Source organism: Enterobacter sp. BIDMC 27 (assembly GCF_000534415.1).
Lineage (GTDB): Bacteria > Pseudomonadota > Gammaproteobacteria > Enterobacterales > Enterobacteriaceae > Enterobacter > Enterobacter hormaechei_C.
This window is the reverse complement of the sequence record NZ_KI973178.1, coordinates 3,743,272-3,800,942: the sequence shown is the minus strand read 5'-3', so window position 1 is coordinate 3,800,942 and position 57,671 is coordinate 3,743,272. Positions and strand designations below refer to the sequence as shown.

Below are 57,671 nucleotides of genomic sequence, written 5' to 3'. Positions count from 1 at the left end.
CATCGTCTGTCACCATGCCGCTGCTTCAGGCAGTGCGCGCGGAGCTACCGGAAGTGCTGGTTTATCTGCATGAGAACAGTGGTTCCGTGCTCAATGACAAACTGCTCAACGGTCAGCTGGATATGGCGGTGCTGTACGATCGCTCCCCGGTTGCCGGGATCACCAGCCAGCCGCTGCTGAAGGAAGATCTTTACCTGGTCGGTACACGTGATTGCCCCGGCCAGAGCATTGATTTAACCGCTGTGGCAGAGATGAACCTGTTCCTGCCGCGCGACTACAGTGCCGTGCGCGTGCGCGTTGACGAAGCGTTCTCGCTGCGCCGTCTGACGGCCAAAATTATCGGCGAGATTGATTCCATCTCCACGCTGACTGCCGCCATTGCCAGCGGCATGGGTGTAACGGTTCTGCCTGAGTCTGCCGCACGTTCACTGTGCAGCGCGGCGAACGGCTGGATGGCCCGCATCACCACGCCATCCATGAGCTTACCGCTGTCGTTGAATATGTCCGCGCGCGGCTCCCTGTCACCGCAGGCGCAGGCGGTGAAAGAGATCCTGATGTCTCTGGTCAGTAAGCCGTCGCTGGAAAATCGCGAGCTGCAACTCGTCAGCTGATATTCCAAATAAGCATAAGATGCTGGTTTTTATTATTTGTTCTCCAGCCCGCCTGACTCTAACAATAGCCTTATGTCAGATGCGCCGGAGTGAATTGTGAATTTCCAGCAACTTAAAATTATTCGTGAGGCGGCCAGGCGGGATTACAACCTGACCGAAGTCGCCAATATGCTTTACACCTCTCAGTCGGGCGTCAGCCGACATATCCGCGAGCTGGAGGAGGAGTTAGGCATTGAGATTTTTATCCGTCGCGGCAAGCGCCTGCTGGGTATGACCGAGCCAGGCAAGGCATTGCTGACCATCGCTGAGCGCATTCTCAACGAGGCCAGCAACGTTCGTCGGCTGGCGGATCTCTTTACCAACGACGCTTCCGGTGTGCTGACTATCGCCACCACCCATACACAGGCGCGTTACAGCCTTCCGACGGTTATCAAAGCATTTCGTGAGATCTTCCCGGACGTACGTCTCGAACTGATCCAGGGCACGCCGCAGGAAATTGAAGTGCTGCTGCATAACGGTGGGGCCGATATCGGTATCGCCAGTGAACGGCTGAGCAATGACCCGCTGCTGGTGGCGTTCCCGTGGTTCCGCTGGCACCACAGCCTGCTATTACCCGCCGAACACCCGCTGAACCAGGTTTCACCGTTGACGCTGGAAGAGATCGTCAAATGGCCGCTTATCACCTACCGGCAGGGCATTACCGGGCGTTCGCGCATAGATGAAGCGTTCAAGCGTAAAGGGCTCACGCCGGACGTGGTGCTGAGCGCGCAGGATTCCGACGTGATCAAAACCTACGTCGAGTTAGGGCTGGGGATTGGCCTGGTGGCCGAGCAGTCTGGCGGAGAATATGAGGCTGGTAATCTGGTGCGTCTGGATACACGTCATCTGTTCGATGCGAACACCGTCTGGCTCGGGCTGAAGCGCGGGCAGCTTCAGCGTAACTATGTGTGGCGTTTTATCGAGCTGTGCAATGCGGGGCTCTCCGTAGATGAGATCAAACGCCAGGTGATGGAGCCGGAAGAGGTGGCGATTGATTATCAGATTTAGTTTTTGCCCGGCGGCGCATTGTCTGCCGGGAACGGTAAGAGTGGCTCTAAGTCTTCCTGGGTGATGCGTGTACCGAGTTAAATAAAATAATGCCATCCATAAATGAATGGCATTATTATTTTATTCCTTAATGGCTAATTCCTTTTAGACATATTTAAAAAGTGTATCCGGCAGTTAAATAGTAGGCCCACCCCGTAGAGTCTATACGGGTAATCTGCCCTTTGCTATTATATGCTTTACTGCCTTCTTCAAATTGCCCACCATGATAGAAATAACGAAGGGTGGCGCCATAGCTCCAGTGAGAGTAAACTAAGCTGAGGATATGGGTAGAAACTATTGAGTCATTAGTACGGGAGTAAAAGGATTGCTCGCCACCTGATTCGTCTTTTAAGTCTGAGCCAAAATCAAAATTGGTGAAACCGATGTAATTTAGCTTGCCGCCAAACAGTGTAGTTAAAGGAATAGCATATTTTAATTTAAAGCGATATCCATCCCATTCGTTTTCGTTGGCGGCGTTATAATTATTCCCCTGGTATTTAGCGTAGATGTTTGCAGATAAAGTCATCGGTAATCCCGTATCAATATCCGTCCCAATTCCCATATACCAGGTACTTTGACGCTGTCCTTCGTTAGTACCCGCATCATAAATATAGTTGTGAGCAAAATACCATTCTTTAAATGGACCAACGCTCAAATCAAGTCCCGTTAATTTGTCGATGCTAAAACGTGGCTCTATTTCTGTAAAGAATGGCGAGCCATTGTCCCAAATACCAATGTCGTTGTCATTTCCTAAACCAAAAAATTTAGGTAAATCCGCATAGCCGTAAAAATCAAACCAATCCACATGTGCCCACGCACGGTATTCTGGATAGAGATCCGATCTTTTTTGTGGCCCAAAGCGAGTAGAGTTGCTGCCGACTATATTAATGCTTTGATGCCACCAGTCTGATAGATATTCATTATTACCAGAGTCCGCAAACGCAATCATGGGGAGCATTATCAATGCGCCTGGTAAAAGATATTTCATTTTTTTCATGCGTGTATTTCCTTTAATGGGAGTATGTTGAAAAGCGAGTGGTATTTAAAATACATGTCAGTATTTAATCACTTCTTGTTTAATTCATTTTGCTGCGCTTACATCAGTCACCCTCATTTCATGATCGGGTTTAACTGGGCTATGCGCCTTCACATAATCAATAATTGAATCGGCAGAGGTAGTGCTGTTAATAGTTTTAATATTTTTCCCTTTTAAAAATGCTTAAAATCCATCGCCACCTGTCGCACAAAATGAGTGTGTAGCAACCCGATATATCCTGGTCGGATCTATGGGTTGATTATTGACAGTGAATTTAATGAGACGTTTGCCCAGCGGTTTTGTACTGTCATAGACAACATGAACGCTTTTTGATACTTGCAAAATACCATTGGTGAGATTAGTCGCATGGATCATTAAATCGGTGAGATCTTTTCCGGAAAGATCCATTTCAACCAGGTCATTATTAAACGGGAAGGTGGTAATAACATCGCCGTAGGTTAAATTTCCCTGTGGGAAATCAGCACGTATCCCTCCGCTGTTTTGTAATCCAACGACGGCATCCGGCACTTTTGCCATCATGGCATCAATTATCAAATTACCGACGGGTGATGATTCCCCATATGAACGCGTAAAGTGCGCCGTTGTCGAACCAATAACCTGGCCAGTGATTTTTTTCAGACTGGCATTCCACTCATCAATTTTAAGCTGTACTTTTGGATCAGGTTTATATTCATCAGAAAATACAGTGATTAATTCACCTTTGTAACGCTCAATTTTCTTCGTCTGAGGGTTAAAATCCAATACTAATTTACCAATGTCAGTACCATAGGCATCCGTTGAAACAATGAGAGTGTCATTAACTTTAATCGGTTCTGGCGTCCCTACATGGGCATGGCCTGTGATTAATACATCAATATCCTTAAATTTCTTCGCGGTATCGATATCAGCTTGTAGCATTCTGGCTACGTCTTTGTTTCCATAGCTTGACTGGCGCGCTGGCGTACCTTCATGAATAAGCAGCACGATGATATCCACTTTACCTTTTAAGGCATCAAGCCCTTTTTGAATATAAGGCTCTTCATCACGCGCCTCTGAACCAGCGTAAGCCTTAGCTGCAATCGTGTCATAAAATGCAAATTTCTGATGTACCCCGATTACGCCAATTTTGATGCCATCTTTTTCGACAACCGTCCAGGGGGTATTCCAGACGGGCTTTTCACTGTTGGTATAAAAAACATTACCTAACAAAATGGGGAAGTGTGCTCTTGATAACTGCTTAACCATGTTATCAACGCCATAGTCAAATTCGTGGTTTCCCACTGACACAGCATCAAAGGGCATGGTGTTCATGATATCAATAATGGCTTCGCCTTTGGTCAAGGTACTTATATAGGGCCCGGTAAAGTAATCACCTGCATCAAAGAAAAAAACATCTTTACTTATTTTCTTAGCATCATTGACGATGGTCGCTATATTCGCAAAACCTCCTACCAGACGTTCTTTGTCAACGGTGGGTGGTTTCCCAGGAGAGACATGAGCATGTAGATCGTTGGTATAGTAAATTGTTACATCTTTTGCATGAACTGAGGCGGTTAACGTTGCGAACCAACATAACGTAATCAGGCTCAGCTTTATATTTTTCTTCATAATCAATTCCCTTGAAAAAAATAATAGCTTGAAAAGGGTCCATGTAGAGGTATGAACCCTTAAACGTTTATTTTATTTCAATGCATTCATCACCAATGCGGCGCCAAAAGCCTGTATGGTAAGAACCTTTACTTTTTCACATCAGCAACGCGCATGCCGTTGAGCTGCTCATCCGTAATAGTGTTGCCCGCTTTGAAGTAATCGATCACGGCATTAGAAACGTAGTAACCGCCTGTTGTATTACGCGCTTTACCCTCGGTAAAGGTGGTAAAACCATCGCCGCCGTCAGCAAGGAAGCTCTGAGTGGCAATGTGGTAGACTGTCGCATCCTCAATCGGCTTGCCATTAAGGTTAAATACGACGACCCGCTGACCGATTGGTTTACTGCTGTCATACTTCACCTCCAGGCCTTTTGAAACCTGCAAGACGCCATTACTTAAACTTGCGGCATGTTCCATCAACGTGCGTAATTGTTTACCCGTAAGATCCATTGTGGCCAGCTCGTTAGGGAAGGGGAACGTACTGATGACGTCACCCATCGTAATTGCGCCCGACGGGATCTCATTGCGAATGCCGCCCGAGTTGGTCAAGGCTAGCTGAGTATTTTTACCCGCAGCCACCAGTAGAGCGTCCGCAGCCAGATTACCCAGCGGGGCTGATTCACCATACGCGCGCGTCAACTCAACCGGCGACTGCGCCACCGTTTGTTGAACTACTTTATCCAGTTTCTTATTCCAGCCGTCTATAACCTGTTTCGTTTGCGGATCGGGCTTCCACTCATCGGCGTAAATGGTTTTAAGCTCAAAATTTTTCATCGTAAACTGATGCGGCTTCGTGTAGTCCAGTACCAGTTTCCCCACATCAATGCCGCCGCTGTCGGTCGAGAGGATCAGAGTATTGCCAACTTTAATCGGTTCCGGCGTACCGACATGCGCATGTCCCGTAATCAGAATATCCAGACCTTTCACCTGGCTTGCAGTTTGAATATCTTTATCCAGTGCACGTCGTACGTCGGTCCCTCCCATACTGGACTGACGCGCCGGTGTACCTTCATGGACCAGCAATACGGTCAGGTCGACTTTGCCTTTCAGTTCATCGAGATAGCGCTGTAACCACTTAATTTCATCCCGCGCTTCAATGCCTACGCGCGTTGCCGCGGAGACGGTATCATTGAAGGCAAACACGCCGTGCAAACCAATGACGCCAATTTTCACGCCATCTTTTTCGACGATGGTATAAGGTTTATCCCAGAATAATTTGCTGCTGTTCTCATAGAATATGTTGCCCTGTACGACAGGGAATTTCGCCTGGCTTAGCTGTAATAATGTATTATCCCAGCCATGATCAAATTCATGATTACCTATCGTTACAACATCAAACGACATGGTATTCATAATATCAATAATTGCTTTTCCCTTAGTTAAGCTACTAATATAAGGGCCAGTGAAATAGTCACCTGCATCAAAAAACCATGTCGCTTTACTTTTTGATTTTTCCTCTTTTACCAGAGTAGTGATATTCGCCCAGCCACCAATATCCCGTTTGCCGTCAGCAATCCATGGCACTTTATAAGGTTCTACATGAGCATGGAGATCATTGGTATAAAGGATGGTGACATCCTTAGCGCAGGCCCAAAATGGTAGCGTCGTCAGAATACCCGCAGCGATTAACTTTATCTTCATAAGTCGTTCCTTTCAGTCATATAAAGATTCGCTACTTTACGTTCTGAAAGGATTTTTTATGCGAACCTGCTCACACACTTATGCAAGAGTTATGCGGCAAAATCACCGACCCATTCAAATCGTTGGTGATTAATATTGATTCTGTTTACGATTAATACCTGTAAATCGTTTGGTTGCCGTAATTTAGGGCTGCCAGTATCAGCATCCGAAGATTACAGTTGGCCAGACTACAGGCTAGGATATCCAGCATTGCACTGCCGGGCATGTGGGAGTTATCCCCCTCTGTTTAATGAACAACAATTTAATGAATGGCTTTTTTCTTGCTTAAGCGCCTATGCCTTAGAAAACGGTTATTTTTGCCCTGAATGTTATTGCCCGAAAACTATTTGTTATGGTTATAACCCACGGGGGACACAGCGCGTTCAGTGCCGCGCCTGCAAAAAAGTCTGGACACCCAAACAGCAAAAGCAAAAAAAAATAGTGTCTCCAGAACGTATTGAAACTGTGTCACTGGTTGTACCGTTCCAGGGGAGAATTGCAGAACAGAAATTGTATGTCCTGATCAGTTTTGATGCCATCCGCGGTAATATTATTCATCTCTCTACTAATTTTACTGAGCATCAAAGTGGGGAAACATTACGTTATCACTGGAAGGGAAATATCGAGCCTGATTTGCATCACGCTGATATTGTAAAACGCGTTGATATGCGAGAGACACAGTTTCTGCGTCGGAGCCAGTTCGATGAAATACAGTATGGAAGCGCGGCTCTGAAATGTAACGCCAGAGGTTCGATTGTGCGCCCGGTGATAGCGGCTCACGGGCATTTTCGAATACTGAATCTCCTCTTTCCTGAGGTAAAGATGCATGTTATTTCACACGAATGCTTTCTTCGGGGAGCAGTCATTACCGCCTGGGCAAATTTGTTTCGCCTGGGGCAAGGTGAAATGTGGTTTATAGAAGAAGAAATCAACGATAATGATAGTGATATACCCTGGAATTTTCAGAGAACGTCACAGCATGGCTGGTGGCAAAGTCAGTGGCAGCTTTGGGAGCAGGGAAGAAACCGTAAGATGGTTTGCCCATTAACAGGGGGGGATAGCAGTAACGCTAAAAGGCTCTCTTTAACGGCCAGCAGGTGCTTTATCAACTGGCTATATAAACAAACGCATTTTAGTCGCAGCGCGCAACTATCCGCAGGGCGGGTGACGCAAATACTACTTTCCCTGGCGCAAGACTATAACGATAAATTTACATTAGCGCCTTCAGGTATGAATAATGGCTCAATCTTTTCGGCGATGAAGTCATGACCTGTGCGCTTCGTATATAGCATCAAGGGGTCATGGCTCGACATGACCCCCTATTAACATATGCAGTGATCAATTGCATCTGTTCCAGATTGTTACATCATTTGATTAATTTGCATAAATAGATGCCGCAGTGATGACGTCAGTAAGCTCCGTTTCATTAAATAATCTTGCACGGTAGGCCTCCCCAGGGTATTGAGGAGCGCCATCAGATAAAGAAATCACATCATAGATAGAGGCAACCATATTACCGTCTACGTCACTGATAAAGAATGAGCGCGCATGGCAGGTAAAAATAGTGAAATAATCACCATGATCAAACACGCCTCCCATAAAGTCGGTCCATTGGAGGATAGGCGTCGTTGGGAGTTCAACAGGCGCATGAATCTCAACAGCGGTGCCTGCTGCTAAGTCGACCGCATAGAACAGAATGCGGGCTGGATCTGTTTGATAGGGGTCCGACGTCGCTGCGTCATTTATCGGACGAATAACGGGGTTGCCATTTTCATCTACGCAAGATCGGTTATCGAACACTGATAAGACAAATTTTCCTGCGGTAGGATCGATACTGGCAGAAAAAGCACTATTATTCGTAATGCACACCGTATGGGCACCATTTTCAAAATGAGTAATACCCGAATTATCAATATGAATAGTCGCTTGTTTTGCCGGGAACTGAGGGTTGAAATTACCTGTGTCGATTGCCCACAAGATACTTCCATCAACGATAGAGATACCAAAAGTTGTACTCGTTGTGCGAGAATGGACAATAATGGCTTCTTCGTTATTTGGGCTGCTTGCAATCCATGTAAGAGAGTTAAAATGGACATCATTAGGCGTATTGTTATTCAGAATTTGAGAACCACTATATTCGCTGGTATAGTTTTTCGCCCAAATCATTTTCCCTGTCTGATCGTTAAATTTCAGAACCAGCGCATCTTGCGCCATCGTGTTGGTTAGTCGGTTAGGGCTATCGGTGCCAAACATATAAATGTCGCCCGCGGAGTCCCAGACTACATCATGAGTATTTGCATAGTGATTGCCATCAGCATCACGCATGTCGAATTCAAGGACGACATTGCCCATGATATCAATTTTGAAAAAGCGACGGCCGTACCACGCCATATCTTCGTCGCTGCCGGTATAGAGGTAGCCATTGTGGATCCGCAGCGGCTGGAGATGATAAACCGATAAGAAGTTAAAACGCAGGTCACCATTTTGGTCATAACCTCGGCCAGTGGATTCCATTAACCAACTGTTTCCCCATACAGAGGTAAATAGTGCAGGATCGGTTTGCTCAATATCGAGGTGGAAGATGACAGATGTATCATATTCCTGATCTTCTGTACTGATGATAAATGGCTGATTGAAAACTTCAGTACCCGTGTCATCCTTAAATACGACCTGCACACTGTTTGCATATTGCGCATAAAGACCAATAACAGGGATTTTAATGGTTTGCGTAACACCATAAATGAGATCCGATGTATAGGTAAAATCTACGCTGGTTGGACTGGTCGTCCTTTTTGTAACAGTGTAAGAATAACTTACCGGGGTATCTGAGGTAAAATAAAGGTATGCAGCGAGCTGGTTGTCGGCTGGTGCAAGTTCAGTTTTAATATAAGTAATTGTCATGATGGTATTCCTTTTATTTCATTCAATAAGATATATGGTTTTTTTGTCAACGCAATTAAGCATCGCCTGTATAAATAACGAGTAAATAAACGCCTGACGGATAATTTTGAGCTTTGATAATTAAAAGCGATTTTGTATTCTCATTCTCCTATTATAAAATTTATGTAAAAAGAACATGGTTAATCATCCGGAAAATAACGATGCGCTGTATTCTCTGCGGAAATATACATGTCAAAAGTGTTAGGTTCTATTCAGGATACATCTTTCGTGATAGCTGAAAATGAACGCCATCCTTTATTTCCGTCCAGTTGCCACCCCACTCAATATCAACTGATAACTCCTTAGCGGCCTGAAAAACAGCCGTTGCAATTGTCTGATAATGTTTAAAATCCCATGAAACGGTACCGTTGATGACCGCGAATACATCGACGGCGTGCCCCGTTAAATGCCTGCTTTTAGACGTTAATGATTTTCCTAATGCTAATAGCTCAAGCTGTCGTTTTTGGTTTCTTACCCCTTCAGAAATACCGAAGTCAACAGGCGATAATTTCAATGCTTTTCTCATCACCTCCGAAAGATCTTTATGTACTCCTTTAAGGTTCTTTTCAGTCTTTCTACTAAATTCATGATTTATCATTACTATCTCCAGAGATTTTCTTCCAGTAATAATTAAGAGCAACAACACCCATTGCACCTGATATACCGCTGACTGCAAGCGAAGTATGAAATACTGAACCAAGGCTTTGTGACATCAACCCAGCAAGTACACCGGTAAATCCTGATACAATAATTTGTGCTAACGCAGAAAATAAACTTCTTCCCGACTGGCCTGACTTAACGTCAAGGAGATATCTGACAAGTCCTCCCCACGCGCCAAATAATATTATGTAAAGCCAGCTAAAAAATGCATTTGATGATGGGTCTTTCCATGGCAAAGCAATTACCTCCATAGGGTATATAAGTAAAAAACTTTAGCTCTTGATGAGATTATTTTTCCTGGTCTAACGATTTGCTTTTGCTATGCGATAAATAATAAACGTTGAGCAATCCCGTTTTGTGATGAATATCACACGGAATATAATTAATAGTTTTTGCCGATCGATATTTGATGAATGATAGTTATGTGTTATTAATATTAATGATTCTATTTATTAGTGGAATATATAACAGGGACAGGTGAGGAGGTGGGGGTAAACACTAAAACGGCAACGGGCGCCGTCCTGCATTTCTCATGCGCTGAAAAGCAAAAAGCCTGCTTTAAAAGCAGGCTTTTCAAATTTGGCTCCTCTGACTGGACTCGAACCAGTGACATACGGATTAACAGTCCGCCGTTCTACCGACTGAACTACAGAGGAATCGTGTGAACGAGGCGCATATTATCGACCTGCGTGCGCCTTGTCAAAGGGGAAAACACCGTTTTTGTTCGTTTGCCGAGAATTTCAGCAAACCGATGATTTAATAGCAAATTTGCTTTCAAATTGCACAGCAAATCGCGCCGCCCGCAGGCGGCGCGCAGGATCAGAACAGAACGGAGTAGTTCAGGCCAAACGTACGTCCACGGCCTTTATAAGTATAAAGACCCGGTGAGCCATAGGTTGGGCTATACAGCCCCGGTGCGCGCTGGCCCCAGGCGGTGGTGTAGCCTTTGTCCAGCAGGTTCTCCACGCTGAAGCTGACTTTGCCCACCGGCAGGGCGTAGCTGCCCAGGAAATCAACGGTATTATAGCCATCAATCTTCTTACCGTCGGCGTCAGACACGTCGAAGGTTTGTGTGCTCTGCACGCGCAGGGCCCAGTCGCCCGGCGCCCAGTTAACCCATGCGCTGGCTTTAGACGGGCTGGCGCTGTCGACCGTCAGCTTCTCCCATTTCCCGTTTTCACGCGTTTCGGACTTGATGGCGTTAAAGTTCGCCCCGGTGCTCCAGTCGCTGTCGGTGAAGAAATAGTCCACCTGGCCTTCAACCCCATAGATACGACGTTTGTCGTCCTCCAGGTTGATGGTCATGTCGCTTTTGTTGATGGTGATGGTTTTATCCGAGAGCGAGTAGTACGCCGCCACCTGGGTACGCAGGTTATCGCCGGTGAAGCGCCAGCCAAGCTCGTAGGCATTGACCTTAATACCGTCCAGCGTTGAGTCGTTCACGTTGACGCTGTTTTGCAGGCGATAGTGACCATCGACCAGCTGATAGGTGCCGGAGCCGTAGTACTTCGCCAGGTCCGGGATCTCGAAGCCCTGGGAGAAGTTAAACCACAGCTGCTGCTGTTCGGTAAGACGTCCAAGGATCCCGGCGTTAAACAGGAAGTTGTTGTAGTCGGTTTTCCCGCCCGGCACCGCGTCAGCGGAGGTCGCTTTGCCCGTGGCGATTGCCTGCTGCTGGGCGTAGCCGACAAAATCGTCCACCTTGTTTTCGGTGTACTGGTAACGCACGCCGCCGCTGAGGGTGATGGCGTCAATGTCATAGCTGGCTTGCAGGAACGGCGCGAGGTTGGTAATGCTGTAACCCGGATAACGGCCCACGTTGTAGGCATTGTCCAGCTCCATGCCGCCGCTCGCCGCCGCTTTGCTCAAGTCAAAGAACTGCTGGTTGGCATCGAACGTTTCGTGGTCGGCATCCACACCCCAGGTGAGGGTCAGGTCGTCTATCGGCTTGCTGTTCAGCGTCAGCTTGCCGCCGTAAAAATCGGTTTTCTGCTGGGATGCGCCAATGCTGGTCACCGCGCCTTTGCTCAGCGTCGGGAACGGGTAGTAGGTCAAGCTCTCGTCACGGTAGTAAATCTGCGCAACCAGATCCTGACCCCAGAAATCGGTGTTCGAGTATTGCAGGTTGATTAGGTGACGCTCTGTGCCCGGGATACGGTCAGAGTTCAGGTTATCTTTATTATAGGCTTTGGCATCGCCCGTGACCGCAGCGAAATTCTCCCCAAGGAACAGGCCGTGCTTGCCGTCGGATTCGCTCTTGTAGTACTGCGTGGTTAACTGGAGCTGCTGATGATCGTCGATGTTGATGGTGCCTGTCCCCATCACGTCGATACGGTCGGAATACTGCAAGCCGGTCTGGGTGTTATCGATAATCACCTCGTCGCCGTTGCCGTCATACCAGCCGCCGTAGCGCTGATAGGAGACCGACAGACGGCCAGAGGCGTTGTCATTGCCGCCGCTCACGGCTGCGGAGACGTTCTCATCATGGTCGTTATGGCTGTTAAACCCGCTTTTTGCCCCGGTCTGGAACTCCACTTCGGTCTCCGGCTGGCCTTTTTTGGTGACGATGTTCACCAGACCGCCGGTACTGCCGCCGCCGTACAGCGAGGTGGCGCCGGAGATCACTTCGATGCGGTCAATGTTGAACGGATCGATAGAGTCGAGCTGGCGGCTGTCGCTGCGGGAAGAGTTCAGACGTACGCCGTCCACCATCACCATCATGGAGCGACCGCGCAGGTTCATGCCGTAGTTGGTACGTCCCTGGCTGCTGACGTCCATGCCGGGGATCAGCTGGGCCAGCACGTCTTTAATCTCTTTCCCGCCCTGAACCTGCTGCTCAATTTCCGCCCGCTCAATAACCCAGGTGGTTTGCGCCATCTCTGCCACGCTGCGATGTGCCCGGCTGGCGGACACCACAATATCTTCTTCCTTTTGTTCTTCCGCCCACGCAGAGGTAGAAAGCATGGCAAGCAAGCACGGATTTAAAACCCAAAGATGAGAACGTTTCATTGTTATGTTGATCCTGAATGTGTGTGTCAGTACTCGGTGGTCTTCATTAATGATTTAAAAACCTGGCTGCTCTCCGGGCTGGTGGTGCTCCGCCAGTGGATCACGCCGGGGGTGGTTGCCAGCTCAAACGGCTCGTCATCGTGAGCGCGATTCAAAATTCGCGCCGCGCGCCAGGCCATCAGGCTGAGCTGGGGTTCGGCAATACCGAGACGGTGCATCCCGGCATTGACGGCAAACAGGCGGTTGCTCTGCGGGCCGTCCCATTCAAGGGTGAAATCGTTGTTGATGCAGAAGGCTTCATTCTCATCCAGACGCAGTCGGGAAGAGAGCGGGGCGAGAAACGCGGGCTGCACGGCGCGGTAGCCGGTGGCGAAAATCACCACGTCGCTCTCCAGCTGTTCGCGCCCGCCGTCCAGGTGATGCTGGATGCTGAGGCGATGTCCGGTTTCCTGGCGCGTCAGCGCCGTCACCGAGCGGGACGGCATCAGATGCGCCCAGGGTTTTTCGCGCAGCACTTCGAAGCGGTGATACATGGCGCGATAGATGGCCAGCAGCGACTCCGTGGTGATCCCGTCGGAGGTCATCTTCTGCTCCTGCAACATCTGACGTCGGGCGTCGTCACCAAGGGTCGAGAAGCTGTCCACGTACTCCGGCGTGAAATACTCATTGGCAAACGCGGCTTCATCCAGCGCGTTGTAGTTGTTGCGGCGCGACACCCAGTTGAGGCTCAGCGGCTGCCCCCATTCCCCACGGAAGATATTTAAAAACAGATCCGCACCGCTCTGGCCGCCGCCGACGACGGTGACGCGCTTGCCCGCTAAATCCGGCGCGCGCAGCATCATTTCGCTGGCGTGGAAGCAGGTGTCGTCCTGCGCGGTGACGCAGTCTGGGAGATTGATCTGCTTCCCAATCCCCACGCAGACGTGGCGCGCCAGGAAGCGATCCCGCTGGGTCACGACCTCAAACAGGCCGTTTTGCTCATCAAAGCTGACCTGCTGTACCTGCTGGCTGAAGGCCAGGTTAGTGAGGTTATCCGCCGCCCAGCACAGGTAGTCGGCAAACTCCTCGCGCGACACGGTGCGCTGCTCGGTGGTGAGGAAACGGTAGAACTTTTTGCGCTGTACCAGATAGTTCAGAAAGCTGTGGCGGTTGGTGGGCTCCACGGCGCTCACCAGATCCTTCAGGAAGCTGGTCTGCATATGGCAGTCCGGCACCATCATCCCCGGGTGCCAGGAGAAGTGCGGCTTGCGTTCAAGAAACAGCGAGCTAAAACCGTCCAGCCCCTCTGCCAGCGCGGCAATACTGAGGTTGAACGGACCGATACCAATGCCGATGAAATCATAGGTTTTCATTGCGCTGACTCCTGGGAGACCAGAAAAAGAGGGTTATCAAGATCGCAGAGGTAGTTCGGCAGCATGCGGCTGCCGCCGTCGTGTTCAGAGAAGGTCAGTTTGACCGGGTTGAGGATCACGCGAATAATCTGCGGCTTAAACAGGTCGAATTTGGCGAAGCGCGCCGCAAGATCCGGATGGGCGGCCATATAGCGACGTAACACCAGCGCCAGGATCTGATAGAAGCGGGTTTCGCTCACGCCGCATTGCAGGGTAAGGCGGGATATAAAGCGCAGCACCGTGACAAAGTTGCCGGTTTGCAGGTCGTGGATGATGTAATCCGCGCTGAGGCGCGCCGTCACCGCTTTTACCTGCTCAGGCAGGCTCTGCGCCTGCGGGAAATCTTCATCCACCAGGCGCATGTCGCCCTGGAAATCCTTCAGCAAAATGCGCTGCGGAACGTAATCTTTCATCACCAGCGTGACGTTCTGGCCGTGGGCGATGAGCGCCACCCCGTAGCGACAGAGCAGGTGATAGAAGGGGATCACCGTCGCCTCAAACAGCTTTTCCAGCCATGCGTCAGCGGTTAACCCCGAGCGTTTGATCCACGCGTCAATCAGCGGGTGCCCCTGGTTATCGGTTTCCATCAGCGCCGCCATCAGCACCGCCTGTTCGCCATCCTGTAAATAGCAGGATGGGTTCTCGCGCCAGATCACCCCCAGCATCTCCTGATAGCGGTACGGCGCCTCAGGCAATGCGGCATAACCCGGATGCGACAGATATCCGGCTGCGGGTTCGCCAAGCACCTGCGCCCCGGAGTGAATCAGCGTGGCATCGCTGGCGAACTGCTGCTGTAGCCAGCGCGAGGCAAGCGGACCGGCGGCGATATACTTGCCCGGAATACCGCGATAGCAGGAGGTGTTGTAGATAGTCAGCGGCAGCTTGATGTCATACGGCGCGCGACGGCTGGCGTTGGTCAGCGTGCGCAGGGACTGCTGCGCCAGATACTCATCGCCGAACTCACCCAGCTCTACCATCTCACCGCGCGCGAGCTGCGCCAGGAAATGAATGGCAATTTTTTGCTGCCACTGCCACGGGTGCAGCGGCACCGGCAGCCAGCTGTCGTCCAGATCCAGCTCCTGCCAGCGGGCGTCGAACCGCTCGCGCTCGGCATCGTCCATGGCGCTGGAGAGCAGGGCGTTAATATCGCAATCGGCGTCGCTGCTCCAGACCAGACGCTCGCGCTGCAAGGCGACCCAGTGCAGGCGGAAACGCCCGCGATATTCCGGCGCGTACAGGCGCAGGGCATCCAGCCCCCAGCCGCGGCGTCCCTTGTTGAAAATAAACTTCGGGTGACCGCGCATCAGGCACTGTAGTTCGTCCGGGTCGAGGTGGATCAGCGCATCGGCATCCAGCGTTTCACGCGCCTGCAACAGCTGCATGTCACCCCGCAGCGTGGCGTAGAGATCTTCCATGTGCTCCGCCGTTTGCGCGTCGCTCATCTCCAGCACGGTGGCCAGTTGCAGCAGCGCGTTTTCCGCTTCGACCGCCGCGCCGCTGGTGGTGGTCAGGGTATCAGGGTCAATATGCAGCCAGCCCCATATCCCACGCGTGGCGCGAAACTGCCAGCACGCGTTGCTCATACTGATGCGCCAGTTGTCCGCCGAAACCGGCTCGGCGCGCAGGGTGCGTTCATATTCCAGTTCGGCGAGGATCTTCGCCACCATCTCGCGGTTCACTTTCTGCCAGAGTGCGTTCACAGTTCCACCTCGTGGAAGAAGCGGTGACGCTCGCTCATGATCAGACGGGAGCGTTTGTGCGGGAAGTCGAACTCTTTCACCGTGTCGAAACCGGCGGACGCCAGATGGCGGAACAGACGCTGGTTGTCGAAGCGCGGTTCCGCCACAATGCGCGCCGTGCGCGGTTCATCGAGATACAGATAGTGGCTCAGGCCGCGCAGCCAGCTGCGGATATACTGCGCCCCGCGCCAGTTCTCTTCACCCACCAGCATGTGCAGCCCGCGGTCAAAGGGCTGCCAGCGATAGTGGCGGCCAATGCGGTCTTCTGCCGCCCAGTAGAGTTCAAAATAGCCGAACGGCTGATCGTCAAAGCAGCCGATCACCGGATAGCAATAAGTCGAGTCGAGCTGGCGACGCAGGTAGTTCTCCTGCTCGGCCTGCGGACCGGCCATCTCCCAGAAGGCATTTACGCGCGGGTTGTTCATCCAGCGGGTAAAACGCTCGCCATCCAGCGCCACGTCCGCCACGCGAAAGCTCAGGGTGCGCTTAATCTGCGGATCGTAACGGCGGTACACCTCGCTCTGCGGGCGGTGAGGGCGCAGCGGGAAGTACAGCTGACGGCTTTCGTCAAACTGCATTCCGCCGCTCGCCTGCGGACGTTCGCCTTTCAGCCACAGCGGCAGCTGCCAGAAAATTTCACGCGCCAGATAATCCCCGTGAACGAGGCTAAACAGCGCCTGCGCCTGAGGTTCATCCTGCCAGGCTGCCCACGGCAGGGTAATGCCGGTCAGGGCGGGCGCGGCAACAAACAGCTGGTCGAGGGCGTCCACCAGCCAGCCGTCCGGGAGCCCGGTCAGCCGCTCCAGCACCGCGCTGCCGTCAAGACCCAGCGTCAGCGGCAGGTTTTGTTCCGTGACCGTGCAGCGAAAGCCGTAGCCGGAATGGACGATATTCGCGTTTGCCATCACGCCTTCTCCTTATAAAACGGGTTGCTAAAGTCGAAATAGATCACCGCCGGATCGACGATGGTGTTTTCGTTGCGATCGTGCAGGTAGCAGAAGAAGTTGCCTTTGCAGTTCCAGGTCGGGCTGTCGAGCACGTAATCGAGGCAGCGGGTCTGCTTCGCCGTCGTGCGCAGTTCGGCCAGCGCGTCACGCACGCGGGACATCAGGTTCTCTTCGCTGTCGAAACCGGCGGCGGCGAGCGCGGCGGTGACGGCAAGGGTAGAGTTCAGCAGCAGGTAATAAGGGAAGTAGCGCAGCAGCTGGCTCTCACCGAAGCGGTTTTCCACCTCGGTTTCACCTGCCTCTTTCAGCCACGCGTCGGCCCCTTCGGTCCAGGCGCTGCCCTGGCAGTCGCGGTAGATCAGCCCAACGGGGAAATCCTGCTGCATCTCAACGAGGATATTTTGCTGGTGCGCCAGCAGGACCAGACCGTAGTCCGCCTCGGCGCTGAACAGCGGAAGCAATACCCGGTCGCAGTAAGCGTCCAGCCAGCAGCGCGCGGCCTGGGCGAGCGGGAGATCCAGACGCTGGCTCAGACGACGCACCGCCGCGGCGAGCAGGCTGTCGCCGCCGTCCGGCGCGGCCTGGGTCAGGCTCACCAGCACGTTGGTTTGCGTTTCAGGGGTATCGAACAGCAGGTTGACGCGCAGGGCCATCAGGCTCTCTTCCTGGACGACGCCGTGCTCATCGCACAGCCCCGCCCAGCCGTCCTCCTGCATCACGCGCATGGTCGGGTAGCGCGCCTGAAGTTCCTGCCAGCGTGCCGTTTTCGCCAGCCGTGCCAGGCGCATGCCGCGCTTAACCTCTTTCACCGACAGCGTGCGCACGGAGTTGGTCAGCCGCACGCTCAGGGAAAACTTAATCATGTCGCTGTTGGTTTCGCTGTACAGCGAGCGGGAAGAGCTGGTGGGCAGCCATTGCGCACCGGCTTCGCCCAGATCGCGCAGGGCGCCTTTTTCTACCAGACGCTGGCACCAGTCCTGCTCCAGCAGATAGTCGGCCTGCCACGGGTGCATCGGCAGCAGCCAGCAGGTGTCGGTGAAGTGACCGAGAAGGGCCGGCGCGCTCTGCGCTGCAAAGCGCAGCAGACGTTCCCGCAGGGAGACATTCAGGCTGTCGCCGGTAATCAGCTCATGCTCAACCGCAAACCAGCGCAGCGGGAAGCGGGAGGCGAAATCCGGCAGATAGCGACGCGCCTCGGCCTCGTTGAACGGCTCGTGCGACTTTGGGGCAGGATGAAAAGCATGGCCGACCAGCAGCGCCTGTTCCGCTTCGGCAAACGTCAGCGGCTTATCGCGCAGGTTTGCCCAGTTGTGGCGTAAATCAATGGCCTGCCAGGTGTGCGTATGACTTTCCAGGACGCGCTGCTTAAAGCGAGCCAGCGTATCGGCATCCAGCTCGCCTTTTACCGTCTCTTTTTGAAGAATGAAATCAATCAGTTGATGAAATGTGACCGTGTCACCGCCGTCGCTGTCGGCCTGAATCAGCGTTGCCGGAAAACGATACTGGTGATGCTGCGTGGGGGAGAAATAGCGTACCGGAACCCGAATGGCCTGGGTTGGGGAGAGCGGGATATGAATCTGTGATAACTCATCCGCACGGGTTGCGGGAAGATAATGCCAGTCCTTCGTTTCGCGCAGCAGCGCGTTCAAAAAACACTGGGCCGCAACATCTGTACCGGCGGAGCGGGGCAGAGTACGCATAGTTGTACCTCATTCCATGACTGATAATAATTCTCGTTATGATATTCATTCTGTTTACAGTGGCAACTATTTTTGCAATATTTGTTTTCATAAACTTCATAATTTCCACACATTTATTGACATTATCTTCACAATTTTATGCGCACCCGTACTGAGAATCTCACTGACGTTGTGACCCCTAAAGCTAACTGGCCCCTGGCACTGGGCGCCGGTTTATTAGGTATTGGGCAAAACGGTTTGCTGGTTATGCTGCCGCAGCTGGTCTCCCTGACCGGACTGTCGCTCTCCGTCTGGGCCGGGCTGCTGATGTTCGGCTCGATGCTCTTTTTACCCGCATCGCCCTGGTGGGGACGCCAGAGCGAGCGGCACGGCTGTAAGATCGTTATGCTGGCCTCGCTGGGCGGCTATCTGGCGAGCTTTGTCGTGATGGCGCTGGTGGTGTGGGCGATGGCGAACGGCGCGCTGAATGCTCTCTGGGGAATGGCAGGCCTGGTGCTGTCGCGCATGCTGTACGGCCTGACGGTATCAGGGCTGGTGCCTGCGGCCCAGACGTGGGCCATTCAACGCGCGGGGCTGGATAAAAGGATGGCGGCGCTGGCGACGATAAGCTCTGGCCTTAGCTGCGGGCGTCTGCTGGGACCGCCTCTGGCCGCGCTGATGCTCAGCGTCAGCCCGGTCGCACCGCTCTGGCTGATGGCGGTGGCGCCGTTTATCGCGCTGCTGCTGGTGCTGCGCGAAGCCGCCGATCCCCCGTTGCCGCCGGTGGCGCACCAGTCGACGCGGTTACAGGCCTCCATGCTGCCTTTCCTGGTGCTGGCACTGCTGCTGGCGGCGCTGGTCAGCCTGATGCAGCTTGGTTTATCGCCGCATCTTCACCCGTTATTTAATGGCGATGCCGTGCAAATCAGCCATCATGTCGCGCTGCTGCTGAGCCTGGCCGCGCTGGCGACCCTGGCGGCGCAGTTTCTGGTGGTACGCCCGCAGCATTTTACCCCGAGAGTTTTACTCTTAATTGCCGCGGTCTTGATGGTGGCGGGTCTTGGGCTGATGTGTCTCGCCAGTTTAGCCCTGTTCTACGTGGGAATTGTCATCACTTCGCTGGGGGCCGCCATGGCAACGCCGGGATACCAGCTTTTGCTCAACGATCGGCTGACGACGGGCAAAGGCGCAGGGGTGATCGCCACCAGCCATACGCTGGGATACGGGGCCAGCGCGCTGCTGGTACCCGTGGTGACGCGCTTTTACGGTGAGCAGTTTTTGATTACTGCCGCATGGGGAATGGCGCTGCTGTTTCTCGCGGTGAGCGTGTGGGTACGATCGACCGATCGTACCTCTGCTGAACATTAGTGGAACGGATGAGAGGATGTGCTGGCTGCGTCCTCACTTTGCCGCAGACGCTGAAGCGGATCCTGCTGATAAAACTGGCAAAAACGCTGCCACAGCGCCGGGAAGCGCGGGGCAAAAAGCTCAGGTGCGCTAAAGAAATACTCGGACAGTACCGCAAAACACTCGGCGGGATCGGTCGCGGCATAGGCATCAATGCTGGCCGCGCTTTCACCCACCAGGTCTATCTCATCCTGAATGTTTTCCATCGCCGCGTGCAGGTCGTGCTCCCATCCCGCGACTTCACGCAGCGGGATCAGCGGCACGCCGCTGGCGCGATCGCCGTTGCGGGTATCCAGCTTATGCGCCACTTCGTGAATGATCAGGTTGAAGCCCGAGGCATCGAACGAGTCCTGAATATCCAGCCAGTTGAGGATGATTGGCCCTTGCTGCCAGCTTTGCCCGGACTGCACCATACGCTGGTTGTGCACCAGCCCGATGTCATCCTCCCACTCATCATCGAGGATAAACGGCGCCGGGTAGATCAGCACTTCGTGGAAGCCATCCAGCCATTCGATACCCAGCTCCAGCACCGGCAAGCAGAAGAGCAGGGCGATGCGGGAATTTTTAAGCGGATCCAGTTCGAAGCCCTGTAGCGGTACCAGCCGTTTTTGCTGTAAAAAACGCTCGGCCAGCTGAATCAGCTTTGATTGCTCTTCAGGCAAGAGATTCGCCAGCACGGGGATCGCCAGAGCCTCATCCCAGGGCAGCGCCATATTTCGACCAGCGTCGTTCGTTTTCCAGGGCCACTTAATCATCGCTTTGCTCGTTACTCGCACGTGAACAAAATGGAAAGGTCAGGGGCTGTTAGCATGCCAACATACTCTGTTAAGCAGTATGACACTCCTCTTCGGCTGCATGCAGACTGGCAGCCTGTTTAAGAGGAATCCAGCCCGCATAAACTATCACTATGTGCCGTCAGGTTGATAGCGCTTTAGGGGTATCCCCTTCATTTTGTGAAGTATGTCGTGCACGACTATGATAAATCTCTTCTTACCCTACCGTGCTTAAGGATCCCGTCAGTATGCCCGTCAATTTTGACCTCAACGATCTCTATGCCTTCCGCGCTTTACTGGAATATGGCAATTTCCGTCTTGCGGCGGAGTCTATCTGCCTTTCCCAGTCGGCGTTGAGTCGCAGAATTGAAAAGCTCGAGGCGGCACTGGGGACAAAACTGTTCGACAGAACCACCCGGCGCGTCACGCTGACCCTGTATGGACAGACCTTTGCCGACCGATGCGGACAGCTGCTTGCTGATGTGGAGTCCATGCTTTCGGATATCGATAAGGCCAGCGAGGAGCGTACGGGGCTAATCACCGTGGCGACGGTGCCGTCCGCCGCCTGTTACTTTATGCCGGATGTTATCCGCCGCTTTCAGTCCCGTTACCCCCGCGTGCGCATAAAACTGATCGACAGCAGCGCCGGAAATGTTATCGAGGCCGTCACCCGCGGACAGGCGGATTTTGGTATCTGCTTTGCCCGGAGTTTGCAGCCCGACATCGAGTTTGTCCCGCTGGTGGAGGATGTCTACGTGGCTGCCTGCCGGCGCGACAGCCCGCTTGCAAAAAGAAAAAGCCTGACGTGGCAGGCTTTTTATCAGCAGGATTATATCGGTCTGGATAAGACCTCCGGCAACCGCAATCTTCTCGACCAGCGGGTCGGGCATATTCGGCCTGAGCGCCCCAGCATCTGCGAAACGCGGCACGTGACGACCATGCTGGGGATGGTTGAAGCCGGGATCGGCATTGCGGCCGTTCCCGCCATGTCAATGCCCCGCGCAGAGCATTCGCTGCTGACGTCGGTACCTTTAACCGAGCCTGAGGTCAGGCGAACCGTGGGGCTGATCCGCCGCCGCGGGCGGATCCAGTCCTATATTGCTGCCGAACTCGAAACGCTGATTACCGAGCAGTATCGCGAGGTGCACTGACGGGCGTTAAGCCCGTTGCCGTAATGACGCTGGCGGCCTGTGGCGAAGAGAGAAAGGCCAGCAGAGCTTTTCCCTGTTCGGGATGGTCAGCCTTCTGCGTTACGGCTCCGGCGAAACGGGTAATGTACTGCATGTCGTCAGGCAACTTACCCACAAACGTCACCCCCGGGACCGGCAGAAGCTCGCTCACCTGCTGAAAGCCGAGATCGTATTTCCCTTTTGCCACTTCAGACGCCACCGGGATGCGCTCAACCCGGTGCGCTTTATCGTGGACCGGGCCGTCGATGCCCAGCTTACGGAACAGCTGGCTCTCTACATACCGGCCGCTGGCGCTGTCGGAATAAGCCATGGAATGCGCCTTCAGCAGCGTTTGCCGCAGGGCAGGCACCGTACTGATATCCGGCACCGGCGCGCCCGCTTTGACGACCATCCCGACGGGCGAATCCGCCAGCTCCACGCGAGAGCCCGCCGCCGTCCTGCGATCCTGTTCCAGTTTCGCCAGCGCATCGCCCACCATAATCACCACGTCCGCTTTTTCGCCCCGGGCGAGCCGGGCCGGAATGGCCTGCGGCGTTTTGCCCATCGACGGGCCGGAGATCACAATGAGCCTGTCACCGCTTTGCGCTTCGTACTGCGGCGTCAGCTTCTCCAGCGCCGCTTTGAAGCCGCCAGAAATCATCACCGTCACATCCTGCGCAAGCGCGCCCGCGCTGAGGGTGGCGAAGGTCAGGGCGGCAATCACCGTTCTGAATGTAAGCATGAGGGATCACTCCTTAACGGCAGTTTGCAGGATTAACGTGCGACGACGATAGAGATAAAGCGTTGCCAGCAGGGCGCAAACGGCGGCAAAGCTCATCCAGTAGCCCGGGGAGGCTTTGTCGCCGGTGTACTCAATTAAGGCAGTCGAAATCACCGGCGTGAAACCGCCAAAGACCGCCGTTGCCAGGCTGTAAGCCAGTGAGAAGCCCGCCACGCGCACCTCTGCTGGCATGATCTCCGTCAGGGCCGGGATCATCGCGCCGTTATACAGGCCGTAGAGGAAAGAGAGCCACAGCAGCACGGTCAGCATCATTGAGAAGCTCGGGGCTGCGGCCAGCATCGTCAGCGCCGGATAGCTGGTCGCCAGCGCCAGCAGCGTCATGGCGATCAGCACCGGTTTACGCCCGAAGCGATCCGACAGCGCGCCGCCCACCGGAAGCCAGATGAAGTTGGACACCGCCACCAGCAGCGTGACCAGAAGACTGTCCGACGCGCTAAGCATCAGGACTTTTTTACCGAAGGTCGGCGCGTAAACGGTGATCAGGTAAAACGCGGTGGTGGTCATCGCCACCATCAGCATGCCCGCGACGACTACCGGCCAGTTGGCGAGCAGCGTTGTGAAGACCTGACGCATTGCCAGATGGTGGCGACGGGCGCTGAATTCCTCGGTCTCTTCGAGCTTGCGGCGCAGGAAAAAGATAAACGGCACAATCAGACAGCCAAACAGGAACGGAATACGCCATCCCCATTCGCGAATGGCACTCTCTTGCAGCACCACATTCAGCGCAAATCCCATCGCCGCCGCGATCATAATGGCGACCTGCTGGCTACCCGACTGCCAGCTGGTGTAGAAACCCTTGCGGCCCGGCGTGGCGATCTCCGCCAGATAAACCGAAACCCCGCCCAGCTCGGCGCCTGCCGAAAAACCCTGCAACAGGCGGCCGGTCAGCACCAGCAGCGGCGCCCACAGGCCAATGCTCTGGTAAGAAGGGATCAGCACGATCAGGAAGGTTCCGGTGGCCATAATTGACAGGGTGACGATCAGCCCTTTACGGCGACCCACTTTATCAATGTAAGCCCCCAGCACAATGGCCCCGATCGGACGCATCAGGAAGCCCGCGCCAAAGACGGCGAAGGTCATCATTAGGGACGCAAATTCACTGCTTGCCGGAAAAAAAGTATGGGCGATGTAGGTGGCATAAAAGCCGAACAGAAAGAAGTCGAATTGCTCAAGAAAGTTGCCCGACGTGACGCGGAAAATCGCGCCCGCTTTGGCACGAAGCGTTGCAGGTGAGGTTGAGGAAACCATGATTATCTCCAGTTTTATAGTGACGTTATGCTCGTCTGTTTCTGAAAACTGGATCAGGAAGTGGAAATTAATAAGCGCAAATAGCGCATGGACTGATGCGTGTGGTGCATTAATGACAAAGCGTTGACCAGTATTTACATATTCAACAATAACTTAACATTTTGGTGATCTTTTATTTACTCGATTTCGCTAAGTTGCTGATATATCGGTTTTGTGACATCGCGCAGGTGAGAAGCCAGGCGGGGCCTGGCTTGGGATTATCAGCGCAGCGCGTTCGCAATCGCGCTAAACATCAGCGACGCTTCCAGCGGCTGGGCGCTGAATGACGGCTCTGCCTGCGGCCAGGTGGACCACTGGACGATAACCAGATTTTCTTTCTGATTAACCATGATCATCTGACCAAATATACCCAGCGCCCACAGGGAATCCTTCAGCGAATTTTCGACTTTCGGCTCCACGTGTGTGGCGGTGGCTGGTACTTCGTTGTTCCACCACTGGTAGCCGTATAACCCCTTCGGATGCGCGTCGGACACCGATCCTTTGGCCTGTGTCCAGGCTGAGGACTGTTTCACCCAGCCCTCGGGGAGGATCTGCTTCCCGTCCGGCAGCGTACCGTTATGCAGGATAAACTTCCCGAAACGCCCCCAGTCTTCCAGCGTGGCGTTGAACCCATGCGCACCCACGTCGTGCTGGCCTTTGCTGTAGGCATGCCACACGCCGTCGCTCGCCATGCCGTACGGCTGCCAGATGGTCTTCTCCAGATACGCCGCGAGCGTCATGCTGGTGGCGCGCTCAAGCACATCGCCTAACAGCCAGGCGCCACCCGAGGAATAGGACCAGTTTTCGCCCGCCGGGTGTTCACGGTGTAACCCCTTCACCAGGGTGCGCACGCAGTTGTAGGTGCCCGGCTTCGCTTCGCATTCGGTAAGCCGGGCGAAGTCAGATTGCGGGTTGGTGTAATCTTCGTTCCACGCCACGCCAGAGGTGTGGGTGATGAGCTGTTTTAGCGTTACGCCCTCCCAGGCGGTGCCTTTTAAATCAGGTTCGTATTGGGTGACAAGGTCGTCCAGGGAGTGGATTTTCCCTTCTTTAATTGCAACACCCACCAGCGCGGAGACTACGGATTTGCCCACGGAGCGCGACGTCCAGAGCGTTGAGTCGGTATTGCCTTCTCCCAGGTATTTATAGGCCACTTTGCCATTTTTCAGCACCAGCATGCCGCTGACGTTCTGGCGTTTCAGGTAATCCTGAAGAGTGTAACTCTTACCCTTCACCTGATAGCGGGCATCGGTGAGCGGTTTTTCTGCGGGTAGCAGCGGCGTAGCGTTGCCGTGGCGGAACACATCCCCCGCGTAGTTGCGGTAGTCATTGCGAAAGCCCACCACGCGATCGGCCTGGCTCCAGGTGAGCATGGTATGTGCGTCCGGGAGTCTGGCGTCGAAAGGCGCCGGACAGGTGGTGAGGTCGGTACCGTTGCAGGCCGCCATAACAGCGGGCGAGAGCAGGCTGCTGACAACCAGCGCCGCGAGCAGCGTGCGGTTTGTTTTGATTTTCATATTTATCTCGTTTGGCTCAGGAAGGACTTCAGTTTAAGAACCTGCGGCCTATAATAAAAAACGCGTTATGGGGGAAAATCCCCCGGAAAATCGCGTGGAGAATGACGTGGCATCACTGATCTATTCCTTTGCCCAGCTTGAGGCGTTCACCGCCGTCGCTGAACACGGCAGCCTGATGAAGGCGGCCAGTAAACTCGGCAAAGATCGTACTACCCTGCGGGATCTGATCGATTTTCTTGAGGATGGGCTGGGCTACGCTCTGTTCCTGCGGGAGGGGCGCAGCCTGCGCCTGACGCCGGAGGGGGAGCAGCTTCAGCGGCAGGCACACCTGCTGATGCGGCAGGTCAAAGCGTTTGAGGCGTTTGCCAGATCGGTACCGGACAGCGCGACGCAGGACATCGCCCTCGTTTACGATCCGTTCACCCCCAGAGCTTTTTTACAGGCGCTGATTGCCACACTGGCGGCGAAAAAGATCCGCCTGAGCCTGACCAGCGCATCGCGCGATGAGGCGGAAGCGATGCTGGCAAACGGTCAGGCCGATCTGGGGATCTGCCAGGCGCGCAACCGCAGCGTAGGCAATGAGATGGAGTGGCGGGCGCTGGGGGCGATCGAAATGGATTTTTACGCTGCAACGGCGCTTTTTGCGGAGGTTGCGTCGCCGGTGTCGCTGCTCGCTCTCTCTCTGGTGCCACAGGTGATTATGCATGCCGCATCAGACGAGCCGGTCGCCCGTCGCCTGCAAATTTCAGGGCACACGCTTTTCACTAACGAACTGGAGATGCTGCGCGGCCTGCTGGAGCAGGGCTGCGGCTGGGGGTTTTTGCCGACCCATCTTCAGGCAACGCAGTGGAAAAATGTAAAAAGGCTGCCCACCGAAGTGGGCAGCCAGGGAATAAGCCAGACGATGGTCACTATCTGGAAGCCGGGCAGCGACAAGCGCGGGTTGATCAACGATACGCTGTCGCTGCTTCCGGCGTTATGGAAACGTTCAGCGCTGTGAGCACCCTTTGCACTGTTTATTCTGGATCTGCTGGAAGAAGTCGTTGCCTTTGTCATCCACCAGGATAAACGCCGGGAAGTTTTCTACTTCAATTTTCCAGATGGCTTCCATTCCCAGTTCAGGATACGCCACGCACTCCAGGCTCTTGATGCTGTTTTGCGCCAGCACCGCCGCCGGGCCGCCGATGCTGCCGAGGTAGAAGCCGCCGTGCTTATGGCAGGCGTCGGTGACCTGCTGGCTGCGGTTACCTTTGGCCAGCATGATCATGCTCGCACCGTGGGATTGCAGTAAGTCCACGTAGGAGTCCATACGTCCGGCGGTGGTTGGGCCTAAGGAGCCAGACGCGTAACCTTCTGGCGTTTTCGCCGGGCCTGCGTAGTAAATCGGGTGATCTTTAACGTACTGCGGCAGTTCTTCCCCGTTGTCGAGCAGCTCTTTCAGCTTCGCATGGGCGATGTCACGCGCCACGATGATGGTGCCGCTCAGCGACAGGCGGGTGGAGACCGGGTGCGCGGAAAGCTGCGCCAGAATGTCGGGCATCGGCTTGTTCAGATCAATGCTTACCACGTCGCCTTCTCCCTGCTGGCGCAGGGATTCAGGAATATACTGGCCCGGGTTGTGCTCCAGCTTCTCAATCCAGATCCCGTCGCGGTTAATCTTCGCCTTGATGTTGCGGTCAGCGGAGCAGGAGACGCCCATGCCGATCGGGCAGGAGGCGCCGTGGCGCGGCAGACGGATCACGCGAATATCGTGCGCGAAGTATTTCCCGCCGAACTGCGCGCCAAGGCCGAGGTTTTGCGCTTCCTGAAGCAGTTCCTGCTCGAGCTGGACGTCGCGGAACGCCTGGCCGTGCGCATTGCCTTCGGTTGGCAGGCCATCGTAATAGCGCGCAGAGGCGAGCTTGACGGTTTTCAGCGTGGCTTCCGCTGAGGTGCCGCCGATAACGAAGGCGATATGGTAAGGCGGGCAGGCCGCGGTGCCCAGGGTCCGCATCTTCTCAACCAGATAATTTTTCAGCTTCGCCGGGGTGATCAGCGCTTTGGTTTCCTGATACAGATAAGTTTTATTGGCGGAACCGCCGCCTTTCGCCATGCACAGGAATTTATACTCGTCACCATCAACGCTGTAGAGGTCGATCTGCGCGGGCAGGTTGGTGCCGGTGTTCACCTCTTTATACATATCCAGCGCCGCATTCTGCGAGTAGCGCAGGTTGTCTTCAATATAGGTGTTATACACGCCCTGACTCAGCGCCGCTTCGTCGCCGCCGCCGGTCCAGACGCGCTGGCCTTTCTTACCCATAATGATTGCCGTACCGGTATCCTGACAGGTGGGCAGCACGCCTTTCGCCGCAATCTCGGAGTTGCGCAGGAATTGCAGGGCAACGTACTTATCGTTCTCGCTGGCTTCCGGGTCGCTCAGAATAGCCGCAACCTGCTTCTGGTGAGAGGTGCGCAGCATAAATGCCGCGTCGTGGAAGGCCTGCTGTGCCAGCAGGGTCAACGCCTCTGGCTCGACTTTCAGCACTTCCTGACCGTCGAACTCGGCAACGGAAACGTGCTCTTTGGTCAGCAGATAATATTCGGTGTCGTCATGCGCGAGGGGGAAGGGGTTCTGGTAGAAAAAGGGTTTGTTCGACATAGCGTATTGCTCCATAAAAATAAAACCGCCGGAGGGTTAGCCCGGCGGTCAGGAATCAGAACATCATGGACATCCACGGGTAGCCAATCAGCAGCAGAGCTGCCAGGAAGATGGCGCCGAAGATGGTGCCGAGGCGCCAGTAGTCTTTGGTTGGCAGGTAGCCGCTACCGTAGTAAATCGGGCTTGGACCCGTACCGTAGGGGGTAATGATCCCCATCACGCCCAGCGAGGTCACCATCAGCAGAACGAACACTTCCATATTCATGCCCGGAATGGTGGAGGCGATGGTCAGCATCGCAGGCAGCAGCGCCGTGGTGTGCGCGGTGGTGCTGGCGAACAGGTAGTGCAGCAGGTAGAACGCCAGCAGCAGCACGATGGTGGCGACACCCGGAGAAATACCGCTCATCAGCAGGCCGCCTTCTTTACCCAGCCAGCTGATAAAACCGGTGGAGGAGAGGCCATCCGCCAGCGCCACCAGGGTGGCGAACCAGACGAAGGTATTCCACGCGGCTTTGTTACCGGTGATATCGTTCCACTCCAGCACGCCGGTCCACAGCATCAGGCCAACGATCAGCAGGGCAGCCATGGCCGGTTCAATCCACGCCGCGGCGAAGATCCACATCAGCAGCGCACAGCACACGAACACCAGCAGCAGGATCTCATTGCGCGACAGTTTGCCCAGTTTTTCCAGTTCACGGGTCGCCCACAGCGGTACTTCGTTATTCACTTTTACTTCCGGCGGGTAGAACCAGTAGGCCAGCAGCGGCATGGTCAGGATCAGCAGGATGCCCAGCGGCAGGAAGGCGAGGAACCAGGTCCCCCAGGAGATATCAATTCCAACCGTGCTTTTTACCAGCGCCAGCGCCAGCAGGTTAGGTGCCAGAGCGGAAAGGAACATCGAGCTGGTGATACAGGCCGCGGTGATGGCTACCCACATCAGATACGAACCGATTTTGCGCGCGCTTGGGTCATTGGGTTTTGAACCGTACAGCGGCGGCAGGTTGGCGATGATCGGGTAGATGGTCCCGCCGCTGCGCGCGGTGTTGGATGGGGTGAACGGGGCCAGCAGCAGGTCCGCAAACGTAATGGCGTAACCGAGCGTCAGGCTGCGACGGCCCAGGTACTTCACCAGAATCAGCGCCAGACGGCGGCCGAAGCGGGTTTTGTCGTAGCCTGCGGCGAACATAAAGGCACCGAAAATCAGCCAGACGGTGGAGTTACCAAACCCGCTGACCGCCCATTTAAAGGAGGCGCCCGCCAGCTTGAATTTTGGGTCAGCCAGCTGTTCCGGGCTAAAGAGTACCCACTGGCTGCACAGCGCAATCGCCACGACGCCGGTAAGACCGATCACGGCGCCCGGCAGCGGTTCGAAAATTAAGCCGACGATGACGCCGACAAAGATGGCGAAGTAGTGCCACGCATAAGGCGGCAGCCCTTCCGGAACGGGGACAAACAACAGCAGGACGGCAACAATGACGGGCAAAGCCATCATCAGCAGTCGTTTTGCTGTTCCATTTGATGCCAGATTCGCCGCAGGAGGCGTTACAGCAGTTTTTGTATTCATAGTTTCACGTCTTAAGTTGTCAAAAATTCGTCGCCCGGCGAAAACACAAATTCGATTGAAATATCCTTTTTGCTTTTTTTAGTTATTTAAGGTGCGGATTTGTGTTTTCACTAATAGCGATTTAACGCATTTTGGTTTGCGCTAAATAAAAAATGATGATGTTTTTATATTGCTCTTTTGAATGCCATAACTATTGATCGCGATCAAAAAAACGGAACTGAATGGCTATTTTTATATTTTTTATAATAACCACTCTGAGTAGTGTGGTTATTCGCTAGCTTTACGCATTTTATGTATCAAAACTATAACATTTAAATTCTGGTGATTTTGTTTGTATTTGTTTTATAAGGTTTTTTGATAGATTTGGTGTATTGGTTTGACCTTTTATAATTTAACTTTTTTTAAATTCTTGTGAACGAGTGAAACATTCCCGCTAACACCAATGTGTTATTAATGTTATCGAAGGGATTAAATAGTTTATTAACTAACGTAATGACTTTAGAAACTAAAAAAAGCTTTATATTACTATCATGACATCGGCAAAAAACACGAAATAAAAAATCATCCCGATAACGAATTCTTAATTTTTAAAGTTTGGAGTTTCTATTATGAGCACTAACGAACGTATTTTAAGCCCCTTCACATTACCGAATGGTACTGAACTGAAAAACCGTTTGTTAATGGCCCCGATGACAACCTGTACCGGTTATTACGATGGCACCGTGACCAGCGAGCTGGTGGAGTACTACCGCGCCCGCGCGGGCAGCATCGGCACCATCATCGTGGAGTGCTGTTTTGTTGACGATCTCGGCCTGGCGTTCCCGGGCGCAATTGGTATTGATAACGACGAGAAAATCGCCGGGCTGGCAAAAATCGCTGACGCCATCAAGTCCAAAGGCTCTAAAGCCCTGCTGCAAATCTACCACGGCGGCCGTATGGTCGACCCAAAACTGATTGGGGGTCGCACGCCGGTTGGCCCAAGCGCCGTTGCCGCGCCGCGTGACGGTGCCGCCACGCCGGTTGCCCTGACCGCGGAAGAGGTGGAAGGCATGATCGGCAAGTTCGGCGAAGCCGTGCGCCGCGCAATTCAGGCCGGGTTCGACGGCGTCGAAATCCACGGGGCGAATACCTATCTGATCCAGCAGTTCTTCTCCCCGAACTCTAACCAGCGCGACGACGAGTGGGGCGGCAGCCGCGAAAACCGCGCGAAATTCCCGCTGGCGGTGCTGGACATTACCCACAAGATGGTGCGCCAGTACGCGGACGACGCGTTTATCATTGGCTACCGTTTCTCTCCGGAAGAGCTTGAAGTCCCGGGCATTCGCTTCGAAGACACCCTGTATCTGCTGGAAAAACTGGCCGCGCGCGGGGTAGATTATCTCCACTTCTCCCTTGGTGCCGCCCTGCGTTCATCTATCGTCGATACTCAGGACCCGACGCCACTTATCGAAAAATACTGCGCCATGCGCTCTGACACGCTGGCGCAGGTACCGGTGATGGGCGTTGGCGGCGTGGTAAATGCCACGGATGTGAATGAAGCGCTGGATCACGGTTACGACCTGATTGCCGTTGGCCGCGCCACCATCGCCTATCCGGACTGGACCGATCGCATCGCGTCGGGCGAAAGCCTGGAGCTGTTTATGGACAGTACCCGACGCGAAGAACTGAGCATCCCGGAACCGCTGTGGCGCTTCTCGCTGGTGGAAGCGATGATCCGCGACATGAGCATGGGCGAATCTAAATTCAAACCGGGCACCTTTATTGAAAAAGTGCAGGACGATGCTAACGAGCTGGTGATTAACGTCAGCCTCGAAACCGACCGCATCGCCGATATCGAACTGGCCTCCGGCCCGAGTGAAGACGTCGAGTTTGTCACCAGCTTCGAAGAGATCCGTACCCGTATTCTGGATGCCAACACCCCGCATGTAGACGCGATTACGGGCGCGACCAGCCAGAGCGAGGCGGTGAAAAAAGCGGTCTCGAAGGCGATGCTGAAATCCAGCAAAGCGCTGGCGGCGGAAGAGGGCGCTGACCCGAATGAGACTAAAAGCGTGGATGTGGTGGTGGTCGGCAGCGGCGGCGCCGGTCTGGCGGCGGCGATTCAGGCGCATGACGAAGGCGCGAGCGTGCTGATCGTCGAGAAAATGCCCACCATCGGCGGGAACACCATTAAAGCCTCGGCCGGGATGAACGCGGCGGAGACCCGCTTCCAGCGCGTGAAAGGTATTCAGGACAGCAAAGAGCTGTTCTACCAGGAAAGTCTGAAAGGCGGTGGCAACAAGAACGACCCTGAACTGCTGCGTCGCTTTGTCGAGAACGCGCCGCAGGCTATCGAATGGCTGGCCACGCGCGGCATTATGCTGAACGACATTACCACCACCGGCGGGATGAGCATCGACCGTACGCACCGTCCGAAAGACGGTTCCGCAGTGGGCGGGTATCTGATCAGCGGCCTGGTGCGTAACGTCAACAAGCGCAACATCGAGGTGATGCTGGATACCTCCGTGAGCGACATCATTTTCGAAAATGGCGAAGTGACCGGCGTGCGTCTGACCACCGAAGAGAACGAAACCCTCACCGTGGCAACTAAAAGCGTGATTGTGGCAACGGGCGGCTTCAGCGCCAACAGCCAGATGGTGGTGAAATACCGTCCGGATCTGGCAGGGTTCGTTACCACCAACCACAAAGGGGCGACCGGAGGCGGTATCGCGCTGCTGGAGCGTATCGGTGCGGGCACCGTGGATATGGGCGAAATTCAGATCCACCCAACCGTTGAGCAGAAAACGTCGTATCTGATTTCCGAATCCATCCGCGGCGGCGGGGCGATTCTGGTAAACCAGCAGGGCAACCGCTTCTATAACGAAATGTCGACCCGCGACAAAGTCTCGGCGCAGATCATCGCGCTGCCGGAGAAATACGCTTACATCGTCTTTGACGAGCATGTTCGCGCCAAAAACAAAGCCGCGGATGAGTACATCGCAAAAGGGTTTGTTACCAGCGCCAGCTCGCCAAAAGCCCTGGCGGAAGCGCTGGGGATGGATCACCACCAGTTCCTGGCAACGCTGGAACGCTACAACGGCTTTGTGGAGAAACAGCACGACGATGATTTCGGTCGCACCACCGCGCTGCGTGCGCCAATCAACGAAGGGCCGTTCTACGCCATTCAGATTGCACCGGGCGTTCACCACACCATGGGCGGCGTGACCATTAACACAGAAACCTGCGTGCTGGACAGCAACCACAACGTATTGCCGGGAGCGTTTGCTGCGGGTGAGGTTGTCGGGGGCATCCATGGCGGTAACCGCATCGGCGGTAACGCGGTGGCAGATATCATTATTTTTGGTACGCTTGCAGGACATCAGGCGGCTATGCGTTCGAAAACACGGTAAGGCTCCTGTTTCCCCGGCGGCGCGGTGCCTGCCGGGGCTACATCTGAGGACTCATGAAATGCCTGATAGCCATCGTGTTTACAGCTACTCCGCCGTTCTGATGGGATCGCCCATCCTCCTGAAACTCTTTTCCCATGACGAAGCGCTTGCCTCTCGCGTATTTCGCCTGATCAAACAGTACGAAGATCTGCTCACCGTTAACCGAGCGCACTCCCAGGTAATGGACATCAACCATGCGGCCGGTCAGCATCCGGTTGCCGTCAGTCGCCCGGTGTTCGAGCTGATCCGCTGCGCGAAAGCGGCCAGCCTGCTTAAAGACAGCGCCTTTAACCTGGCGATCGGCCCGCTGGTGAAGCGCTGGAAAATTGGCTTTAAGGGGGACGTGGTACCGCCCGCGGACGAGATCGCCGCCTTGCTGGGCATCACGCATCCTGCGGACGTGGTGCTGGATGAAGCCAACAGCAGCGTGTTCCTTACTCGCCAGGGAATGGAGATCGATCTGGGGGCCATTGCTAAAGGCTATATCGCCGACAGGGTGCGGGATCACCTGCATAAAGAGGGCGCTGAACTCGGGCTGATCAACCTTGGCGGCAACGTTCAGACGTTAGGTTCGCCGGAGGGCGGCTGGCGCGTCGGCCTGAAAAAACCGTTCGCCGGTGACGCGCTGATTGGCGCCATGACGGTCGAAAACCGGTCGGTGGTGACGTCAGGCACCTATGAGCGTTACTTCGAGCTGAACGGCAAACGTTATCACCACATACTTGACCCACGCACCGGCTACCCGCTGGATAACGAACTGGACAGCGTGACGATTATTTCGCCAGACTCCCTCGACGGCGATATCTGGACCACGCTGATCTACGGCATGGGCGTGGAAAAGGGCTGCGCCGCGCTGCGTTCGCGCCCCGATATTGAAGCCATCTTTGTCACCAAAACAAAAGAAGTGGTGATCTCCTCGATGCACCACTTCCGTTTTACCCTTCTGGACGACAGCTACCGAATTACTGGCAGTACTGTTTGAGTAGGCCGACCTGTTCCGGCTGCAAACGGTAGCGATATACCGGCCGGCCGGTAGCGCCGTAGTGAATGCTGGTGAACAGGATATTAATTTGCGCCAGCCAGATCAGGTATTTGCGGCAGGAGACGCGGGAAATGTTGACCGCATTCGCCAGATCGTCGGTGGAAAACTCTATCTCCGGATGGCTGTCGATCCACTGGCAAATGGTGCGCAGCGTCTGCGGCGTCAGGCCTTTCGGTAATTTTTTGCTGTCGGCCAGCTCCGGCGCGCCGCCGTGGATCAGCCTGTCGACGTCGGCCTGTTCATAATACTGATGCGATCCCATCAGGCTGCGCTTTGCCTTCCAGCCGTTCAGCGCCTCTTCAAAACGCGGGAACTGGAACGGTTTAATCAGGTAATCCACCACGCCATAGTGCATTGAGGTCTGGATCGTTGCGGCGTCGGAGGCCGACGAGATCATGATGACGTCAATCGGGCGGCCCGACGCGCGGATGATGGGCAGCAGATCCAGCCCGTTATCCTGCTGCATATAGACATCCAGCAGCACCAGATCGATCGGCTGGCCTGGGTTGGCGATCAACGCCTCGGCCTGGTTGAGCGTGGAAGCGACGCCGCAGCAGCTAAAACCCTCAACGCGGTTAACATACAGACGGTTGAGGTCGGCTACCATGGCGTCATCATCGACAATTAACACATTTATCACGCGATATTCCTCTCGCTATCCCAGGGGATCTGAACAAAAAATTGGGTAAATACGCCAGGCTCCGACTCGACGGTAATATCTCCGCCCAGATTCTGGATCTGCTGACGCGCAAGGAACAGCCCAACGCCGCGGTTTTCACCTTTTGTTGAGTAGCCCTTTGTAAAAATAGCCTCCAGCCGCTCGGGATCAATGCCGGGACCGTCATCGCTGACCTCACCGCTCAGCCAGCCGTTCTGATAATGCAGCAGCAGGCCTATCTCGCCTTCCGGCTGGCCTTCCATCGCATCCAGGGCATTTTCGATTAAATTGCCCAGCACGGTGATCAGCACCGCAACCTGCTCTTCATTGGCGGTGTCGGGAAGCTGACTCTCCTCCGCCAGCGTCAGGGTCACTCCGGCCTCTTTAGCGCGGTTAATTTTACCCAGCAGGAAGCCCGCAATGACCGGCGATTTAACTTTACGTTGTATCGCGCCGATATCCGTCTGATAATTCTGCGCGGTCTGGATGATGTACTCCTCCAGCTTATCGTAGCGCTTCATGTGCAGCAGGCCGAGGATCACGTGCAGCTTGTTCATAAACTCGTGCGTATGAGCGCGCAGGGCATCAACGTAGCTGACCATGCCATCAATACGCTGCATTAACTGGCTGATTTCGGTCTTATCGCGGAACGTGCTGATCGCCCCGATCACCTGATTCTGGCTTTTCACGGGGACCATGTTGCAGAGCAACAGCCGCCCGTTACAGCCGATCTCCTGATCCTGGCGGGCAATGCCGGTCCTGGATACTTCGCGCAGGCTGGCCAGCAGCGGTTCACTGCTGCTTTCGGAGTGCTGGCCTGAGGTCAGGAGTAATATTTCTCTGGCGGTGTGGTTAATCATCGTCACGCGCCCGTGCATATCCACGGCCATCACGCCTTCGCGCAGGGACTGCAACATGGCCTGGCGCTGCTCAAAGAGAGCTGAGATTTCGTAAGGCTCCAGCCCAAAGAGGATACGTTTCAGAACCCGGACCAGACCCCATATCGCCACTGAGCTCATCAGAACGCTGAATAAGATGGTCCACACGGCGTTGAGCCGCCCGCGGGCAATCTGATCTTCAACTTTATTCAGCGAAATACCCACCACCACCACGCCGATCTGGTCGTGCTGGTCGTCATACACTGGCGTAAAGACGCGCAGCGCTTCCGCGAGCGCGCCGCGGTTAACGGAGACATTCTCTTTCCCTTCCAGGGCGGGCGTCAGATCGTCGCCAATAAAATGCAAACCTAACAGCGCTTCGTTTGGATGGGAATAGCGGATCCCACGCAGGTCGGTGACCACGGTAAACAGCAGGTCGTTGCGCTTCGTCACCGCCTCGGCAATCGGCTGGATGATGCCAGCCTGCGGCGATTCCATCAGGCCACGCTTGATCTCCGGGCTGTCGGCCAGCGTCCGGGCGATACCCAGCGCGGTATCTTTCACGTCATCGCGCGTGGCGCGGGTGATCTGCACAGAGTACAGCGCGAAGACCACCAGCAGCACTGAGCCGATAATCGCGCACACCATCAGCGTAACCAGCGTATTCAGCTTCATAGGGCGCTTGCGCGTCGGGGGGAAGGGCTGCAAATCGCTCATTAACACTCCGCGATGAATAAGAAAGGGCTAATTATCGCTGATGACGGGCGTTTCATAAAGCCATGTAAAGAGAGGCGTTTCGTGAGCCTCCTCTCAGGTGACCTATATAAAACACTTTATAGTGTGAGGGTACTCATAATAAGGAGGCAGTTTATGAGCATTATGCTTACCGGTACGGCCAGGGAAAGACGGCACGCCAGCACCACGAACATCGACAGATTATCGACGCTGGATATGCTTAACGTCATACACCAGGATGACGCGCAAATCTCTTCTGCACTTACCCCTCACTTAAGTATGCTGGCCCGCGTGGTGGATAACGCGGCGGCGACGCTTAGCCACGGCGGACGTCTGGTACTGACCGGCGCGGGCGCGTCCGGACGCGTGGCTGAACAGGCGGCAGAAGCGTTTGCGCCGGGAAAACATCCCGTCATTGCGATGACAGCAGGCGATCACGCCGGTAGCTACGCGCGCGGCGTTGCCGACCTTCAGACGATAGAATTTGGCGAGCATGACATGATGCTGGCGCTGTCCGTCAGCGGCAAAACCCCATGGGTATGGGGCGCGATGCGTCATGCGTGGTCTCTGGGCTCAACGGTTGCGATCATTACGGAGGATGCGCAAAGTGAAGCGGCGCAGCTGGCGAGCATGGTCATTGCCCCCGAACTGGGCGCGGATGTGGTGGCCGGGTATACCAACGCTAAAGCAGGCATTGCGCAAAGCATGATCCTGCATATGATCACCACCGGTCTGGCGGTACGTTCCGGACGGGTGTACAGCAACCTGCGCGTTGATCTGGAGGCAAGCAATACCAGATGGGCCGAACGACAAATTGCCATTGTGATGGAAGCGGGGGGATGTAGCCGGGCTCAGGCGAAGGCCGCGCTGGAAAGCTGCAACCACCAGTGCAAAACGGCGGTACTGATGGTGCTGACAGGGCTGGATGCCTGGAAAGCGCACGAATTGCTGGCGCAGAATAACGGGTTTGTTCGCCTGGCCTTGCAGGAAGCGCCGTAATATTTCAGCGTCAAATAAAAAAAGCCCGCATCGCGGGCTTTAATATTGATGGGGATTAGAACTGGTAGGTCATGCCTACGCCAACGATGTCATCGGTAGAAATACCGTTTGCTTCGTAGAAGCGTTCATCGTTGTCCAGCATGTTGATTTTGTAGTCAACATAGGTAGAGAAGTTCTTGTTGAAGCTGTAGGTCATGCCCACGTCGATGTAGTTAACCAGATCCATATCGCCTTTCTGACCCTGCGGGTTGCCGGCGTAGCCTGGATAAGTCATGTCCTTACCTTTAGAGTAAACCCATGCCAGGGATGGACGCAGACCGAAGTCGAACTGATATTGTGCCACTGCTTCGAAGTTCTGAGTCTTATCCGCAATACCATCATCGCCGTATGGGGTCATGTTGCGGGTTTCAGCGTACATCATTGCCAGATAGACGTTATTGGCATCGTATTTCGCGCCAATGGTCCATGCTTCGGCTGTTTCACCGCCAGCAAAGTGGGCGTTATTTCTACCCGCACCGACTTGTTCGTTAGTACGGTCAGAAGAAGAGTATGCAGCACCCAGGCTCAGACCAGACAGATCGCCAGAGAAGTCATAAGAGGTGGACATACCGAAGCCGTCGCCGTTCTGGAAACGAACATCATCATGGCCGTTTTTGGTGCCTTCCTGATTTTCGTTTGCGTTGCCACCTTCATTATTACCCTGGTATTGCAGCGCAAAGTTCAGGCCGTCGACCAGACCGAAGAAATCGTTATTACGATAGGTCGCCAGACCGTTAGCACGACCGTTCATGAAGTTATCGGTCCAGGTGTAAGAATCTCCACCAAATACCGGCAGCATATCGGTCCAGGCTTCTACGTCATACACGACGCCGTAATTACGGCCGTAATCAAATGAGCCGTAGTCGCCATATTTCAGGCCAGCGAATGCCAGACGGTTGAAAGATTTATCCCCTGCGCCTTCGGTGTCGTTAGCGTAGGTTTTATATTCCCACTGGCCATAGCCTGTCAGGTCGTTCGTGATCTGCGTTTCGCCTTTGAAACCCACCTGTACATAGGTTTCATCGCCGTCGTCGCCAGGGTTGTCGGAGAAGGTATGACGCGCATCAACCTTACCGTACAGGTCAACTTTGTTGCCATTCTTGTTATACATTTCCGCCGCATTTACTGCGCCAGCCATTAATAACGCGGGTACGAGAATTGCCAGAACTTTTCTTTTCATTATATATTCCCTTTAAATATAAATTGTCTGAATATATGTAATTACCCTCCGTAACTACATGGCTGATACTATTCTATGGATTATTATTTAGGTTCAAAAATAAATGTAATTAAAGTGGTAAAAATATTGCAAAATATTTCTTTTTATCTCTTTATTTTTCATATGAATTAATTCATTGAAAATATAGAGGGTAATTATTATTAAGTATTTCGTAATTCTATTTATAAAGGGTTTTAATTCGGGTGTATTATAATTCACTCACTTTTGAGCAACAGGACAGGATGATGGAACTTGCGCAGTGGCAACACCGTTTTGAGCGCTGGCTCGACGAAAATCATTTTACTGATGATACGGCGCACGATATCGCCCATTTTCGCCGCGTCTGGATGACGGCGCAGGGTATTATGGCTGACGAGGATAGCGATCCGCTGGTTGTGCTGACCGCATGCTACTTCCATGACATTGTCAGCCTGCCGAAAAATCACCCGGAACGTAGCCACTCCTCGCGGCTGGCAGCGGGAAAAACGCGCGAGATCCTGAGTCGCGATTTTCCTGATTTTCCGCCGGATCGTTATGCAGCCGTTGAGCATGCTATTGAAGCGCACAGCTTCAGTGCCGGTATCGCGCCGCAAAGCCTGGAGGCCAAAATTGTGCAGGATGCCGACCGGCTGGAGGCGTTAGGCGCTATCGGCCTGGCGCGCGTCTTTGCCGTCTCCGGTGCGCTGGGCGCCGCGCTGTTTGATGCCGACGACCCGTTCGCCGGAACACGAGAGTTGGATGATAAAGCCTTCGCGCTCGACCACTTTCAGACCAAACTCCTGCGCCTGCCTGACACCATGCAAACCGCGCGGGGGCGCGAACTTGCGCGTCACAATGCCGATTTTCTGATCCAGTTTATGGCGAAGCTGAGTGCCGAATTACAGGGCGATTACCTCGGAACCGACAGCCAGATATTGACCCATTTCCGTCGCAGTGTGCGATCCTGAACTGTGGTACTCTGTTTTCTGTCTTTATTGTCCGGTTAAGAGAATGCAGGAAAATCGATCAGTGACTGTGCCCGCGCCTGAGCGGGTTGAGAAATCAACGGCAGCCGTGCAGGCACTCCTGCGTCAGCTGCTGGAAATGTATGATGCTAAAACGCTGGCAAACCAGCTGGTGGCCCATGGCGAGAGCCACTGGAGCCCGGCGATACTCAAGCGGCTGCTGATAAGCGACAGGGCAGGGCACCGCCTGAGCGACGGTGAGTTCCGCTATCTGCGCAACCTGCTGCCGCGTCCGCCTGCTGCGCATCCAAATTATGCCTTTCGCTTTATCGATCTCTTTGCCGGTATCGGCGGCATTCGCCATGGCTTTGAAGCTATTGGCGGGCAGTGTGTGTTCACCAGTGAATGGAATAAACATGCCGTCCGTACCTATAAAGCCAACTGGTATTGCGATCCCGACGCGCACCAGTTCAACGCGGATATTCGTGATGTCACGCTGAGCCACAAAACCGGCGTCAGCGATCAAGAGGCCGCCGAACACATTCGCAATACCATTCCGGCGCACGACGTGCTGCTGGCAGGTTTTCCGTGCCAGCCGTTCTCGCTGGCTGGCGTGTCGAAGAAGAACGCGCTGGGACGCGCACACGGCTTTGCCTGCGATACGCAGGGCACACTGTTCTTTGACGTTGCCCGGATTATTGATGCCCGCCGCCCGGCAATTTTTGTGCTGGAGAACGTCAAGAATTTAAAGAGTCATGACGGCGGCAAAACCTTCCGCATTATCATGCAAACGCTGGATGAACTGGGTTACGACGTGGCGGATGCAGAGGACATGGGGCCGGACGATCCGAAAATTATCGACGGCAAACACTTCCTGCCACAGCACCGGGAACGCATCGTGCTGGTGGGCTTTCGCCGCGATCTCAATCTGAAAGGCGATTTTACGCTGCGTGATTTGCCTTCGCTGTATCCGGCGCGCCGACCGACGGTGGCCGATCTGCTGGAGCCCGCCGTCGATGCGAAATTCATTCTGACGCCGGTGCTGTGGAAATACCTCTATCGCTATGCCAAAAAGCATCAGGCCAAAGGCAATGGCTTTGGGTTTGGCATGGTCAATCCGCTTAATCCTGATAGCGTGACGCGTACGCTGTCGGCGCGCTATTACAAAGATGGCGCGGAAATTCTTATCGATCGCGGCTGGGATAAGGCGCTGGGCGAAAAAGATTTTGACCATCCCCAGAACCAACAGCACCGGCCGCGGCGCTTAACGCCGCGCGAGTGCGCCCGCTTAATGGGCTTTGAGACGCCGCAGGGCTACAGTTTTCGCATCCCGGTGTCGGATACCCAGGCCTATCGTCAGTTTGGCAACTCGGTGGTGGTGCCAGCCTTTGCCGCGGTAGCTAAACTGCTGGCCTCACGCATCAGCAAGGCCGTTCAGCTTCGTCAGAGCGAGGCCGTCGATGGCGGACGTTCACAATAAGGCCACGCGCAGTAAAAACATGCGTGCCATCGGCACGCGTGATACCGCGATTGAAAAACGGATCGCGGGCCTTCTGACCGCCGCCGGGTTTGAATTCAGGGTTCAGGATGCCACGCTTGCCGGGCGTCCTGATTTCGTCATCGACGCGTACCAGTGTATCATCTTTACCCACGGCTGTTTCTGGCATCATCACGACTGCTATCTGTTTAAAGTCCCGGCGACACTCACCGACTTCTGGCTGGAGAAGATTGGCAGAAACGTCGAGCGTGATAAACGCGATGTTTCTCAGCTTTACGCTCAGGGCTGGCGGGTGCTGATTGTCTGGGAGTGCGCGCTGCGCGGAAGAATGAAGCTGAATGACGTGGAACTGACGGAGCGGCTGGAAGAGTGGATCTGCGGCGGCGGTCAGGCCGCGCAGATCGATACCCAGGGCATTCACCCGATCACGGTTTCTCCACCTCACACGTCTTGACAATCGGTTTTGCGGGCAGCAAATATTTACCCAGCGTGACCAGCACCACGGCAAAGACAATCACACCCAGCGCCAGCCATTCAATCGTCGACAGCACTTCGCCCGCAAAACCGGTACCCAGCAGCACGGCAACCACCGGGTTAACGTAGGCGTAGCTGGTGGCAACCGCCGGTGAGACGTTGCGAATCAGGTACATATAGGCGTTGATGGCGATAATCGAGCCAAACAGCGCCAGATACCCGACGGCCAGGAAACCTGAAAGGTCTGGCATCGCCGTCAGTTTTTCACCCGTCAACGCGGAGGCCATCAGCAGCACAATGCCCGCCGCGAGCATCTCAATCGCACCTGCCATCATCCCGGAGGGCAGCTCGATGCGTGAACCGTAGACCGAGCCGAAGGCCCAGCTCATGGAGCCGATCATGATCAGAACGGCAGCCCAGGGGTTCCCGCTCAGGTTACCGCCGCTGTTCAGCAGGATGATACCCACAAGCCCAATCGCGATGCCCAGCCATTCGAGCTTACGGGTGCGGATCCCGAAGAGGCGACTAAAGCAGAGCGTAAACAGCGGCACGGTTGCGACGACCACGGCGGCGATGCCCGACGGCACGTTCTGGTGTTCGGCGACGGTTACCGCGCCATTGCCCACCGCCAGCAGCAGCAGGCCAATCAGGGCGGCGTTAAGCAGGGGACGCCGCGGCGGTAGTCTGTGGCCGCGCAGCAATAAAAACGCCATCAGCAGCACGCCGGCCGTAAGGAAACGAATACCGGCCATCATCAGCGGGGGCCAGCTTTCCACGCCTATACGAATGACAAAATAGGTGGACCCCCAGATGATATACAGGGAAAAGAGTGCTCCAATGAGCGGTAATAAATGCCGGAAACGCATAGTCCCTCACGACGAAATAAAAAGTTCGCTCATAGTTAACGCCAAAACTATCAGCCTGGCGAGTGCTTTAATTGTGTTGTTGATGTGAAATTTTTGTTGACGCGAGGTGCCAGTTTCCGGGCGGTGAGTTTTGTTCCATACTATTCACTTAATTAGCAAAAAAAGAAGGAAAGAGATTTTGGCAGGAAGTAGCTTATTAACATTACTGGACGACATCGCCACCTTGCTGGATGACATTTCGGTTATGGGAAAACTGGCGGCGAAAAAGACCGCCGGGGTACTGGGAGATGATTTGTCGCTTAACGCGCAGCAGGTCAGCGGCGTGCGGGCGAACCGTGAGTTGCCGGTGGTGTGGGGCGTTGCGAAAGGGTCCTTTATTAACAAGGTGATCCTCGTTCCGCTGGCGCTGCTGATTAGCGCCTTTATACCCTGGGCCATTACGCCCCTGCTGATGATTGGCGGGGCGTTCCTGTGCTTCGAGGGTGCCGAAAAAGTGTTGCATATGTTCGCTGCACGCAAAGAGAAAGACACCCCGGAAATGCGCCAGCAGCGTCTGGAAGCGCTGGCCGCACAGGATCCAAAAACGTTTGAACGCGATAAGGTCAAAGGCGCGATCCGCACGGACTTCATCCTCTCAGCCGAGATTGTGGCGATTACGCTGGGGATCGTCTCAGATGCCCCTCTGATGAACCAGGTGCTGATCCTGTCCGGCATTGCGATCCTCGTGACGATAGGGGTTTATGGCCTGGTCGGGCTGATCGTCAAGCTGGACGATATCGGCTTCTGGCTGGAAAAAAAATCCAGCGCAATTGCGCGCGGCATTGGGAAAAGCCTGCTGGTGCTGGCGCCGTGGCTGATGAAAACCTTGTCGGTGGTGGGAACCCTGGCGATGTTCCTGGTCGGCGGCGGAATTATCGTGCACGGTGTTGCTTCGCTGCATCACATGATTGAACATTTTGCGTCAGGCCAGGGAGCGGTAGTTGCTGCAATTCTGCCCACACTGCTTAACCTCGTACTGGGCTTTATCGTCGGTCTGATTGTGGTAGCCGTTGTTAAGCTGGTTGAAAAAGTACGCGGGAAATCGCATTAATTATTGCTGACCCCGGATGCAAAAAGACCATTCCTCGTCTAAATTGAAAACGTTTCACCCTGATACAGGAGGCAGGTATGGTCTTTTTGATCAGTGATGAAGTTAAGCCCAAAAATGGTGGTCCAGGTATGATCGTCACCGGGTATTCCAGCGGAATGGTGGAGTGTCGGTGGCATGATGGATACGGCATTAAGCGGGAGGCTTTTCGCGAAGACGAGCTTCAGCCTGCTAATAAAAGGCAAAAACGCGACAAGGCTTAATCACACAACGCCCGGCCTTGCCGGGCGTTTTTACTGGCAGAAGACTTATCATATCGGATGGTGAGCGACAATCAGGGAGTGTGTGTGCAGCACGATACCTTTGTTGTAAAACAATCTTTTTTGCAGTGGCTGCATAAGCGTAGCAATCCCCGTTTGATTGTTAACTTCTGTTTTATCGTTGTCCTGATCTTTTCCACCCTCCTGACCTGGCGCGAAGTTGTGGTACTGGAAGATGCTTATATCTCCAGCCAGCGTAACCATCTGGAAACGGTTGCCAGTGCGCTGGACAGACAGCTTCAGTTCAGCGTCGATAAGTTATTGTTTTTTCGCCACAGCATGCGTGATGCGCTGGAAACGCCGCTGGCGTTTGGCGTGCTGCATGATGCGGTAAAGCGTTTTGCGCATTTGCGCACGTCCCCCAGCTGGCAAATTGCGGTTGATAAACAGCGCACGTTACCGATCAACGGTGTTTCGGATGCCTTCGTTGAAAAGACGACCCTTCTGAACCGTGATGATGAGTACCTTGATAATGAACTGTCCGCCGCGCTTGAAGTGGGGTATTTGCTGCGTCTGGCATCCAGCCCTTCCCGCAACGAAGAGCGCGTGATTTATGTCTCTCGCGCCGGATTCTTTCTGGAAACGGATACGCCGGGAAATTCCAGCGATATCGTGCAGCGCTATTACCATCTGGTCACTCAGCCCTGGTTTACCCAACAGTCCGAGCGTGAAAACCGTGCGCGTGCCGTGCGCTGGTTTATCTCGCCGCCTTCCACCTTTGTCGGCAAAAAGCCGCTGATCACCGCCAGCGTGCCGGTTTATTACAATCACGTCTGGTATGGCGTGGTGGCGATGGATTTCACCTTTGCCACCCTGCGTCGCCTGCTGGTGGAAGCCGTGGGCGATAACCCGGAAGGGGAATACCAACTGTATGACAGTCGGCTTACTCAGCTTGCAACGTCTGAATCACCTGCTGCGGACGTTAATCATTTTGACGCGCGCGAATTAGCGCAGATAGCGCACGCGATAGAATCGGATTCCGAAGGCGGCATTCGCCTGGGGAGTCGTTTTGTCAGCTGGGAGCGTCTCGACCATTTTGATGGCATCGTCCTGCGCGTGCATACCCTGGATGAAGGGGTGCGCGGTGATTTCGGCAGCATCAGCATTGTGCTGGCATTGCTTTGGGCGCTGTTCACGGCGATGCTGCTCATCTCATGGCTGGTGATCCGGCGCATGGTCAGTAATATGTATTCGATGCAGAACTCGCTGCAATGGCAGGCCTGGCACGACCCTCTGACCCGGCTGAATAATCGTGGGTCGCTGTTCGAGCAGGCGAAAATGCTGGCGAAGCAGTGTGAACAGCAGTCGCTGCCTTTCTCGGTCATTCAGATCGATCTTGATTGCTTCAAGAGCATCAATGATCGGTTCGGGCATCAGGCGGGTGATAAGGTGTTGTCCCATGCCGCGGGTCTGATTGCCAGCACCCTCCGGACTAAAGATATTGCCGGACGCGTCGGGGGCGAAGAGTTCTGTGTGGTGCTGCCGGGCATGACGCTTGAAGAGGCGGCGGAAGTCGCAGAGCAGATCCGCGAGCGTATCGACAGCAAAGAGATCCTGATTAAGAAAAGTACCACCCTGCGCGTAAGTGCGTCGTTTGGCGTCTCTGGCGCGCAGGAGAAGGGCAATTATCACTTCGAAAATCTGCAATCCACCGCCGATGCGCGTCTGTATGAGGCGAAACAGCGCGGGCGTAACCGGGTCATCTGGCAGGATCACGTCAAAAAGTAATCAAGCCCCTCGCACCAGCCAGTCGGCCCGGTGTGCTGAGTGTGATAAACCCGGGCGGGATCGTTGTTCTTAAGGCTGACGCCCTCCCGGTTGAAGCCTTTCACCACGACGGCAAAGCCTACGCTGTCCAGCAGCGGGGCATCATTCGGGCCGTCGCCCAGGCCCAGCGTCGTCGGTTCGGAACCCTCGTGCAGGCGATACTGGTCCACAAGCCAGTGAACCGCCGCGTCTTTGCCGCAGCAGGTGTCCAGGATATGCCAGAAGCGTGCTCCCAGGACGATCTTCAGCCCCTGCCGGGCGAGTTCGGCGGCAAAGCGTTCCATTTGTTCATCACTGTCACGCCAGATCAGCGTCACGGAAGCCTCGTGTTTACGCGCAAGCACTGAGCGGGGACGACTCAGCCCAGTCCATCCGGCGACCACGCGCTCATCCACGTCATCGAAGGTGGTGAATTTAAGATGCATTTCCTGACGTACCCGGGCAATACACTGCCGGATCTCGTCATGCTTCTTTTCTGAGATGAACCGTGCGGCGTTTTCCCACCGTACGTCAGGCTGGATCACCGCGCCGTTTTCCGCAATATAGGGCAACCCGCCAAGCCCCAGCTCCTGCTGGATGTCATCCATCTCGGACGCGGTTTTGCTGCTGCACAGAATGACCGGTACCTGTTCATCCATTAACTTTTCCAGCCAGGGGGCCGCAGGCTGCCAGTCGAGTGTGTGAAAATCCAACAGCGTGCCGTCGAGGTCGGTAAAAACAAGCAGAGTCTCCTCAAACGAAGGCATAACGTCTCCCGGGTGATGATTTCACCTAAGATAAATCTTAAAAAAACAGGCATTGACGCGCCGTTGAAGTGGAAACGATCCCGACAAACCCACACGCGGCGCATGTTTATACTCATAACCAAAATTCACATGTATAAAATATAATATTCGCTAAGAGAATATATGCTTGTAAGACTATTCCGTTGGGGATAATGTCTTACCTGCATCAGATTTCCTGGTGTAACGAATTTACAAGTGCTTCTTGCATAAGCAAGTTTGATCCCGGTCATCCCCATGACCGGGATTTTTTTCGCCTTAGCGGTTCGTCTCCGAGACGCTAAAGTCATGGATATCCAGCTCGAATGCTTCAGCCAGTTCACGGTAGGTATGGTAATCCCTACCATTGACCACGACACGGTCGGAATTATCCTCCGCGCGATGAACTTCGGACTCACTGATTTCATTGATGGCGGCAAGCAGGGCATCGACATCCACTTCAACCTCACGCTTAATGGTGTCGCTGTACTCTTTGTCGGTCTTCATGGCGGGTTCCTCATTTAATCGTCTCAACAGTTAAGTATAGACCGCACACAAAAACGCCATTCGCGCCAGGTGGCGATGCCAGGCAATGCAATTTGTTCTACACTGGCTCAAAACCACAGGAGGAATGTATGAAGGTCAACGATCGGGTAACCGTCAAAACGGACGGTGGGCCGCGCCGCCCGGGCGTGGTGCTGGCTATAGAAGAGTTTAATGAAGGCACAATGTATCTGGTGTCGCTGGAAGATTACCCGCTCGGCATCTGGTTCTTCAACGAACTGGGGCACCCGGATGGGATCTTTGTGGAAACGGCGGAATAGGGCGGCGTCGGGGGCATCTTCTCCCCGGCTCCGGCTACTGAAAAGCAAAATCTCTGGCCAGGCCAGAGATCAAGGTAGGGTACAACATGGCCGTGCAAATTAGCGCATATTAACGAAAATCCCATTCGTCACATTATCTGTCAGGCGTACGACATGGTATATGACTTGCTTATTATGCGTTTTAATTTTCCTTTTAATATTTCCTTTGTGTGACGATACTGTTTTTGCCTTGATATTCATCTGGTCTGAGATCTGAATTGTCCCTTGTCCAGCCATCCACATTCTTAGCATACTTGATTCAGTTCTGCTTAATGATAGGGTGGGTAAGTTAACCGCCCCTACATTCTTAACTTCTTTATTCAAATAATCGCCCAGGATATCATCAAGCGACTCTGGTTTAATCGATTTCGAACTGATTAATAAGTTTTTACGCACCAACAAATACTCATCGAAATGAATATTGGCGATCGCCATAAAAACAATAAACAGGGTCTTAGGATGCTGATTAATGATCTGCTTAATGTGCTGACTGTTAGCGGGGTCGTGAATGAAACAGTCCTCATTAATAAACACCACGCCGGGCTTGTGGGCGTCACAAGCGGCTGCGAGTTCTTCAACGGTGTGTGCATCGTTGATGTCTCTCTTTCTTACCCCTCTGCTTGCTAAGTACCCGGTTAACCCTAGCCGGGTGTAGCTGCATAAATCCATAATGATCGTTGACATGGCATACCCTCACTCAATGCGTAACGATAATTCACCACCTGCCTGAGAGCTCATAAACAGCCATACGGGATGGAAAAAATCTAATAAAACCTGTGAGCATGACAAAGACTTTCAGGCGAACTCACTATCCCGTAAAGTTACGTATAATTTGCCAGGAATCATCTTAAAGTAAAGTAAATATTAAGTATTGTGAGGTGGTTAGAAACATTTAAACCGCGTCAGATATATCCTGGTAGATGTTTTTCGAGATTATTTTTAGGAATATCCTCAGAAAGACATTGCAAACACTGCGGGTTATTATTTGCGTGGAAGTTCGCTGACAATATCCGCTAACAGATTGAATATCTCACTGAATAAATGCTCGCAGAAGGGGGCGATAAGTGGCATCAATAATGACATTAATAAAAGGCCAACCGTCAAAGTCACCGGAAAGCCGATGACGAATACCGACAGCTGCGGAGCCATTCGGTTGAGTAAACCTAATGCGAAGTTAACGGTGAGCAGCAGGGTAATGATCGGCAGCGCCAGCATCAGCCCGTTGAGGAAGATCAGCCCGGCAGCCCGCACCAGCGCCAGAAACGCGTTGCTGTTTACCGGGTTGTCGCCAATCGGCAGCGTGTGGAAGGTGTCCACCAGCATCGAGATGAGCCACAGGTGGCCGTTGAACGAGAGAAACAACAGCATCGCCAGCAGGTCGATAATACGCGCCAGCACGGGCATATTCAGATGGCTGCCCGGGTCAACGAACGTCGCGAAAGACAGACCCATCTGCAAACCGATAAGTTCACCCGCCGTTCGTACCGCGGCGAAGGCGAGCTGCATCGTAAACCCGACCGCCACGCCAATCATCACCTGTTGCAGGGCAATCCAGATCGCATTCGGGGAAAAGATCGGGATATCCACCGCTGGCAGGGTAGGGGCAACGATAATCGTGATAACGATGCCCAGCCCAATTTTGACGCGTTTAGGCACCGACTTTTCACTGAGTATGGGGGCGGTGGAGATCAGCGCCATGATGCGCAGCATCGGCCAGAAATAGATCCCGAGCCACTGAACAAACTGATCGCTGGTGAAATGCAGCATCGTCCGTCAGCCGATGATGTAAGGCAGATTGGTGAACAGGTTGCGCATATAGTCCAGCAGCAAATTGAGCATCCATGGCCCGGCAACGATAATCGCCACGAAGACGGCAATGATCTTCGGGATGAACGACAGGGTCATTTCGTTAATCTGCGTGGCGGCCTGGAGAATACTGATAATCAGACCGGTGACCAGCGCAACCAGCAGCAGGGGCGCGGCGACGGCAATCGCGACTTTCATCGCCTCCGTGCCCATCATCATGACCGACTCAGGCGTCATTGCGCGCTCCTCAACTGTAGAAACTCTGCGCCAGCGAGCTGACCAGCAGCTGCCAGCCGTCGACCAGCACGAACAGCATGATCTTAAAGGGCAGGGCAATGGTTGCGGGCGGGACCATCATCATCCCGAGCGCCATCAGGACACTGGCGATCACCAGGTCAATAATCAGGAACGGAATGAAAATGGTGAAGCCAATCTGGAACGCCGTTTTCAGCTCACTGGTCACATACGCCGGGAGCAGAATGCGCATCGGCACCGCTTCCGGCCCCTGTAACTCACCGGTGTTAGCGAGACGGGCAAACAGGGCCAGATCCGCTTCGCGCGTCTGGCGAAGCATAAATTCACGTAATGGCTGCGCGCCCTTTTCCAGGGCAACCTGCATGGAAATTTTATCTTCGCTGAACGGCTGGTAGGCCTCGGTGTAAATCTTGTCGATCACCGGCGACATAATGAAAAAGGTCAGGAACAGGGCTAAACCCAGCAGCACCTGATTGGGCGGCGCGGACGGCGTGCCGAGCGCGTTGCGCAGCAGGCCAAACACAATGATAATGCGGGTGAAGCTGGTCATCATTAGCAGGATCGCCGGGATAAAGGTCAGCGAGGTGATGAATACCAGCGTCTGCACGGACAGGGACCAGCTTTGTCCACCGTTCGCCAGCGGCGTGGAAACCAGCCCCGGCAGTTGCGCATACACAGAGGGCGCGAACAGACCCAGGCCTGTCAGCGTAAGGAATAACAAACGGCGCATCAGGATCTCCCGGGACGCTTGAGCAAACTCTTCATTACGGACTGGAAATCCGCAGTGGCCTGGGCGTTAGCCTCCACCGTGACAGGCGCAGGGGGGAGCGTGTGAAGGACGTTAATGCTGGAGGCGGTCACGCCCAGCACCAGTCGTGCATCTTCCACCTCCACAATGACCACGCGCTCGCGCGGTCCTAGCGGGGTGCTGGCGCTGACCTTCAACCCGCGGGTACCGGCCGTTTTCCCCGCCAGACCGAAACGCTTTGCCAGCCAGGCGGCGATAAGGATAAAGGCAATAATACCGAACAGCGCGCCGCTCACCTGGAGCAGCGGTGAGCCGGGTACGGCGGAGGGCGCGGACAGTGTTGCCTGGGTTTTCATACTTAACGACTCAGACGACGCATGCGTTCGGAAGGGGTAATGATGTCGGTGATACGTACGCCGTATTTATCGGCCACCACCACTACTTCGCCCTGTGCAATCAGGTAGCCGTTGATCAGAATATCCAGCGGCTCACCCGCTAAACCGTCAAGCGCCACCACGGAACCCTGCGTCAGGCGCAGCAGCTCTTTAATGGTCATGCGGGTGCGACCCAGCTCAACGGTCAGCTTGACCGGAATGTCCATAATCAGGTCGATGTCCTGCAACGTGCCGCTGACGTCGCCGCCGCCTAACTGCTGAAAGACCGCGTCTGCCGCGCTTTTCGTCGGCGTCGTTTTCTGCTCGTTTAACGCGTCAGCCCACAGATCGTCCAGTGCTCCGCTGTTTTCATCGGACGGATTGTTCATGTCACTCATTTGGGCTGTTCCTCATTCAGCGAATTCAAAATCGGGTTGATCAAGTGCTCAACGCGTAACGCATACTGGCCGTTAATCGTGCCGTACTGGCTTGTCAGCACGGGTACGCCATCCACATGGGCAATAATGCGGTCAGGTTTATCTATCGGCAAAACGTCGCCGGGTTGTAATTTCAGGATCTGCGATAACCGCATGGAGATGTCGGCGAAGTTGGCTACCAGCTCCAGCTGCGAATGCTGCACCTGACGCACCAGGTTTTCACGCCAGTTCTGATCTTCGTGACGTGAGTTCTCCAGCGGCGGGTTCACCAGCAGTTCGCGCAGCGGTTCAATCATGCTGAACGGCAGGCAGATGTTGAACTCGCCCGTCAGGTTGCCGATCTCGACGTGGAACGGGGTGTTCACGACGATGTCATTCGGGGAGGTGGTGATGTTGGTAAACTTCACCTGCATCTCGGAACGCACGTACTCCACTTCCAGCGGGTTAATCGCTTTCCACGCGTCGCTGTAGGATTCCAGCGCCAGCTTCAGCATGCGGTTAATCACACGCTGTTCGGTATGGGTAAACTCGCGGCCTTCCACTTTGGTCGGGAAACGGCCATCGCCACCGAACAGGTTATCCACCGCGATGAACACCAGGCTTGGCGAGAACACAACCAGGCCGGTACCGCGCAGCGGTTTCAGATGGATCAGGTTAAGGTTGGTTGGCACCGGCAGGTTGCGGGCAAACTCATGATACGGCTGAATGCGGATCGCACCGACGGTGATATCCGGGCTACGACGCAGCAGGTTAAACAACCCCATACGGAACTGACGTGCGAAACGTTCGTTGATGATCTCCAGCGCCTGTAAACGCTCGCGCACCACGCGACGCTGGGTATTGGGATCGTAGGGACGAATATTATCATCGCCGGTCAGACCCGGCTTCGGTTCGTCACTTTTATCGCTGTCGCCGTTGAGCAGCGCATCGATTTCTGCCTGAGAAAGAATACTGTCGCCCATGTCGTTACCGCAGAATGAAGGCTGTATACAGAACGTCAGTGACTTCCTGCTTAGGTTGGCCGTTTACCAGCGGGGTCGCCAGCGTCTGTTTAATGGCATCGACCAGCTTTTGCTTGCCCACATCGGTGGCGAGCGCGGAGGCATCCTGACGAGAAAACAGCAGCAGCAGACGGCTACGCACTTCTGGCAGGTAGTCGTTCAGGCGTGCACGGGTCGCTTCATCTTTCAGACGCAGCGTAATGCCCACGTACAGCACGCGATCCGCATCGCCCAGGTTAACGGTGAACGTATCCAGCGGAAAGAAGACCGGCGCCGGCGGAGGCGGCACGTCAGCTTTGGCGGCTGCGCCGGAGGGCTCCTGCTGCATACGCCAGTAACTGTAGCCTGCGGTGGCGCAGGCCGCGAGGGTAATCAACACCAGCAGCGGGATCCAGATGGAACGCTTGCTTTTTTTGGTGATAGCGGAGTCTGTCATCTGATACGAGCTTCCTGTTTCGGTACAGCTTAATACGGTGATTATCCCGTGTCCGGCTTAGGTCAAAGCGTGGAAAAGACGGAGATAATCACGTTACCTCTGGCGTTTAGGCAAAGATGTCTACGGCACGGCTGCCGCGCGCGGCGGATTGCAGGGCGGCAGGGGCAGGCAATAACTCTTCGCTCTCATCGTTAAACCCGCCATGCTGGCCGGAACGCGAAGTGTGCTGTTGCTGCCCGGATGAGGACTGCTGTTGCCCGGCAAAGCCCTCGCTGCTGACGCTGCTTTGGGAAAGCTGAATGCCGTTTTCCGCAAGCTGCGTGCGCAGGATCGGCAGGGCCGCTTCCAGCGCCGCGCGGACGTGGCTGTGGGGCGAAACCATCTGCAACTGCGCCTGGTTGTCATCCAGCTTAAGCGAAATTTGCACCTGACCCAGATCCTCCGGGTGCAGACGCAGCTCTGCGGTCTGCTGTCCCTGCTTTGTGAACAGGGTGATGTGCTGGCTCAGATTCTGCTGCCATTCGTGCGTGCCCAGCGGCTGGCTTAACACCGGCGCTGTCGCAACGGTAGCGGCAGGCTGTGAAGGCGCCAGGTGACTGACGATCGGCGCCAGCGTCGCGGTTGGGCTGGCGGCAGACGACGCCGCGCTCGCTACGTCCTGCTTCTCTGCGACGGCGGCGACGGCTGGCGTAACGGCTGCCGTGGCGGGCAGCGATGTGTCGCTGTCCTGAACCGGCATTTTTTCCTGACCCGTTAACGCATGGCTAAGCGGCTGATGCTGGCCGTTGTCCGTCTGGGCTAGCGCAGAGGGGAGGGCAGTTCGGGGGGCGATCTCCCCGGTGCTCGCAGGCTGCGTCGCTACCGGGGTGGTGGTCTGCTGGTGCGGTAACATCGCCATCAGCGCGCTTAACCCGGCCAGCTCCTCTTCTTCAGTCGTGGTCTCGCTGTTTGTTTTCGCCTCCGGCTGGGTCAGCGTCTTCAGCGCATCCGTATTCGCGGCGGGTTTCAGGCCGGAGACGAGGCTTTGCAGGGAGACGGCGGTATCTTCACCAGTCAGGGTCTCCTGACGGGAGAGCAGTTCGGCGATTTTGGCCTGGAGCGTGGTATCACCGTTTTTTTCCTTTGCCGCTGTCGACAGCTTGTTGCCCGCCGCTTTCAGATCCGCCAGCGTCAGCGGGGCATCTTTGCCTTTGCCGGTGGTCTCGGTCAGCGCGCCCGCCAGCAGAGAAAGAAAATCTTGCGCGCCCTCAGCGCCTTTCCCGGTCAGCGTGCCGCCGGACGGGTCGCTGTCGGTCATCAGCAGTTGTTGCAGTGTGATCATTCTGGTTTCCTCATTGATGCGCGCTGGGCAAACTCATCCATTTTTTTCTGATCCAGACGGTTTTCCGCCAGGGTCGAGGCTGCAATCTGCCGGTCCTGTAAGGTTTGCCAGGCCTGCAACCGCTGTTTTTTCTCGCGCCAGAAATTCAGCGCGGTATCGACTTTTTGCGTCCACTGGTTAAGCTGCTGGCGATGCTGCTCAATCGCCTTTTCCAGCGTCTGGATAAACTGCTGATAGTTAATCCAGCGCTGGCTACCAATGCCCTGCGTCATGTCGGTGTTAAGGTTGGTGCGATATTCATGCTGATAGTCGATTAACATCTTCAACTGTTCTTCAGCCTGCTGGCACCCGCGTCGCATTGCGCCAAGCTGCAATGCGGCATCATCAACTTCTTTTTCAGCCAGATCTTTCAGCGTTGATAACGCGCTGTTCTGCGCCATGACCTTCGCCCTCCACCTGTGTTACACCTGCGGGAAAATCAGCTCCAGTGCCTGGAGGGAATCTTCCCAGTCGGCGCGTTCAAAAATACCCTGTTGCAGAAATGCCTCCAGCTGCGGCCACAGGGCAATCGCTTTATCGAGCATCGGGTCGCTGCCTTTGGCGTACGCCCCGACGCTTACCAGATCGCGGTTGCGCTGGAAGCTGGAGAGCAGTTGTTTGAAGTTACGCACGCGGGCGTAGTGTTGCTCGGTGATCAAGGCCGTCATCGCACGGCTGATCGAGGCTTCAATATCAATTGCCGGATAGTGCCCGGCTTCGGCCAGACGGCGCGACAGCACGATATGGCCGTCGAGGATCGCGCGCGCGGAGTCGGCAATCGGGTCCTGCTGGTCATCGCCTTCGGTCAGTACCGTATAGAACGCGGTGATGGAGCCGCCGCCGCTGATGCCGTTCCCCGCGCGCTCAACCAACGCCGGGAGCTTGGCGAAGACCGACGGCGGGTAGCCTTTGGTCGCGGGCGGCTCGCCGATGGCCAGCGCAATCTCACGCTGCGCCATCGCGTAGCGGGTCAGGGAGTCCATAATCAGCAGCACGTGCTGGCCCCGGTCGCGGAAATCTTCCGCAATACGCGTGGCGTAGGCGGCACCCTGCATACGCAGTAGCGGCGACACGTCCGCAGGCGCGGCGATCACTACCGAGCGGGCGCGGCCCTCCGCACCCAGAATGTTTTCGATGAAATCTTTGACTTCGCGACCACGCTCACCAATCAGGCCAACCACGATAACGTCCGCCTGGGTATAACGCGCCATCATGCCGAGCAGGACCGATTTACCCACGCCGGAGCCGGCAAACAGCCCCATACGCTGGCCGCGTCCCACGGTGAGCAGGGCGTTAATCGGCCGCACGCCGGTATCCAGTACGTGCTCGATGGGCGTGCGTTGCAGCGGGTTGAAGGGTTGGGTGATCAGCGCGCCGGATTCGGTGGTATCAGGGGAGGGCAGGCCATCGAGCGGTTTGCCGCTTCCGTCCAGCACGCGGCCCAGCAGCGCCGGACCGAGCGGGAGCTGTTTGCCGCTTTGCAGGCCGTCACCGCTGATGTTTTTCGCGTAGACGCGGGCGCCGGGCAAAATCCCTTCCACTTCTTCAAGGGGCATCAGAAACAGGCGCTGACCGTTGAACCCGACCACTTCGCTTTCCACTTCACGCGTCTCCCCCCCGTCCTGACGCTCAATCACGCAGGTGGCACCGAGCGGAAGTTGCAGCCCCGTGGCTTCCAGGACCAGACCGGTGGCGCGCGTCAGGCGTCCATAACGACGAACGGATGGCAGCTGCGCCATCTTCGTTTCAAAATTATCAAGCGTGTTAAGCCATCGCGTAAGGCGAGCGGTCATCAGACGACTCCCGGTGCCGCCAGGCGGCACAGTTCCTGCCAGCGGGTCGCGACGCTGGCATCCAGATCGCCCTCATCCGCCGAGACCTTACAGCCTCCGTGATGGAGCGACGGATCGCCGCGCAGCCGCCAGCCGTGCAGGCTCAGCGTCGCGCCGAGGCTCTCTTCCACGCGCTGCAAATCATCAGGATGAACGCGCAGCTGCGGTTTGCCGCTGAACAGCGGCTCCTGCTGGAGCAGCCCCTGGATCTGCTTAATCAGCGCGGCGTTATCCACTACCGGCGTCTGGCCGATCACCTGACGGGCCGCCTCCAGCGCCATCTGCATCAGGCGCGAGGCAATCACGCTGTCGAGCGCATCCAGCGTGTGCTGAAACTCGCTCACCAGTTGCTGCATGCGGGCATGCAGCGGCGCCTGCTGCTGGCGCGCCTGCTCGATGCCCTGCTCTAAACCTTTCGCCAGCCCTTCCTGATAACCCTGTGCGTGCCCGGTCTGACGGCCTTCGTTCATCCCGGCGTTGAAGCCCTGCTCGTGCGCCTGCATTTGCATCTGGGCCAGCATCTGGGCGCGCTGTTCCTCTTCACTCAGCTCGGGTATGCCCGCCCCGGCGTCGCCCTCGTCGGACGACACAACGGCAGGGGTGAACTCTGCGGTGGGAGGGGAGAGGTCGTCAGGCGTCCAGCGCTTCCACGACAGTTCATCAGACATAGGTGTCGTCTCCGCTGCCAATCACCATCTCGCCGGTTTCTGCCAGACGACGAACAATAAGCAGGATCGCTTTCTGTTCGTTTTCCACCTGAGACAAACGCACCGGGCCACGGTTGGCCAGGTCGTCGCGCAGGATATCGGCCGCACGCTGGGACATGTTGCGCAGGAATTTCTCGCGCAGCGGCTGCTCGGCGCCTTTGAGGGCGATAAGCAGCGATTCGGAGTCCACCTCCTGAAGCAGGCGCTGGATACTGCGGTCGTCCACTTCGACCAGGTTTTCGAACAGGAACATCTCGTCGATAATTTTCTGCGCCAGCTCGCCGTCGAACTCGCGTACCGCCGTAATAACCGCCTCTTCCTGCTGCGTTTTCATTAGGTTGATGATTTCCGCTGCCGTTCTCACGCCGCCCATTTTGCTGCGCTTGAGGTTCTGGCCGTCGAGCAGGTTGTTCAGCACTTCGGTCAGCTCCGCCAGCGCGGCTGGCTGGACGCCGCCGAAGGTGGCGATACGCAGCATTACGTCGTGGCGCAGACGCTCGTCGAACAGCGCCAGAATATCGGCCGCCTGGCCCCGTTTGAGGTGGACCAGAATGGTGGCGATAATCTGCGGGTGCTCGTCGCGAATAAGATCGGCGGCGCTTTGCGGCTCCATAAAGTTGAGCGTTTCGATCCCGCTGGCGGTGTCGCGCGTTTCGAGAATATCTTCCAGCAGGCTGGCGGCGCGCTCTTCGCCCAGCGCCTTAACCAGCACGGAGCGCAGGTATTCGTTGGCGTTGACGTTGAGCGCGGCAAACTGCTCGGCTTCCTGCTCAAACTCCGCCAGCACTTCTGTCAGCTGCTTGTTGGAGATCTGGCGCACGTTGGCCATCGCCGCGCTGAGGATCTGCACTTCTCGCTGGGAGAGGTGTTTAAACACCTCCGCCGCACGATCTTCGCCAATGGTCATCAGCAGGATGACGCTCTTATCGGTGCCTGTAAGCGTATTACTCATGTTCGTTACCCATCCAACCGCGGATGACCAGCGCGACGACGCGCGGATCGTTATCTGACATTTCGCGAATGCGCTGGCTCATCACCTCTGCGCCCATACGCTGGTTAGCACGGCGCTGCTGCATCTGTTCATCTTTGCTGAGACGAACTTCAACCGCTTCTTCCTCGTCCGGACGCGCGTTCTTCTGTTCCAGCGCGGCTTTCTCGGCTTCAGCACGGCGCTGTAGCTGAGGACGAACGCCCTTACGCCACAGCAGCCACGCGACAATCAGCACCAGCAGCCAGCGACCTGCGGACATCAGCTGATCGAAGAACGCCTGCTGTTGCCAGAACGGCAGTTCGCCACCGGTCTCATCCACCGGGTTGAACGGTGAGTTCACAACGTTGAGGGTATCGCCACGTTTTTCAGAGAAGCCCATCGCTTCGCGGGTCAAATCTTCGATCTGCTTCATCTGCTCCGCCGTGAGCGGCAGCGGTTTACCGTCCGGCAGCGTTTTGTAGTTCACCACCACGGCAACAGAGAGACGCTGAATATCGCCCGTGTTCAGTTTGGTATGGCGGATAGTCCGGTCGACTTCGTAGTTGGTCGTTTCGTTACGGCT

General features: G+C 55.0%; 51 protein-coding genes, 1 tRNA gene and 2 pseudogenes (2 of these 54 only partly in view). 16 read left to right on the top strand and 38 right to left on the bottom strand.

Features of this window, described 5'->3' with window-relative positions; translation table 11 throughout:
* Both nac and cbl read left to right on the top strand, forming a co-directional pair.
* Window positions 1-611 carry the 3' portion of a nitrogen assimilation transcriptional regulator NAC gene (nac, locus tag L463_RS04845; protein WP_003859531.1) on the top strand. Its footprint begins 307 nt before the window's first position, so only the last 611 of its 918 coding nucleotides appear in the window; the start codon falls outside the window, past its left edge; it ends in the stop codon at window positions 609-611.
* 96 nt (window positions 612-707) lie between these two features.
* Entirely contained in the window at window positions 708-1,658 is a 951-nt protein-coding gene (gene cbl, locus L463_RS04850; protein WP_017383311.1) for an HTH-type transcriptional regulator Cbl, read from the top strand.
* Between the two features lie 154 nt (window positions 1,659-1,812).
* On the opposite strand, the gene L463_RS04855 is transcribed toward cbl, so the two are convergent.
* The 3 genes and pseudogenes from L463_RS04855 to L463_RS04865 all read right to left on the bottom strand — a co-directional run bounded on the left by L463_RS04855 (window position 1,813) and on the right by L463_RS04865 (window position 6,023).
* The gene (locus L463_RS04855) at window positions 1,813-2,694 is read right to left on the bottom strand and encodes a nucleoside-specific channel-forming protein Tsx (RefSeq protein WP_023294980.1); all 882 of its coding nucleotides are present in this window, start codon (window positions 2,692-2,694) and stop codon (window positions 1,813-1,815) included.
* Between the two features lie 84 nt (window positions 2,695-2,778).
* A pseudogene (locus L463_RS04860) lies at window positions 2,779-4,341 on the bottom strand (bifunctional UDP-sugar hydrolase/5'-nucleotidase).
* A gap of 128 nt (window positions 4,342-4,469) precedes the next feature.
* Window positions 4,470-6,023, bottom strand: coding sequence for a bifunctional metallophosphatase/5'-nucleotidase (locus L463_RS04865; protein ID WP_015572415.1), 1,554 nt, complete (start codon window positions 6,021-6,023; stop codon window positions 4,470-4,472).
* A gap of 132 nt (window positions 6,024-6,155) precedes the next feature.
* Between L463_RS04865 and L463_RS04870 the strand changes: the two genes are divergently transcribed.
* A complete protein-coding gene (locus tag L463_RS04870; RefSeq protein WP_108454211.1) occupies window positions 6,156-7,331 on the top strand; it encodes a cytoplasmic protein in 1,176 nt (391 codons plus the stop codon).
* A gap of 105 nt (window positions 7,332-7,436) precedes the next feature.
* Here L463_RS04870 and L463_RS04875 read toward each other — a convergent pair whose 3' ends face one another.
* From L463_RS04875 to L463_RS04910, 9 genes are all read right to left on the bottom strand, one after another.
* A complete protein-coding gene (locus L463_RS04875; protein ID WP_023294976.1) occupies window positions 7,437-8,963 on the bottom strand; it encodes an aryl-sulfate sulfotransferase in 1,527 nt (508 codons plus the stop codon).
* Window positions 8,964-9,210: 247 nt separating this feature from the next.
* Complete coding sequence (locus tag L463_RS04880) at window positions 9,211-9,600, bottom strand: M15 family metallopeptidase (protein ID WP_023294975.1); 390 nt, start codon at window positions 9,598-9,600, stop codon at window positions 9,211-9,213.
* On the bottom strand, window positions 9,587-9,913 hold the full coding sequence (locus tag L463_RS23760; RefSeq protein ID WP_017693121.1) for a phage holin family protein: 327 nt from the start codon (window positions 9,911-9,913) through the stop codon (window positions 9,587-9,589). Before L463_RS23760 ends, L463_RS04880 begins: the two co-directional genes overlap by 14 nt.
* A 329-nt stretch (window positions 9,914-10,242) precedes the next feature.
* A tRNA-Asn gene (locus tag L463_RS04885) sits at window positions 10,243-10,318 on the bottom strand.
* 163 nt (window positions 10,319-10,481) lie between these two features.
* Entirely contained in the window at window positions 10,482-12,671 is a 2,190-nt protein-coding gene (locus tag L463_RS04890; RefSeq protein WP_023294974.1) for a TonB-dependent siderophore receptor, read from the bottom strand.
* A 26-nt stretch (window positions 12,672-12,697) separates the two neighbouring features.
* Window positions 12,698-14,023 carry a lysine N(6)-hydroxylase/L-ornithine N(5)-oxygenase family protein gene (locus L463_RS04895; RefSeq protein ID WP_032103808.1) on the bottom strand — a complete coding sequence of 442 codons (1,326 nt, stop codon included), beginning with the start codon at window positions 14,021-14,023 and terminating at the stop codon, window positions 12,698-12,700.
* Window positions 14,020-15,762, bottom strand: coding sequence for an IucA/IucC family protein (gene iucC, locus L463_RS04900; RefSeq protein WP_023294973.1), 1,743 nt, complete (start codon window positions 15,760-15,762; stop codon window positions 14,020-14,022). The genes L463_RS04895 and iucC overlap by 4 nt, the downstream gene beginning before the upstream one ends.
* A complete protein-coding gene (locus tag L463_RS04905) occupies window positions 15,759-16,706 on the bottom strand; it encodes a GNAT family N-acetyltransferase (RefSeq protein WP_032103810.1) in 948 nt (315 codons plus the stop codon). Before L463_RS04905 ends, iucC begins: the two co-directional genes overlap by 4 nt.
* A complete protein-coding gene (locus L463_RS04910; protein WP_023294971.1) occupies window positions 16,706-18,448 on the bottom strand; it encodes an IucA/IucC family protein in 1,743 nt (580 codons plus the stop codon). The genes L463_RS04905 and L463_RS04910 overlap by 1 nt, the downstream gene beginning before the upstream one ends.
* Window positions 18,449-18,586: 138 nt before the next feature.
* On the opposite strand from L463_RS04910, the gene L463_RS04915 reads away from it, so the two are divergent.
* A complete protein-coding gene (locus tag L463_RS04915; RefSeq protein ID WP_023294970.1) occupies window positions 18,587-19,795 on the top strand; it encodes an MFS transporter in 1,209 nt (402 codons plus the stop codon).
* Here the strand turns inward: L463_RS04915 and mtfA are convergent.
* Window positions 19,792-20,589, bottom strand: a complete 798-nt coding sequence (mtfA, locus tag L463_RS04920) for a DgsA anti-repressor MtfA (RefSeq protein WP_032673255.1) — start codon at window positions 20,587-20,589, stop codon at window positions 19,792-19,794. The genes L463_RS04915 and mtfA overlap by 4 nt on opposite strands.
* Before the next feature lie 266 nt (window positions 20,590-20,855).
* On the opposite strand from mtfA, the gene L463_RS04925 reads away from it, so the two are divergent.
* Window positions 20,856-21,758: an L-proline-binding transcription factor PsrA gene (locus tag L463_RS04925; protein ID WP_003859540.1), complete on the top strand. Its 903-nt coding sequence runs from the start codon at window positions 20,856-20,858 to the stop codon at window positions 21,756-21,758.
* Here the strand turns inward: L463_RS04925 and L463_RS04930 are convergent.
* From L463_RS04930 to L463_RS04940, 3 genes are all read right to left on the bottom strand, one after another.
* Window positions 21,730-22,518, bottom strand: coding sequence for a substrate-binding domain-containing protein (locus L463_RS04930; RefSeq protein WP_023294969.1), 789 nt, complete (start codon window positions 22,516-22,518; stop codon window positions 21,730-21,732). The genes L463_RS04925 and L463_RS04930 overlap by 29 nt on opposite strands.
* Window positions 22,519-22,524: 6 nt before the next feature.
* Complete coding sequence (locus L463_RS04935; protein WP_023303938.1) at window positions 22,525-23,826, bottom strand: MFS transporter; 1,302 nt, start codon at window positions 23,824-23,826, stop codon at window positions 22,525-22,527.
* Window positions 23,827-24,086: 260 nt separating this feature from the next.
* Window positions 24,087-25,382, bottom strand: a complete 1,296-nt coding sequence (locus L463_RS04940) for a serine hydrolase domain-containing protein (RefSeq protein WP_032103813.1) — start codon at window positions 25,380-25,382, stop codon at window positions 24,087-24,089.
* A 67-nt stretch (window positions 25,383-25,449) separates the two neighbouring features.
* On the opposite strand from L463_RS04940, the gene L463_RS04945 reads away from it, so the two are divergent.
* Entirely contained in the window at window positions 25,450-26,382 is a 933-nt protein-coding gene (locus tag L463_RS04945) for a LysR family transcriptional regulator (RefSeq protein WP_198923535.1), read from the top strand.
* On the opposite strand, the gene fumA is transcribed toward L463_RS04945, so the two are convergent.
* Window positions 26,371-28,020: a class I fumarate hydratase FumA gene (fumA, locus tag L463_RS04950; RefSeq protein ID WP_032103815.1), complete on the bottom strand. Its 1,650-nt coding sequence runs from the start codon at window positions 28,018-28,020 to the stop codon at window positions 26,371-26,373. The two genes, L463_RS04945 and fumA, sit on opposite strands and share 12 nt — an antisense overlap.
* Before the next feature lie 55 nt (window positions 28,021-28,075).
* Window positions 28,076-29,584 (bottom strand): anion permease, encoded by a 1,509-nt coding sequence (locus L463_RS04955; protein ID WP_017383327.1) that lies wholly within the window; start codon window positions 29,582-29,584, stop codon window positions 28,076-28,078.
* Between the two features lie 608 nt (window positions 29,585-30,192).
* On the opposite strand from L463_RS04955, the gene L463_RS04960 reads away from it, so the two are divergent.
* Together L463_RS04960 and L463_RS04965 are read left to right on the top strand one after the other, a co-directional pair.
* Window positions 30,193-32,973 carry a flavocytochrome c gene (locus tag L463_RS04960; protein WP_023294964.1) on the top strand — a complete coding sequence of 927 codons (2,781 nt, stop codon included), beginning with the start codon at window positions 30,193-30,195 and terminating at the stop codon, window positions 32,971-32,973.
* A gap of 58 nt (window positions 32,974-33,031) precedes the next feature.
* Window positions 33,032-33,994, top strand: a complete 963-nt coding sequence (locus L463_RS04965; RefSeq protein WP_023294963.1) for an FAD:protein FMN transferase — start codon at window positions 33,032-33,034, stop codon at window positions 33,992-33,994.
* Here L463_RS04965 and dcuR read toward each other — a convergent pair.
* Window positions 33,975-34,694, bottom strand: coding sequence for a two-component system response regulator DcuR (gene dcuR / locus L463_RS04970; RefSeq protein ID WP_003859556.1), 720 nt, complete (start codon window positions 34,692-34,694; stop codon window positions 33,975-33,977). The two genes, L463_RS04965 and dcuR, sit on opposite strands and share 20 nt — an antisense overlap.
* A complete protein-coding gene (locus L463_RS04975) occupies window positions 34,691-36,307 on the bottom strand; it encodes a sensor histidine kinase (protein WP_023294962.1) in 1,617 nt (538 codons plus the stop codon). The genes dcuR and L463_RS04975 overlap by 4 nt, the downstream gene beginning before the upstream one ends.
* A 153-nt stretch (window positions 36,308-36,460) precedes the next feature.
* On the opposite strand from L463_RS04975, the gene L463_RS04980 reads away from it, so the two are divergent.
* The gene (locus tag L463_RS04980) at window positions 36,461-37,324 is read left to right on the top strand and encodes an N-acetylmuramic acid 6-phosphate etherase (protein WP_015572428.1); all 864 of its coding nucleotides are present in this window, start codon (window positions 36,461-36,463) and stop codon (window positions 37,322-37,324) included.
* 55 nt (window positions 37,325-37,379) lie between these two features.
* On the opposite strand, the gene ompC is transcribed toward L463_RS04980, so the two are convergent.
* Window positions 37,380-38,543 (bottom strand): porin OmpC, encoded by a 1,164-nt coding sequence (gene ompC, locus L463_RS04985; RefSeq protein ID WP_023294961.1) that lies wholly within the window; start codon window positions 38,541-38,543, stop codon window positions 37,380-37,382.
* Window positions 38,544-38,827: 284 nt separating this feature from the next.
* Between ompC and L463_RS04990 the strand changes: the two genes are divergently transcribed.
* The 3 genes from L463_RS04990 to L463_RS05000 are packed head-to-tail and all read left to right on the top strand — an operon-like array spanning window position 38,828 to window position 41,478.
* The gene (locus L463_RS04990) at window positions 38,828-39,529 is read left to right on the top strand and encodes a phosphohydrolase (protein ID WP_023294960.1); all 702 of its coding nucleotides are present in this window, start codon (window positions 38,828-38,830) and stop codon (window positions 39,527-39,529) included.
* A 43-nt stretch (window positions 39,530-39,572) separates the two neighbouring features.
* Complete coding sequence (locus L463_RS04995) at window positions 39,573-41,006, top strand: DNA cytosine methyltransferase (protein WP_108454210.1); 1,434 nt, start codon at window positions 39,573-39,575, stop codon at window positions 41,004-41,006.
* On the top strand, window positions 40,987-41,478 hold the full coding sequence (locus L463_RS05000; RefSeq protein WP_032673254.1) for a very short patch repair endonuclease: 492 nt from the start codon (window positions 40,987-40,989) through the stop codon (window positions 41,476-41,478). The genes L463_RS04995 and L463_RS05000 overlap by 20 nt, the downstream gene beginning before the upstream one ends.
* Here L463_RS05000 and yedA read toward each other — a convergent pair.
* Entirely contained in the window at window positions 41,450-42,364 is a 915-nt protein-coding gene (yedA, locus tag L463_RS05005) for a drug/metabolite exporter YedA (protein WP_032103817.1), read from the bottom strand. The genes L463_RS05000 and yedA overlap by 29 nt on opposite strands.
* 178 nt (window positions 42,365-42,542) lie before the next feature.
* On the opposite strand from yedA, the gene L463_RS05010 reads away from it, so the two are divergent.
* The 3 genes from L463_RS05010 (at window position 42,543) to dgcQ (ending at window position 45,499) form a co-directional block, all read left to right on the top strand.
* On the top strand, window positions 42,543-43,454 hold the full coding sequence (locus L463_RS05010; protein WP_017383336.1) for a DUF808 domain-containing protein: 912 nt from the start codon (window positions 42,543-42,545) through the stop codon (window positions 43,452-43,454).
* 77 nt (window positions 43,455-43,531) lie between these two features.
* Window positions 43,532-43,714: a YodC family protein gene (locus L463_RS05015; protein WP_003859574.1), complete on the top strand. Its 183-nt coding sequence runs from the start codon at window positions 43,532-43,534 to the stop codon at window positions 43,712-43,714.
* A gap of 84 nt (window positions 43,715-43,798) precedes the next feature.
* Complete coding sequence (dgcQ, locus tag L463_RS05020; RefSeq protein WP_032103818.1) at window positions 43,799-45,499, top strand: cellulose biosynthesis regulator diguanylate cyclase DgcQ; 1,701 nt, start codon at window positions 43,799-43,801, stop codon at window positions 45,497-45,499.
* Here dgcQ and L463_RS05025 read toward each other — a convergent pair.
* Window positions 45,484-46,284, bottom strand: a complete 801-nt coding sequence (locus L463_RS05025; protein ID WP_032103819.1) for a mannosyl-3-phosphoglycerate phosphatase-related protein — start codon at window positions 46,282-46,284, stop codon at window positions 45,484-45,486. The two genes, dgcQ and L463_RS05025, sit on opposite strands and share 16 nt — an antisense overlap.
* Before the next feature lie 294 nt (window positions 46,285-46,578).
* The gene (gene yodD, locus L463_RS05030; protein WP_017383339.1) at window positions 46,579-46,806 is read right to left on the bottom strand and encodes a YodD family peroxide/acid resistance protein; all 228 of its coding nucleotides are present in this window, start codon (window positions 46,804-46,806) and stop codon (window positions 46,579-46,581) included.
* A gap of 128 nt (window positions 46,807-46,934) precedes the next feature.
* On the opposite strand from yodD, the gene dsrB reads away from it, so the two are divergent.
* A complete protein-coding gene (dsrB, locus tag L463_RS05035) occupies window positions 46,935-47,123 on the top strand; it encodes a protein DsrB (protein ID WP_003859583.1) in 189 nt (62 codons plus the stop codon).
* A gap of 99 nt (window positions 47,124-47,222) precedes the next feature.
* Here the strand turns inward: dsrB and rcsA are convergent, their stop codons facing one another.
* The 14 genes and pseudogenes from rcsA to fliF all read right to left on the bottom strand — a co-directional run.
* Window positions 47,223-47,846 (bottom strand): transcriptional regulator RcsA, encoded by a 624-nt coding sequence (gene rcsA, locus L463_RS05040; RefSeq protein WP_017383340.1) that lies wholly within the window; start codon window positions 47,844-47,846, stop codon window positions 47,223-47,225.
* Between the two features lie 290 nt (window positions 47,847-48,136).
* Window positions 48,137-48,929, bottom strand: a pseudogene (gene fliR / locus L463_RS05045) (flagellar biosynthetic protein FliR); the annotation flags it as partial.
* Window positions 48,930-48,935: 6 nt separating this feature from the next.
* Window positions 48,936-49,205, bottom strand: a complete 270-nt coding sequence (fliQ, locus tag L463_RS05050; protein WP_003859587.1) for a flagellar biosynthesis protein FliQ — start codon at window positions 49,203-49,205, stop codon at window positions 48,936-48,938.
* Between the two features lie 10 nt (window positions 49,206-49,215).
* Window positions 49,216-49,953: a flagellar type III secretion system pore protein FliP gene (gene fliP, locus L463_RS05055; protein ID WP_015572437.1), complete on the bottom strand. Its 738-nt coding sequence runs from the start codon at window positions 49,951-49,953 to the stop codon at window positions 49,216-49,218.
* Window positions 49,953-50,327, bottom strand: a complete 375-nt coding sequence (gene fliO / locus L463_RS05060) for a flagellar biosynthetic protein FliO (RefSeq protein WP_017693142.1) — start codon at window positions 50,325-50,327, stop codon at window positions 49,953-49,955. The genes fliP and fliO overlap by 1 nt, the downstream gene beginning before the upstream one ends.
* Window positions 50,328-50,329: 2 nt before the next feature.
* A complete protein-coding gene (gene fliN, locus L463_RS05065) occupies window positions 50,330-50,743 on the bottom strand; it encodes a flagellar motor switch protein FliN (protein WP_003859592.1) in 414 nt (137 codons plus the stop codon).
* A complete protein-coding gene (gene fliM, locus L463_RS05070) occupies window positions 50,740-51,744 on the bottom strand; it encodes a flagellar motor switch protein FliM (protein WP_003859594.1) in 1,005 nt (334 codons plus the stop codon). The genes fliN and fliM overlap by 4 nt, the downstream gene beginning before the upstream one ends.
* Before the next feature lie 4 nt (window positions 51,745-51,748).
* Complete coding sequence (fliL, locus tag L463_RS05075) at window positions 51,749-52,219, bottom strand: flagellar basal body-associated protein FliL (protein WP_032103821.1); 471 nt, start codon at window positions 52,217-52,219, stop codon at window positions 51,749-51,751.
* Between the two features lie 106 nt (window positions 52,220-52,325).
* Window positions 52,326-53,540, bottom strand: a complete 1,215-nt coding sequence (fliK, locus tag L463_RS05080) for a flagellar hook length control protein FliK (RefSeq protein ID WP_023294954.1) — start codon at window positions 53,538-53,540, stop codon at window positions 52,326-52,328.
* Window positions 53,537-53,980, bottom strand: a complete 444-nt coding sequence (fliJ, locus tag L463_RS05085; RefSeq protein ID WP_006811155.1) for a flagellar export protein FliJ — start codon at window positions 53,978-53,980, stop codon at window positions 53,537-53,539. The genes fliK and fliJ overlap by 4 nt, the downstream gene beginning before the upstream one ends.
* Window positions 53,981-54,001: 21 nt before the next feature.
* The gene (fliI, locus tag L463_RS05090; protein WP_023294953.1) at window positions 54,002-55,372 is read right to left on the bottom strand and encodes a flagellar protein export ATPase FliI; all 1,371 of its coding nucleotides are present in this window, start codon (window positions 55,370-55,372) and stop codon (window positions 54,002-54,004) included.
* Window positions 55,372-56,079 (bottom strand): flagellar assembly protein FliH, encoded by a 708-nt coding sequence (gene fliH, locus L463_RS05095; RefSeq protein ID WP_017693145.1) that lies wholly within the window; start codon window positions 56,077-56,079, stop codon window positions 55,372-55,374. The genes fliI and fliH overlap by 1 nt, the downstream gene beginning before the upstream one ends.
* Complete coding sequence (gene fliG, locus L463_RS05100; RefSeq protein WP_003859608.1) at window positions 56,072-57,070, bottom strand: flagellar motor switch protein FliG; 999 nt, start codon at window positions 57,068-57,070, stop codon at window positions 56,072-56,074. Before fliG ends, fliH begins: the two co-directional genes overlap by 8 nt.
* On the bottom strand, window positions 57,063-57,671 hold the final stretch of the coding sequence (gene fliF, locus L463_RS05105) for a flagellar basal-body MS-ring/collar protein FliF (RefSeq protein ID WP_017383346.1). 1,074 nt of this gene lie beyond the right edge of the window; only the last 609 of its 1,683 coding nucleotides appear in the window; the start codon falls outside the window, past its right edge; the stop codon is at window positions 57,063-57,065. The genes fliG and fliF overlap by 8 nt, the downstream gene beginning before the upstream one ends.

Coding starts and splice junctions, on each gene's coding strand:
- L463_RS04925 (WP_003859540.1), top strand. CDS start 20,856: ATGCCCGTCAATTTTGACCTCAACGATCTCTATGCCTTCCGCGCTTTA.
- L463_RS04890 (WP_023294974.1), bottom strand. CDS start 12,671: ATGAAACGTTCTCATCTTTGGGTTTTAAATCCGTGCTTGCTTGCCATG.
- mtfA (WP_032673255.1), bottom strand. CDS start 20,589: ATGATTAAGTGGCCCTGGAAAACGAACGACGCTGGTCGAAATATGGCG.
- L463_RS04935 (WP_023303938.1), bottom strand. CDS start 23,826: ATGGTTTCCTCAACCTCACCTGCAACGCTTCGTGCCAAAGCGGGCGCG.
- L463_RS05000 (WP_032673254.1), top strand. CDS start 40,987: ATGGCGGACGTTCACAATAAGGCCACGCGCAGTAAAAACATGCGTGCC.
- L463_RS04930 (WP_023294969.1), bottom strand. CDS start 22,518: ATGCTTACATTCAGAACGGTGATTGCCGCCCTGACCTTCGCCACCCTC.
- fliJ (WP_006811155.1), bottom strand. CDS start 53,980: ATGGCGCAGAACAGCGCGTTATCAACGCTGAAAGATCTGGCTGAAAAA.
- fliQ (WP_003859587.1), bottom strand. CDS start 49,205: ATGACGCCTGAGTCGGTCATGATGATGGGCACGGAGGCGATGAAAGTC.
- L463_RS04875 (WP_023294976.1), bottom strand. CDS start 8,963: ATGACAATTACTTATATTAAAACTGAACTTGCACCAGCCGACAACCAG.
- yodD (WP_017383339.1), bottom strand. CDS start 46,806: ATGAAGACCGACAAAGAGTACAGCGACACCATTAAGCGTGAGGTTGAA.
- L463_RS04855 (WP_023294980.1), bottom strand. CDS start 2,694: ATGAAAAAAATGAAATATCTTTTACCAGGCGCATTGATAATGCTCCCC.
- ompC (WP_023294961.1), bottom strand. CDS start 38,543: ATGAAAAGAAAAGTTCTGGCAATTCTCGTACCCGCGTTATTAATGGCT.
- yedA (WP_032103817.1), bottom strand. CDS start 42,364: ATGCGTTTCCGGCATTTATTACCGCTCATTGGAGCACTCTTTTCCCTG.
- dsrB (WP_003859583.1), top strand. CDS start 46,935: ATGAAGGTCAACGATCGGGTAACCGTCAAAACGGACGGTGGGCCGCGC.
- L463_RS04905 (WP_032103810.1), bottom strand. CDS start 16,706: ATGGCAAACGCGAATATCGTCCATTCCGGCTACGGCTTTCGCTGCACG.
- L463_RS04865 (WP_015572415.1), bottom strand. CDS start 6,023: ATGAAGATAAAGTTAATCGCTGCGGGTATTCTGACGACGCTACCATTT.
- rcsA (WP_017383340.1), bottom strand. CDS start 47,846: ATGTCAACGATCATTATGGATTTATGCAGCTACACCCGGCTAGGGTTA.
- L463_RS04965 (WP_023294963.1), top strand. CDS start 33,032: ATGCCTGATAGCCATCGTGTTTACAGCTACTCCGCCGTTCTGATGGGA.
- fliO (WP_017693142.1), bottom strand. CDS start 50,327: ATGAAAACCCAGGCAACACTGTCCGCGCCCTCCGCCGTACCCGGCTCA.
- fliN (WP_003859592.1), bottom strand. CDS start 50,743: ATGAGTGACATGAACAATCCGTCCGATGAAAACAGCGGAGCACTGGAC.
- L463_RS23760 (WP_017693121.1), bottom strand. CDS start 9,913: ATGGAGGTAATTGCTTTGCCATGGAAAGACCCATCATCAAATGCATTT.
- L463_RS04955 (WP_017383327.1), bottom strand. CDS start 29,584: ATGAATACAAAAACTGCTGTAACGCCTCCTGCGGCGAATCTGGCATCA.
- fliK (WP_023294954.1), bottom strand. CDS start 53,540: ATGATCACACTGCAACAACTGCTGATGACCGACAGCGACCCGTCCGGC.
- fliH (WP_017693145.1), bottom strand. CDS start 56,079: ATGTCTGATGAACTGTCGTGGAAGCGCTGGACGCCTGACGACCTCTCC.
- fliL (WP_032103821.1), bottom strand. CDS start 52,219: ATGACAGACTCCGCTATCACCAAAAAAAGCAAGCGTTCCATCTGGATC.
- L463_RS04895 (WP_032103808.1), bottom strand. CDS start 14,023: ATGAAAACCTATGATTTCATCGGCATTGGTATCGGTCCGTTCAACCTC.
- fumA (WP_032103815.1), bottom strand. CDS start 28,020: ATGTCGAACAAACCCTTTTTCTACCAGAACCCCTTCCCCCTCGCGCAT.
- L463_RS04940 (WP_032103813.1), bottom strand. CDS start 25,382: ATGAAAATCAAAACAAACCGCACGCTGCTCGCGGCGCTGGTTGTCAGC.
- L463_RS04880 (WP_023294975.1), bottom strand. CDS start 9,600: ATGATAAATCATGAATTTAGTAGAAAGACTGAAAAGAACCTTAAAGGA.
- L463_RS05015 (WP_003859574.1), top strand. CDS start 43,532: ATGGTCTTTTTGATCAGTGATGAAGTTAAGCCCAAAAATGGTGGTCCA.
- L463_RS04915 (WP_023294970.1), top strand. CDS start 18,587: ATGCGCACCCGTACTGAGAATCTCACTGACGTTGTGACCCCTAAAGCT.
- fliG (WP_003859608.1), bottom strand. CDS start 57,070: ATGAGTAATACGCTTACAGGCACCGATAAGAGCGTCATCCTGCTGATG.
- L463_RS04945 (WP_198923535.1), top strand. CDS start 25,450: ATGGGGGAAAATCCCCCGGAAAATCGCGTGGAGAATGACGTGGCATCA.
- L463_RS05025 (WP_032103819.1), bottom strand. CDS start 46,284: ATGCCTTCGTTTGAGGAGACTCTGCTTGTTTTTACCGACCTCGACGGC.
- L463_RS04990 (WP_023294960.1), top strand. CDS start 38,828: ATGGAACTTGCGCAGTGGCAACACCGTTTTGAGCGCTGGCTCGACGAA.
- fliI (WP_023294953.1), bottom strand. CDS start 55,372: ATGACCGCTCGCCTTACGCGATGGCTTAACACGCTTGATAATTTTGAA.
- L463_RS04995 (WP_108454210.1), top strand. CDS start 39,573: ATGCAGGAAAATCGATCAGTGACTGTGCCCGCGCCTGAGCGGGTTGAG.
- fliM (WP_003859594.1), bottom strand. CDS start 51,744: ATGGGCGACAGTATTCTTTCTCAGGCAGAAATCGATGCGCTGCTCAAC.
- L463_RS04960 (WP_023294964.1), top strand. CDS start 30,193: ATGAGCACTAACGAACGTATTTTAAGCCCCTTCACATTACCGAATGGT.
- L463_RS04980 (WP_015572428.1), top strand. CDS start 36,461: ATGAGCATTATGCTTACCGGTACGGCCAGGGAAAGACGGCACGCCAGC.
- fliP (WP_015572437.1), bottom strand. CDS start 49,953: ATGCGCCGTTTGTTATTCCTTACGCTGACAGGCCTGGGTCTGTTCGCG.
- L463_RS04975 (WP_023294962.1), bottom strand. CDS start 36,307: ATGAGCGATTTGCAGCCCTTCCCCCCGACGCGCAAGCGCCCTATGAAG.
- L463_RS04910 (WP_023294971.1), bottom strand. CDS start 18,448: ATGCGTACTCTGCCCCGCTCCGCCGGTACAGATGTTGCGGCCCAGTGT.